Source organism: Streptomyces sp. NPDC020742, assembly GCF_040641675.1.
In the GTDB taxonomy this organism is placed as follows: domain Bacteria; phylum Actinomycetota; class Actinomycetes; order Streptomycetales; family Streptomycetaceae; genus Streptomyces.
In genome coordinates this window covers 509938-566358 of sequence record NZ_JBFAEA010000002.1, presented here as the reverse complement: position 1 = coordinate 566358, position 56421 = coordinate 509938, and the positions used below count along the sequence as shown (strand labels likewise).

Annotated in this window: 57 protein-coding genes and 7 pseudogenes (2 of these 64 cut by a window edge); 34 read left to right on the top strand and 30 right to left on the bottom strand. The window is 67.2% G+C overall.

Features of this window, described 5'->3' with window-relative positions:
* Positions 1-245 carry the 5' portion of a pyruvate carboxylase gene (locus AB0G84_RS06580; RefSeq protein ID WP_361316331.1) on the bottom strand. Its footprint begins 3130 nt before the window's first position, so the window shows 245 of its 3375 coding nt (coding positions 1-245); its start codon is at positions 243-245; its stop codon lies off the left edge, out of view.
* A gap of 763 nt (positions 246-1008) precedes the next feature.
* Here AB0G84_RS06580 and AB0G84_RS06575 point away from each other — a divergent pair.
* On the top strand, positions 1009-3645 hold the full coding sequence (locus AB0G84_RS06575; RefSeq protein ID WP_361316329.1) for an NACHT domain-containing protein: 2637 nt from the start codon (positions 1009-1011) through the stop codon (positions 3643-3645).
* Between the two features lie 556 nt (positions 3646-4201).
* The gene (locus AB0G84_RS06570) at positions 4202-4615 is read left to right on the top strand and encodes a VOC family protein (RefSeq protein WP_361316326.1); all 414 of its coding nucleotides are present in this window, start codon (positions 4202-4204) and stop codon (positions 4613-4615) included.
* 121 nt (positions 4616-4736) lie between these two features.
* On the opposite strand, the pseudogene AB0G84_RS06565 reads toward AB0G84_RS06570, so the two are convergent.
* Positions 4737-5193, bottom strand: a pseudogene (locus AB0G84_RS06565) (ATP-binding protein); the annotation flags it as partial.
* Between AB0G84_RS06565 and AB0G84_RS06560 the strand changes: the two are divergent.
* The 16 genes and pseudogenes from AB0G84_RS06560 (at position 5165) to AB0G84_RS06485 (ending at position 21955) form a co-directional block, all read left to right on the top strand.
* A complete protein-coding gene (locus AB0G84_RS06560) occupies positions 5165-5596 on the top strand; it encodes an SDR family oxidoreductase (RefSeq protein ID WP_361316323.1) in 432 nt (143 codons plus the stop codon). The pseudogene AB0G84_RS06565 and the gene AB0G84_RS06560 sit on opposite strands and share 29 nt — an antisense overlap.
* A 147-nt stretch (positions 5597-5743) precedes the next feature.
* Positions 5744-5914: a hypothetical protein gene (locus tag AB0G84_RS06555; RefSeq protein WP_361316321.1), complete on the top strand. Its 171-nt coding sequence runs from the start codon at positions 5744-5746 to the stop codon at positions 5912-5914.
* Complete coding sequence (locus AB0G84_RS06550; protein ID WP_361316319.1) at positions 5911-6294, top strand: VOC family protein; 384 nt, start codon at positions 5911-5913, stop codon at positions 6292-6294. The genes AB0G84_RS06555 and AB0G84_RS06550 overlap by 4 nt, the downstream gene beginning before the upstream one ends.
* Before the next feature lie 463 nt (positions 6295-6757).
* On the top strand, positions 6758-6997 hold the full coding sequence (locus AB0G84_RS06545) for a hypothetical protein (RefSeq protein WP_361316317.1): 240 nt from the start codon (positions 6758-6760) through the stop codon (positions 6995-6997).
* Between the two features lie 49 nt (positions 6998-7046).
* The gene (locus AB0G84_RS06540) at positions 7047-8144 is read left to right on the top strand and encodes an extracellular solute-binding protein (protein ID WP_361316315.1); all 1098 of its coding nucleotides are present in this window, start codon (positions 7047-7049) and stop codon (positions 8142-8144) included.
* Positions 8145-8217: 73 nt separating this feature from the next.
* On the top strand, positions 8218-9174 hold the full coding sequence (locus AB0G84_RS06535) for a sugar ABC transporter permease (RefSeq protein WP_361316312.1): 957 nt from the start codon (positions 8218-8220) through the stop codon (positions 9172-9174).
* A gap of 110 nt (positions 9175-9284) precedes the next feature.
* Positions 9285-10055, top strand: a complete 771-nt coding sequence (locus AB0G84_RS06530) for a carbohydrate ABC transporter permease (protein WP_361316850.1) — start codon at positions 9285-9287, stop codon at positions 10053-10055.
* A 284-nt stretch (positions 10056-10339) separates the two neighbouring features.
* Positions 10340-12196, top strand: coding sequence for a TIM-barrel domain-containing protein (locus AB0G84_RS06525; RefSeq protein WP_361316310.1), 1857 nt, complete (start codon positions 10340-10342; stop codon positions 12194-12196).
* A gap of 325 nt (positions 12197-12521) precedes the next feature.
* The gene (locus AB0G84_RS06520) at positions 12522-14978 is read left to right on the top strand and encodes a SpoIIE family protein phosphatase (protein ID WP_361316308.1); all 2457 of its coding nucleotides are present in this window, start codon (positions 12522-12524) and stop codon (positions 14976-14978) included.
* Positions 14975-15952, top strand: coding sequence for a substrate-binding domain-containing protein (locus AB0G84_RS06515; RefSeq protein WP_361316305.1), 978 nt, complete (start codon positions 14975-14977; stop codon positions 15950-15952). Before AB0G84_RS06520 ends, AB0G84_RS06515 begins: the two co-directional genes overlap by 4 nt.
* Positions 15953-16778: 826 nt before the next feature.
* Positions 16779-17072, top strand: a pseudogene (locus AB0G84_RS06510) (urease subunit gamma); the annotation flags it as partial.
* 141 nt (positions 17073-17213) lie between these two features.
* Positions 17214-17579, top strand: a complete 366-nt coding sequence (locus AB0G84_RS06505; protein ID WP_361316847.1) for an urease subunit beta — start codon at positions 17214-17216, stop codon at positions 17577-17579.
* A gap of 68 nt (positions 17580-17647) precedes the next feature.
* Complete coding sequence (gene ureC / locus AB0G84_RS06500) at positions 17648-19597, top strand: urease subunit alpha (protein ID WP_361316844.1); 1950 nt, start codon at positions 17648-17650, stop codon at positions 19595-19597.
* A gap of 110 nt (positions 19598-19707) precedes the next feature.
* Positions 19708-20382: an urease accessory UreF family protein gene (locus tag AB0G84_RS06495; protein ID WP_361316302.1), complete on the top strand. Its 675-nt coding sequence runs from the start codon at positions 19708-19710 to the stop codon at positions 20380-20382.
* 26 nt (positions 20383-20408) lie between these two features.
* Positions 20409-21104, top strand: a complete 696-nt coding sequence (ureG, locus tag AB0G84_RS06490; RefSeq protein ID WP_361316300.1) for an urease accessory protein UreG — start codon at positions 20409-20411, stop codon at positions 21102-21104.
* On the top strand, positions 21101-21955 hold the full coding sequence (locus tag AB0G84_RS06485; protein WP_361316298.1) for an urease accessory protein UreD: 855 nt from the start codon (positions 21101-21103) through the stop codon (positions 21953-21955). Before ureG ends, AB0G84_RS06485 begins: the two co-directional genes overlap by 4 nt.
* Positions 21956-22118: 163 nt before the next feature.
* Here AB0G84_RS06485 and AB0G84_RS06480 read toward each other — a convergent pair whose 3' ends face one another.
* Positions 22119-22904 (bottom strand): SDR family oxidoreductase, encoded by a 786-nt coding sequence (locus AB0G84_RS06480; RefSeq protein ID WP_361316296.1) that lies wholly within the window; start codon positions 22902-22904, stop codon positions 22119-22121.
* A gap of 99 nt (positions 22905-23003) precedes the next feature.
* On the opposite strand from AB0G84_RS06480, the gene AB0G84_RS06475 reads away from it, so the two are divergent.
* Entirely contained in the window at positions 23004-23522 is a 519-nt protein-coding gene (locus AB0G84_RS06475; RefSeq protein WP_361316294.1) for a helix-turn-helix domain-containing protein, read from the top strand.
* Positions 23523-23620: 98 nt separating this feature from the next.
* Here the strand turns inward: AB0G84_RS06475 and AB0G84_RS06470 are convergent, their stop codons facing one another.
* From AB0G84_RS06470 to AB0G84_RS06430, 9 genes are all read right to left on the bottom strand, one after another.
* Complete coding sequence (locus AB0G84_RS06470; protein ID WP_361316291.1) at positions 23621-23917, bottom strand: gas vesicle protein K; 297 nt, start codon at positions 23915-23917, stop codon at positions 23621-23623.
* Positions 23914-24153, bottom strand: coding sequence for a gas vesicle protein (locus AB0G84_RS06465; protein WP_361316289.1), 240 nt, complete (start codon positions 24151-24153; stop codon positions 23914-23916). Before AB0G84_RS06465 ends, AB0G84_RS06470 begins: the two co-directional genes overlap by 4 nt.
* 3 nt (positions 24154-24156) lie before the next feature.
* Entirely contained in the window at positions 24157-25005 is an 849-nt protein-coding gene (locus AB0G84_RS06460; protein ID WP_361316286.1) for a GvpL/GvpF family gas vesicle protein, read from the bottom strand.
* The gene (locus tag AB0G84_RS06455) at positions 25002-25361 is read right to left on the bottom strand and encodes a gas vesicle protein (protein WP_361316841.1); all 360 of its coding nucleotides are present in this window, start codon (positions 25359-25361) and stop codon (positions 25002-25004) included. The genes AB0G84_RS06460 and AB0G84_RS06455 overlap by 4 nt, the downstream gene beginning before the upstream one ends.
* A 153-nt stretch (positions 25362-25514) precedes the next feature.
* Entirely contained in the window at positions 25515-25739 is a 225-nt protein-coding gene (locus AB0G84_RS06450; RefSeq protein ID WP_361316283.1) for a gas vesicle protein GvpG, read from the bottom strand.
* A gap of 1 nt (position 25740) precedes the next feature.
* Positions 25741-26487 carry a GvpL/GvpF family gas vesicle protein gene (locus AB0G84_RS06445; RefSeq protein ID WP_361316280.1) on the bottom strand — a complete coding sequence of 249 codons (747 nt, stop codon included), beginning with the start codon at positions 26485-26487 and terminating at the stop codon, positions 25741-25743.
* 3 nt (positions 26488-26490) lie between these two features.
* On the bottom strand, positions 26491-26961 hold the full coding sequence (gvpJ, locus tag AB0G84_RS06440; RefSeq protein ID WP_327152990.1) for a gas vesicle protein GvpJ: 471 nt from the start codon (positions 26959-26961) through the stop codon (positions 26491-26493).
* Between the two features lie 36 nt (positions 26962-26997).
* Positions 26998-27312, bottom strand: coding sequence for a gas vesicle protein (locus AB0G84_RS06435; protein WP_361316278.1), 315 nt, complete (start codon positions 27310-27312; stop codon positions 26998-27000).
* Positions 27313-27436: 124 nt separating this feature from the next.
* Complete coding sequence (locus AB0G84_RS06430) at positions 27437-28678, bottom strand: PP2C family protein-serine/threonine phosphatase (RefSeq protein WP_361316276.1); 1242 nt, start codon at positions 28676-28678, stop codon at positions 27437-27439.
* Positions 28679-29043: 365 nt separating this feature from the next.
* Between AB0G84_RS06430 and AB0G84_RS06425 the strand changes: the two genes are divergently transcribed.
* Positions 29044-29289 carry a hypothetical protein gene (locus AB0G84_RS06425; protein ID WP_361316274.1) on the top strand — a complete coding sequence of 82 codons (246 nt, stop codon included), beginning with the start codon at positions 29044-29046 and terminating at the stop codon, positions 29287-29289.
* A 4-nt stretch (positions 29290-29293) separates the two neighbouring features.
* On the opposite strand, the gene AB0G84_RS06420 is transcribed toward AB0G84_RS06425, so the two are convergent.
* The 8 genes and pseudogenes from AB0G84_RS06420 to AB0G84_RS06385 all read right to left on the bottom strand — a co-directional run bounded on the left by AB0G84_RS06420 (position 29294) and on the right by AB0G84_RS06385 (position 36187).
* Positions 29294-29842, bottom strand: a complete 549-nt coding sequence (locus AB0G84_RS06420; protein ID WP_361316272.1) for a DUF5994 family protein — start codon at positions 29840-29842, stop codon at positions 29294-29296.
* Positions 29843-30130: 288 nt separating this feature from the next.
* Positions 30131-30547 carry a YjbQ family protein gene (locus AB0G84_RS06415; protein WP_361316269.1) on the bottom strand — a complete coding sequence of 139 codons (417 nt, stop codon included), beginning with the start codon at positions 30545-30547 and terminating at the stop codon, positions 30131-30133.
* Between the two features lie 105 nt (positions 30548-30652).
* Positions 30653-30922: pseudogene (locus AB0G84_RS06410) on the bottom strand (hypothetical protein).
* A gap of 312 nt (positions 30923-31234) precedes the next feature.
* Positions 31235-32209, bottom strand: a complete 975-nt coding sequence (locus AB0G84_RS06405) for an SRPBCC family protein (RefSeq protein ID WP_361316267.1) — start codon at positions 32207-32209, stop codon at positions 31235-31237.
* Positions 32210-32212: 3 nt separating this feature from the next.
* The gene (locus AB0G84_RS06400; protein WP_361316265.1) at positions 32213-32854 is read right to left on the bottom strand and encodes a hypothetical protein; all 642 of its coding nucleotides are present in this window, start codon (positions 32852-32854) and stop codon (positions 32213-32215) included.
* 713 nt (positions 32855-33567) lie between these two features.
* The gene (locus AB0G84_RS06395; RefSeq protein ID WP_361316262.1) at positions 33568-33984 is read right to left on the bottom strand and encodes a hypothetical protein; all 417 of its coding nucleotides are present in this window, start codon (positions 33982-33984) and stop codon (positions 33568-33570) included.
* Positions 33985-34759: 775 nt separating this feature from the next.
* The gene (locus AB0G84_RS06390; protein ID WP_361316259.1) at positions 34760-34939 is read right to left on the bottom strand and encodes a CsbD family protein; all 180 of its coding nucleotides are present in this window, start codon (positions 34937-34939) and stop codon (positions 34760-34762) included.
* A gap of 372 nt (positions 34940-35311) precedes the next feature.
* The gene (locus AB0G84_RS06385) at positions 35312-36187 is read right to left on the bottom strand and encodes a hypothetical protein (RefSeq protein ID WP_361316257.1); all 876 of its coding nucleotides are present in this window, start codon (positions 36185-36187) and stop codon (positions 35312-35314) included.
* Positions 36188-36908: 721 nt separating this feature from the next.
* Here AB0G84_RS06385 and AB0G84_RS06380 point away from each other — a divergent pair.
* Positions 36909-37079: pseudogene (locus AB0G84_RS06380) on the top strand (IS5/IS1182 family transposase); the annotation flags it as partial.
* 16 nt (positions 37080-37095) lie between these two features.
* Here AB0G84_RS06380 and AB0G84_RS06375 read toward each other — a convergent pair.
* The 4 genes from AB0G84_RS06375 to AB0G84_RS06360 all read right to left on the bottom strand — a co-directional run bounded on the left by AB0G84_RS06375 (position 37096) and on the right by AB0G84_RS06360 (position 40668).
* A complete protein-coding gene (locus tag AB0G84_RS06375; protein WP_361316254.1) occupies positions 37096-37554 on the bottom strand; it encodes an N-acetyltransferase in 459 nt (152 codons plus the stop codon).
* A gap of 66 nt (positions 37555-37620) precedes the next feature.
* Positions 37621-38436 carry an SDR family oxidoreductase gene (locus AB0G84_RS06370; RefSeq protein ID WP_361316251.1) on the bottom strand — a complete coding sequence of 272 codons (816 nt, stop codon included), beginning with the start codon at positions 38434-38436 and terminating at the stop codon, positions 37621-37623.
* Between the two features lie 510 nt (positions 38437-38946).
* The gene (locus AB0G84_RS06365; RefSeq protein WP_361316838.1) at positions 38947-39204 is read right to left on the bottom strand and encodes a hypothetical protein; all 258 of its coding nucleotides are present in this window, start codon (positions 39202-39204) and stop codon (positions 38947-38949) included.
* A gap of 21 nt (positions 39205-39225) precedes the next feature.
* A complete protein-coding gene (locus tag AB0G84_RS06360) occupies positions 39226-40668 on the bottom strand; it encodes a cellulase family glycosylhydrolase (RefSeq protein ID WP_361316248.1) in 1443 nt (480 codons plus the stop codon).
* On the opposite strand from AB0G84_RS06360, the gene AB0G84_RS06355 reads away from it, so the two are divergent.
* On the top strand, positions 40667-41305 hold the full coding sequence (locus tag AB0G84_RS06355; protein WP_361316246.1) for a DUF317 domain-containing protein: 639 nt from the start codon (positions 40667-40669) through the stop codon (positions 41303-41305). The genes AB0G84_RS06360 and AB0G84_RS06355 overlap by 2 nt on opposite strands.
* 69 nt (positions 41306-41374) lie before the next feature.
* On the opposite strand, the gene AB0G84_RS06350 is transcribed toward AB0G84_RS06355, so the two are convergent.
* Together AB0G84_RS06350 and AB0G84_RS06345 are read right to left on the bottom strand one after the other, a co-directional pair.
* The gene (locus tag AB0G84_RS06350) at positions 41375-41860 is read right to left on the bottom strand and encodes an RICIN domain-containing protein (protein ID WP_361316243.1); all 486 of its coding nucleotides are present in this window, start codon (positions 41858-41860) and stop codon (positions 41375-41377) included.
* A 148-nt stretch (positions 41861-42008) separates the two neighbouring features.
* Entirely contained in the window at positions 42009-42284 is a 276-nt protein-coding gene (locus AB0G84_RS06345; RefSeq protein WP_361316240.1) for a hypothetical protein, read from the bottom strand.
* 756 nt (positions 42285-43040) lie between these two features.
* Between AB0G84_RS06345 and AB0G84_RS06340 the strand changes: the two genes are divergently transcribed.
* From AB0G84_RS06340 to AB0G84_RS06325, 4 genes are all read left to right on the top strand, one after another.
* The gene (locus tag AB0G84_RS06340; protein WP_361316238.1) at positions 43041-43244 is read left to right on the top strand and encodes a trypco2 family protein; all 204 of its coding nucleotides are present in this window, start codon (positions 43041-43043) and stop codon (positions 43242-43244) included.
* 158 nt (positions 43245-43402) lie between these two features.
* The gene (locus tag AB0G84_RS06335; protein ID WP_361316235.1) at positions 43403-44755 is read left to right on the top strand and encodes a peptidoglycan-binding protein; all 1353 of its coding nucleotides are present in this window, start codon (positions 43403-43405) and stop codon (positions 44753-44755) included.
* 786 nt (positions 44756-45541) lie between these two features.
* Complete coding sequence (locus AB0G84_RS06330; protein ID WP_361316233.1) at positions 45542-48508, top strand: BTAD domain-containing putative transcriptional regulator; 2967 nt, start codon at positions 45542-45544, stop codon at positions 48506-48508.
* Positions 48509-48978: 470 nt separating this feature from the next.
* Positions 48979-49521: a GNAT family N-acetyltransferase gene (locus tag AB0G84_RS06325; protein WP_361316231.1), complete on the top strand. Its 543-nt coding sequence runs from the start codon at positions 48979-48981 to the stop codon at positions 49519-49521.
* Between the two features lie 141 nt (positions 49522-49662).
* Here AB0G84_RS06325 and AB0G84_RS06320 read toward each other — a convergent pair whose 3' ends face one another.
* Complete coding sequence (locus AB0G84_RS06320; RefSeq protein WP_361316229.1) at positions 49663-50622, bottom strand: alcohol dehydrogenase catalytic domain-containing protein; 960 nt, start codon at positions 50620-50622, stop codon at positions 49663-49665.
* Between the two features lie 52 nt (positions 50623-50674).
* On the opposite strand from AB0G84_RS06320, the pseudogene AB0G84_RS06315 reads away from it, so the two are divergent.
* Positions 50675-51018, top strand: a pseudogene (locus tag AB0G84_RS06315) (methyltransferase, FxLD system); the annotation flags it as partial.
* An 81-nt stretch (positions 51019-51099) separates the two neighbouring features.
* A pseudogene (locus AB0G84_RS06310) lies at positions 51100-51343 on the top strand (hypothetical protein); the annotation flags it as partial.
* A gap of 229 nt (positions 51344-51572) precedes the next feature.
* On the opposite strand, the gene AB0G84_RS06305 reads toward AB0G84_RS06310, so the two are convergent.
* Positions 51573-51881 (bottom strand): hypothetical protein, encoded by a 309-nt coding sequence (locus AB0G84_RS06305; RefSeq protein WP_361316226.1) that lies wholly within the window; start codon positions 51879-51881, stop codon positions 51573-51575.
* Positions 51882-52025: 144 nt separating this feature from the next.
* Positions 52026-52764, bottom strand: a pseudogene (locus AB0G84_RS06300) (DUF5655 domain-containing protein).
* 319 nt (positions 52765-53083) lie between these two features.
* Between AB0G84_RS06300 and AB0G84_RS06295 the strand changes: the two are divergent.
* The 3 genes from AB0G84_RS06295 to AB0G84_RS06285 are packed head-to-tail and all read left to right on the top strand — an operon-like array spanning position 53084 to position 55212.
* A complete protein-coding gene (locus AB0G84_RS06295; protein ID WP_014173936.1) occupies positions 53084-53446 on the top strand; it encodes a MarR family transcriptional regulator in 363 nt (120 codons plus the stop codon).
* Positions 53443-54876, top strand: coding sequence for an MFS transporter (locus AB0G84_RS06290; RefSeq protein ID WP_361316224.1), 1434 nt, complete (start codon positions 53443-53445; stop codon positions 54874-54876). The genes AB0G84_RS06295 and AB0G84_RS06290 overlap by 4 nt, the downstream gene beginning before the upstream one ends.
* Before the next feature lie 42 nt (positions 54877-54918).
* Positions 54919-55212: a DUF1330 domain-containing protein gene (locus tag AB0G84_RS06285; protein WP_361316221.1), complete on the top strand. Its 294-nt coding sequence runs from the start codon at positions 54919-54921 to the stop codon at positions 55210-55212.
* 93 nt (positions 55213-55305) lie between these two features.
* Here AB0G84_RS06285 and AB0G84_RS06280 read toward each other — a convergent pair whose 3' ends face one another.
* Positions 55306-55716: a Tn3 family transposase gene (locus tag AB0G84_RS06280; protein WP_361316218.1), complete on the bottom strand. Its 411-nt coding sequence runs from the start codon at positions 55714-55716 to the stop codon at positions 55306-55308.
* 123 nt (positions 55717-55839) lie between these two features.
* On the opposite strand from AB0G84_RS06280, the gene AB0G84_RS06275 reads away from it, so the two are divergent.
* The 3 genes in view from AB0G84_RS06275 to AB0G84_RS06265 are tightly spaced (at most 21 nt apart) and all read left to right on the top strand, a layout consistent with a single transcriptional unit that may run on beyond the window.
* A complete protein-coding gene (locus AB0G84_RS06275; protein ID WP_361316216.1) occupies positions 55840-56019 on the top strand; it encodes a CopG family transcriptional regulator in 180 nt (59 codons plus the stop codon).
* Position 56020: 1 nt separating this feature from the next.
* Positions 56021-56365, top strand: coding sequence for a VOC family protein (locus AB0G84_RS06270; protein WP_361316213.1), 345 nt, complete (start codon positions 56021-56023; stop codon positions 56363-56365).
* A gap of 21 nt (positions 56366-56386) precedes the next feature.
* A protein-coding gene (locus tag AB0G84_RS06265; protein ID WP_361316211.1) for a class I SAM-dependent methyltransferase crosses the window boundary here: on the top strand, positions 56387-56421 show its 5' end (the start). The gene runs 823 nt beyond the window's last position; the window shows 35 of its 858 coding nt (coding positions 1-35); it begins with the start codon at positions 56387-56389; the stop codon falls past the right edge of the window.

The window sequence follows — 56421 nt, the reverse complement described above, 5'->3', positions numbered from 1 at the left end:
CCCGGGTACACCGCGTCCGCGCCCGACCTGCGCGCGGCACGGACGATCTCCTCCACGGAGAGGTAGGCACGCACCGGGTGCCCCGGCTCGCCGATCTCATGCGCCTCGTCGGCCTTCAGCCGGTGCAGCGAGTTGCGGTCCTCGTACGGGAAGACGGCAACGGTCTTCGCGCCCAGCTCATAGCCGGCGCGGAAAGCGCGAATCGCGATCTCACCACGGTTGGCGACCAGTACCTTGCGGAACATTTTCGATCCCTTCAGCCTGCCATGAGGGACACCATGGTGTACGCCACGGGCAGATCGGACTCCGGACCCGCAGTGACTTCTTACCGAACCATGCCTGATCATTCAGTTGGCTGACGTCAAGATCCGGATCCTTCACGGATCCATGCTCTGCCGACGCCGCCGCAGCCGCCATTTCAGCAGGTCAGCACCGCTATGAGCGTGGGGTACCACCAGCAGACGAAGAACCTGCCGACGGTAGTCGTCGGTCACTGGCGGCTCGGCGTCTGTCCATGCTGGAGCGCTCTGACCTGGGATAACGTCAGCCCGGCCGCTACCACTATCCTCGCAACTTCGCGGGGCTCGGCTCCGCCCACCACCTTGTTGAGCTGGAAGCCCGGAGATGAGGGCATGGACGTCACTGCCCGCCTCGGGCTAGCTGCAACGACCGTCGCCCTCGCCACCTGGCCCAGGCTCCATGCCGACTGGACGGCTGCCGTCCACCCCACCCTCCTCCACCGACTGCGCGCGGTCGACATCGCGTCTCTGACCGGGGCCACACTGCGCCCGCGACGGCCACGACCGTCTGGCGCCCACGCTCATGTCGCTCTCCATGCCCAGCCGCAGTCTTGGAGACGGGTCGCCAGGTCTGGGAACCAGTCGCCATGGCAGCGCTTGGCATCTGGCCACCGCACTTGGGCTGTTTCCCGGGAAACCCGTCACTCCGTCTCCTAAGCTGCTGCCAGGCCGACGGTTGGCTGCCGTCCACACACCAACCGGGGAGCAAATGGAAGCCGCTGCCATTGGCGCTCGCCTCGCCTCAAGCGTTGTAGCACCGCTGATCAAGAGACTCTTCCTAGTCGACGGCCCCGGTGCCGGTTTGATCGACAAGCCGCTGCGCGTCTCGAAGCTCGTTTCATTCAAGGGCGAGAAACGAGTCCTGTCGGACGAAGATCTGCACAAGATCGCCGAGGAACTGGTGAACCGCGCCGCGCAGTCCACCGGTGTCGAGGAACGTCTACCGGCGTACGAACAGCGTGCTGTGGCACATGCCGTGGCGGACTCGCTGAGGTCGCTCGGCTACATCGACATGGACGACGTGCAAGCCGTGCAGCTCGGGCACCTTGCACTCTCCCGGCATTTGAGGTCACAGAGCCCCTCGGCCACTCTCGGTTTATCCAGCGACGCGGTGACACTTCATGCGAGCGTGCTCGACACCGCGTGCCTGCATATCCTGCAGTTCTTCACCCAGAGATCAACTTTTGTGGCCCGTACGCTGATCGAAAACAGCCGTCGGATCGAAGAGTTATCTCTCAAGATCGACTCCCTGATCTCCCGCACTCCCTCGCCGGCCGACGGGCCTTTCGAGGAGCGCTACGCCGAATACATCGCCTCCAAGCATGGCAAATTGACCATCTTTGGGCTCGATCTGTCTGAGGCACCAGAGAATTGGCCGCTCGACGCCGCCTATCTGAGCTTGGACGCAACAGGCGGCAGAACTCATGATCTCCCCACCCTCCTCCCCGCCGACCACATCTTGGCCGGCCGTAACCGAGTGTTGCTCCGGGGCGTAGCAGGGTCAGGGAAAACGACGCTCGTACAGTGGCTGGCGGTATCCACGGCGCGGAAGACGCTCGACGAACGTCTGTTGTATCTCTACGGCCTGGTGCCGTTTGTGCTGCCGCTGCGCAGGCTGACCCGAGGCGGCGCCAAACTCCCCACACCCGACGGATTCCTGGCCGCCGTTGACTGTCCCATCGCCAACCTCCAGCCCACGGGGTGGTTCGACAGGGTGTTGCGCTCAAAGCGTGGCTTGATCCTGGTCGACGGGATCGACGAAGTTCCGGAAAGTGAACGCCAAGAGGCTCGCCGTTGGCTACAGGAGCTGGTCAGTTACTACCCGCACAACCGGTGGCTGGTGACCTCTCGACCTTCGGCCGTACGCCAGGACTGGTTGGTCGGCGACGACTTCGCGGAACTCGACCTTGCTCCGATGAGCCGGGAGAACGTCGCCGAGTTCATCAAGCGGTGGCACAAAGCCGCGGGCATTGGTGACCGCTACGCCACAGATCTCCTGCAGTCTGTACGAGCCAAGCAAGACCTGGGCCGGCTCGCCACCAACCCCCTGATGTGCGCGCTGATCTGCGCCCTTCACCAGGACCGTCGTGGCTACCTACCGGACGGCCGGAAGGAGGTCTACGACGCCGCCCTCTCCATGCTGCTGTCCCGGCGTGACCGTGAGCGAGGAATCTACAAGCCGGGCACCATCCGCATCGGCGAGGAACATCACATCCAGTTGATCCAGAAGCTGGCCTACTGGATGATTCGCAACGGTCGTTCCGAGATGGACCGAGCCGACGCCATTGAACTGCTGGAGCACGCACTACCCGCGATGCCGAAGATCGCCGATCAGGGAACGGCTGAGGAGATCTATCACCACCTGCTGATTCGAAGTGGTCTCCTGCGCGAACCCAGTGCAGATTCGATGGACTTCATTCACCGTACTTTCCAGGACTACCTGGGTGCCAAGGCTGCTGTCGAAGGTCTTGACTTCGATTTCCTCATCGCGCACGCGCATCTCGATCAATGGGAAGACGTCATCCGGATGTCCGTTGCCCACGCTCGAACCATGGAGCGAACCCGGCTGCTCACCGGGCTCATAGAACGAGGTGACACATCCGAGAAGGACAGCAGGCGTCTCCATCTGCTGGCAGCGGCCTGTTTGGAACATGCGACAGAACTGGACCCGGATGTACGGATGGAGGTGGAGCAGCGGGCCTCGGCGCTCATTCCGCCTCGATCGGTGGATCAGGCGCGCGCTCTGGCCGATGTGGGCCCGGTCGTTCTGGACCTGCTTCCCGGGCCGCAGGGGCTCTCCGACGACGAGGCCTACTTCACGGTACTGTCCGCAACCCGTCTTGCCACCGACGCCGCGATCTCCGTACTGGCGCAATACCGCGACCTCTCAGACCTCCGTGTCCGTTCGGAACTGGCCAGGGTCTGGAGTCGATTCGACTGCGATCGGTTCGCTGAGGAAATCATTGCCCATCTCGGAGAGAAAGATCTCTACTTCTGCGTCTCGAATGCACAGGAATTGAATGCGCTCCGGCGGTTCGGTGGCCGTTCTCGCATCCGGATTACAGGCACGATCACACCCGAGGAATTCCAGATTGCCTGCGACCGGTCCCGCCTCACTCATTTGTGGGTGGAGGCCGACTCGGGTGCCACCTGGGAATGGCTGGCATACTTCCCGAATCTCCACACCATCACCTTCGAAAGCCCGCTAGCCAGCATTGATGTGAGCAGCCTCAAGAAGGTCAGGTCTCTCCGCACCATCCGGCTCTCCGAGGAATCCGTGTTCGTGGGATCCGAGGCTCTTCCGCCGTCCACGCAAATTGTGCGAGAGGGCCTGAGCGCGACCTGATAGGCGCCGTCCACACCAGGATGCCCGCCGATGGCGTGCGCGTGCCCTCGGGACGAGCCCTGCGTCCTGTACCGGGCAGGCGCGAAACCGCGTGGCACAGCCTGCGCGCCCGTCCGGTGGCGGTGGTGCGGTGTGTGAGGGCCTCGGCCGCCCGCGCGGCGGGTTCACCAGCAGGCTCCGCCTGAGCCCGCTATGGACGTGGCAAGCGCCGCTTCGGGCCCGGGTGCGGGATGACGTCGGACAAGAGATACGCCCAGACCGGAGTGCAATCGCCGTGTGGCTTCGTTGATTTTCAGGGACAGCGTTTGTCTTCGGTTTCCGAAGGCAGTTGGCGATCAATCGGCTCGGGAATGTCGAGGAGAAATGACGGCACTGTCGTGGCCCCCGGACCTGGGACGGCCAGCCGCTCGTCTGACAGCAGCCAGCTCGCCTCCGCGACGTATTGCCCGTTGTGGTGTCACTCTCTGTAAGAGGGCGTCGCTGAACTCCGACGGGGCTATCTCAGAGATCGCGGTTCAGTCAGACCCGGAGCCGGAACTGGGCTAGAAAGGCGGGCATGGAACTCACCCAGATACGCTTGTTGGTGTCCGACTTCACCGCCGTCTACCGCTTCTACCGGGACGTGCTCGGACTCAAGCCGCAGTTCGAGGCCGAGAGCGGCCCGTACGCCAAGCTCAGCCCCGACGCTGGACAAGCCGCAATCGCGCTTCAAGACCGCACGCAGATGGCTGACGTTCTGGGGCGGTTGGGGGCAGAGCCGGAGGGATATCGCGCGCTGGTGGTGCTGCGGGTGGACGATCTGAACGCCACCCATGCCGAGCTCACCTCGCGGGGTGCGGAGTTCATTCGAGGCCCGGGCCCGATGGGCGAACGGATGCGGGTCGCATACCTGGAAGACCCAGAAGCGAATCTGATCGAGCTTCAGGAGTGGCTGGTGCTGCGCGAGCAGGCTGGTAGCGCGCCGGTGTAAAAGGACCACTGGCGGCCGGATGGGTCCCCCGACTGGCCGCCGGCAGGGAAAACCCAACTCGCCGCCATCACCCCTCAGGGCAGCTGGCCGTCGAGAGAGGTAGCGCCAGACGTCAGCCGGCCAGCTGCTTCTCGTCGTCGGCCTCGACCAGTTCGTTCACCAGCTTCGTGGCGAGCGTGTAGCGGACACGGTAGCCCTTCATGGCCGCCTCGGTACCCAGGGCGATGAGCATGTGGGACCTGCCGGTGCCGGAGTCGCCGATCAGGCAGAGCGACTTCCCGTTCTTGATCCATGCGCAGCTGGCGAGGGTGTGGACGGTGGCCGCGTCGAAATTGGGGTTGGCCTCGAAGTCGAACGCCCGAAGCGACTTCTCCCGGGGAAGTTCGCCGCCTTGATCCGCCGCTCCGAGCGGCGGCGGACCCGGTCGTCGCACTCGGCCATCATCAGTTCGGCGAGGAAGCCCCGGTAGCTCATCTGCTCCTTCAGCGCCCGCTCGGCGATGTCGGGGCACTCCTTGCGGATCGACGGCAGCCGCAGCAGGCGGTGTCGATGGCGGCGTCGGCGACCTGCTCGGTCAAGCCCCGCCAGCGAGGTGTACGGGTCTTCCACGCGATGCGCTGCCAGCTTCCCGCGGTGGCCGCCACGGGCCGCGCCATCGTCAACCTTGCCTCCATAGCCGCACATTCGGGCCTCCAAGGGCAGGCCGCCTATCAGGGTGTCCTCGCCTTGACCCGGACCACGGCGCGCGAATGCGCCGGCCACGGCATCCGGGTCGTGTCGATATCACCAGGCATCGTCGACACCCCTATGGTCACCTCGCTGCCGTCGGGAGCCACCGACGGATTCCTCACCGCCGTCGCTGCAAGGCGCACCGCGCAGTCGGCCGAAGTCGCGGCACTCATCGCGTTCCTGGTGTCCAACGACGCCTCGTATATGACGGACAGCGACCATGTGGTCGACGGCGGTTACCTGGCCAAGTAGCCGACGGAAACAGCGCCTGGCCATTGCCGGCTGCGCTCCGGTGGCCTGCACCATTTGGGACGGTACGACGTACTGGGGAGGAGGGGGCCGGCAGTTGCGGTGCGGCTGTCCCGCAATCTGCCGGCCCAGCATGCCAAGGTGTTCGACGTGAACAAGCGGCGACTGATCCACTGGATCATCCGCGGCCTGGCTGCCGCCAGCGGCAACGACAAGGCAGGCCACCCCGCCTTCAGGTACACGACGACGGAGATCGAGACCCGCATCCGTCACCTGCTGCCCGTCTTCGCCCGCGCCACGAACCGGGAGATCCAACCGTGACAACACCCGACGAGCTCGCCAGCGTCCGCTACATCGTCGACGACGTGGCCGCCGCAGTCCACTTCTACACCACCCACCTCGGCTTCACTCTGCACACCAACCCCGCGCCTGCCTTCGCCGACGTGGTCCGCGGCCCGTTGCGGCTGCTGCTGTCCGGGCCGGGAAGCTCCGGGGCCAGGGCCACGCCCGATGACGCCAGCGCGCCCGGCCGCAACCGCATCCATCTCATTGTCGACGACCTCGACACCGAGATCGATCAACTGGGCGCCGCCGGACTGTCCTTCCGCAGCGACGTCATCGCGGGCCCTGGTGGACGCCAGATCCTGCTCACCGACCCGGCCGACAACCTCATCGAACTGTTCGAACCTGCCCCGCGCTGAGCTGTTTCCGAGAACCGCCAGCAGCTCACGTCAAGAGCAACGGAACTCTGCCACCTTCTCCGTTCACCACGGAGCCCCGGTCAAGGGCGGCTCACGAGACCTGGCGCGGCGAGACCGGCTACCTGCTGCCGCTCCTGCCTCGCCTCGGGACCAGGCAGGAGCGCGAGGCCGACACGTTCGCCGCGGTAGGCAAGGACGGAGCTTCACACCCGATGATCGACCGGCCCGCCACCGACCTGAGAAACATTCACCGCTCGCTAAGGAAGAGCCGACGATCGCCCGATCGCCTGCGGTACACAGACCCGACGGAAAGCCAGTTTAATATGCCTTTCGCGAAAATGCAGAGAGCGCCTTGACATTGCCGGCAAGGCGTGCCTGTAATTTCTGTCGAAACGGTTCGCGAACCGGTTTTCGAAATGGTTCGACAATGGGGTCGAGTGCCCGCCGGCCCGGGAGGAAAGCGGTGGACATCAACGAAATCGCCGAGCCGGCAGGTATGTCTCGCAGCGTGGTGCCCTACATGCATGTCTGCCTCTCCGCGCGTCGGCAGAAGGCCTGGGTCGCGCATATCAGTGTCTGCGCACCGATTTCCCCTTGGAGCCGCCATGCGCACCTCTGTTACATGCCGTCGCACGCGGTCAATCGCGACTTTGGCAGCAACGGTCACCGCAGCTGGCCTGCTCCTGATTGCCTGTGGTGGTGATGGCTCGCCGACGAGGCCCACAGAGAGCAGCAAGATTACTCTGACCGAAATGGACTATTATAGTTCCGAACCCGGGCGGAGTGCCCTGGCCAAGCAGCTCGCTCGGTGCGGCAAGCTGGCGGGGGTCACCATTAAGCGGCAGATCGTGCCGGACCTGCGCACAAAAGTGCTCCAGTTGGCGAATAGTCGAGCGCTACCGGACCTGATTCTGCTGGACAATCCTGACCTACAGCAGCTCGCCGCCACGGGAGCGCTCGCCGACCTCGGCGCGGCCGGTGTGAAGACCGACGGAATGTATCCGAACATCGTCGCCGCGGGTAAATACCGGGGTAAGCAGTACGGTGTGGCGCCCGGTGTGAACCAGTTGGCGCTCTACTACAACACGTCGATGCTGGAGAAGGCGGGCATCAAACCGCCTGCCACGTGGGATGAGTTGCGCATCGCAGCCAAGAAGCTGACTCAGGGCAACAAGGTGCACGGAATCGGCTTTGCCGTGCCGGCCACGGAAGAAGGCAGTTTCCAGTTCGAGTCCTTCTTCTTCAGCGCTGGCGCTTCCCTGAAGAAGCTCGATTCGCCGGATGCTGTGTCGGCGCTGAGCCTCTTGAAGGACCTGGTCGCCTCCGGTTCTGCGCCCAAGGACGTGCTCAGCTGGAATCAGATGAACGTCGGGGAGCAATTCGCAAACGGTTCGCTGGCTATGATGATCAATGGCCCCTGGGAGCTACCCCTGTTACGAAAGGCAGGAATGAAGGATTTCGGTATCGTGCCAGTGCCCGCCCCGGCCGGGGGTACCTCCTCCGGTGCCCTCGGCGGTGAGGTGTGGGCGGCCGGCAGCAGGGGGTACAAGTCGCGCAAGGCAGCCGAGGTCATCAAGTGCATGGTGTCGAAGAAAAACAGTCTGGAGTGGGCCAAGCTCACCAATTATGTGCCGTCCGACCCGGAGGTGGCCGCGGAATTCAGTGCTGCTGTGCCCGCGATGAAGACATTCGTGGGGACCATCGGAAGCGCCAAGAGCCGCACGGCGGAAGTCGGGCCGGATTATCCGAAGTACTCGCAGGCGCTGTGGACCGCGGTGCAGGCAGCGTTGTCAGGGAGCGAATCGCCCAGCGCGGCGCTGACTGACGCGCAGAAGCAGGCGACGCAATGAGCACCGAGCCGCCGACCCGTGGGTGGTACACGCCGACGGTCGCCCTCCCGGAAGGGTAGCCGTGGTTCCGGCAGTGCCCAAGAACTCGACTGCGGTCGACGGCTGCAAAAGGCCGCAGCCGGACCGCTCGGTGGCTCCGGCGGCTCGCGGCAGACGGCTCGGAATCGGGTTCATCGTGCCGGTCGTCGCATTCGTCGCGGTGTTCTACCTCTATCCTCTGGCCCGCAATGTGGTGCTGTCCTTCCAGGACTACGATATCAATTCCCTTTACAGCGGCAACGCCCCGTTCATCGGCCTCGGAAACTACCGCCGACTGCTAAGCACCCCCGCCTTTTCCACTGCCGTCGTCAACACCGTGGTTTTCGTTTCGGGCTCGCTCTTCTTCCAGTTCACGATCGGCCTGGGACTCGCGGAGTTCTTTCGCCGCTCGTTTCCGCTCAGCCCGCTGTTGCGGTCGCTCGTGTTGATCCCCTGGCTCTTGCCCCTTGTCGTCTCCGGCACATTGTTCCGGTGGCTACTCGACACCAGCAACGGCGTCGTCAACCAGATCCTGCTCGCCCTCCATCTGGTCCAGGATCCGGTGCCGTGGCTCAACGCCCCCAACACCGCGATGGCTTCAGTGCTGATCTGCAACATCTGGATTGGTGTGCCGTTCAACATGGTGATCCTCCACAGCGGGCTGCTGGCTATCCCGACGGAGCTCTATGAAGCGGCTTCCCTGGACGGCGCCGGCCGCTGGCAGCAGTTCCGCTATGTCACACTGCCTCAGATCAGACCCGTGATCGGCATCGTCGTGACGCTCGGCCTGATCTACACGCTCAAGGTCTTCGACGTGATCTGGGTGATGACCAAGGGCGGCCCGGCAAACGCCACCCACACGATCACCACTTACGCCTACCAGCTGTCCTTCGGCGGGCTGTCGGAGTTCGGTCTCGGAGCGGCCGCGGGTGATCTGCTCATCATCGTGGCCGCCGTCTTCGCCCTGCTGTACCTGCGGGCGCTGCGCGCTGAACCTGGAGCCCGTGCATGACCGCCGCCCGCGCTGCTCGGAGCCGGCCCACCACGGTCCGAGGCGGACGGAGCCGGGCGGCCGTACCCACCTGGACGAAATCCGCGTTCGGTGTCGCCGTCGTCGCCATCATGCTGTTCCCGCTGTACTGGATGGTGAACGCATCCTTCCAGACCAATCAACAGTTGGCCCGGCCATCACCGCACTGGCTGCCCCTCGGCGGCACACTCGACGGCTACCGGGACGCACTGTCCCAGCAAGGGGGCCATCTGCTGGCATCCCTGATCATCGCCGCGGGCGCCACGGTCCTGACGCTGGCCCTGGCTGCGCCGGCGGCCTACGCGCTGGCGCAGCTGCGCTCCCCGGGCGGCAGGACGCTACTGAGCGTGCTGCTGGTCGTCCAACTCGTGCCCGGCATCGTCATGGCCAACGCTCTATACCAAATCTTCGCCTCCGTCCAGATCCTCAACTCGGCCCTGGCGTTGATCCTGGCCGATGCCACCCTTGCCGTCCCCTTCGCCGTGCTCATCCTGCGGGCCTTTATGACCGCCATCCCCCGATCCCTGCTGGAGGCAGCGGCATTGGATGGTGCAGGCGCGGTACGCATCTTTTGGCAGATCGTCCTTCCCATATCCCGCAACGCGCTGATCACATCAGGCCTTTTCACGTTCCTCTTCGCATGGGGCGACTTCCTGTTCGCCGCCACGCTCAATCTCAACACCACCACGTGGAAGCCGATCACACTGGGTCTGTACGACTACATCGGTGCCGGCACCAATATCACCACCTGGAACGCCGTCATGGCCACCGCCGTCATCGCTTCCCTACCCGCCGCGCTGCTTCTGACCATTGCCCAGCGGCACATCGCTGCCGGACTCACCAATGAAGCGGTCAGAGACTGACCGCGCCGTACACCGCCACTCGCGCCCCTGTACCGCCACTGACCCGCACAACAGCCCTGTGAGAAAGGAGCAACATGTCTCCGCCCGACGGCACAAGGCCCGCACCCTCCGCCTCCACGTCCGGCGCAGCCGGGACCAGCTCCCGGCCTACCGCCTCCTCCCATCCGGCCGTCTGCCTTGAGTTCGGTGACGCCGAGCACGTACTGCGGGTGGAGCCCTGGGGAGCCGACAGTGTCCGGGTGCGCTCGGCCCGACATCGTGTGCGCGACGACCTGCCGGGAGCCTTGAGCGCGCCCCCTGCCGCCGCGGCCGCAGAGTTGGGCGTGGGCCCCCATGGCAGCCGGACCCTCACTGTCGGGCGGCTGCGGGTAGAGCTGTCTCCCCAGGGCCACCTGCGTTTCGCGCGCACGCAGGACGGAACCGAGCTGCTGCGGGAGTCCGTCGGTCACTTCGCCTGGCCCGGTCCCCGCCAGTTCACATCGGTCGGCGAGGGCCGCTATCAGCTGGAACAGCGCTTCGCCGCCTATGACGGTGAACGGTTCTTCGGGCTGGGCCAGCACTCCCACGGGCGCCTCGACCACAAGCACATGGTGATCGACCTGGTACAGCGCAACGGAGAGGTCACCATCCCCTTCACCCTCTCCTCCCGAGGCTACGGTCTGCTGTGGAACCTGCCCGCCGTCGGACGTGTGGAGTTGGCCGCCCATCAGACCCGGTGGGTCGCCGACGCCGCCGATCAGATCGACTACTGGATCACCACCGGTCCGACTCCCGCCGGCATCATGGCCCACTATGCCAATGCCACCGGACATGCTCCCGTGCTGCCGGAATGGGCCCTGGGCCTGTGGCAGTCCCGCCTGCGATACCGGACACAGGAGGAACTGCTGGGCGTCGCTCGCGAATACCGACGCCGGGGTCTTCCCCTGTCCGTCATCGCCGTGGACTTCTTCCACTGGCCGCATCTGGGCGACTGGCGCTTCGATGCTGCCGACTGGCCCGACCCGGCAGGCATGGTGGCGGAATTGGCGAGCATGGGCGTACGGCCGCTGGTGTCCGTGTGGCCGTCCGTCAGCGTCGTGAGCGAGAACTACCCGTACATGCGGGATGAGCGGCTGCTGCTGGGGACGGAGCACGGCCAGCCGTTCCAGCACGTCTTCCCCGACAGTCAGGTCGACGACAAGTCCCTGCCCGTGGTGTTCTACGACCCCACCGACAAGCGGGCTCGTGACTACGTCTGGAGCCGTATCAAGCGCAACTACTACGATCTCGGCTTCCGACTGTGGTGGCTGGACGCCTGCGAACCGGAGATGTACCCCGAACAATTCGGCAACCTGCGTTACGCGGCGGGGCCCGGCCGGGCGGTGGCCAACTTGTATCCCCGCGAACATGTGCGCGGATTCTTCGAGCATATGCGGGCCGAAGGCGAAGACGTTCCGGTCAGCCTGGTGCGGTCCGCCTGGTCCGGCAGCCAGGCCTACGGGGCGGCTCTGTGGTCGGGTGACATCCCGGCCACCTTCGAGGCCCTCGCGGCGCAGGTGCGCGCTGGGCTGAGCGCGGGCCTGAGTGGCATTCCATGGTGGACCACCGACATCGGCGGATTCCACGGTGGCGACCCGGACGACCCCGATTACCGGGAGTTGCTCATCCGCTGGTTCCAGTTCGCCGTCTTCTGCCCGCTGCTGCGGATGCACGGCCACCGCGAACCGCGGGAGACCTTCGCTGCCGGCCGAAACGGGGGACCCAACGAGCTGTGGTCCTACGGGCAGGATGCCTACCGGATCCTGACCCGGCAGCTGCGGCTACGCCAGGACCTTCGTGCGTATCTTCACCGTCAGATGGTCTCCGCAGCCGACTGCGGTGCACCGGTCATCCGGCCGCTGTTCTTCGGCTTTCCCGACGACCCGGCCGCGTGGACGGTCGAGGACCAGTTCCTGTGCGGCTCGGACCTGCTGATCTCCCCGGTGACCCGACTCGGCGAACGGCACCGCCAGGTCTACCTGCCGGCCGGTGCCGACTGGAGGGCCGCCACCACAGGAATGGTCCAGGACGGCGGCCAGACCACCACAGCGGACGCTCCACTGGAATGCATCCCCGTCTTCGTACGTCGCGGATCCACCCTGGATGTGAGGTTTCCGGGCTGAACAAGGGGGCCTCTTGCCACGTCACCAGGTCGTCGGTCGCACAGCCGCACTCGGCTGTGCGCACTTCCGAGCGGCCGGTTCCGCGGAGGGACCTCCGGCAAACCCCCTCCACGGCCGGCGACGCCGGTTCTGCACCGCGTCCCTCGTGTCCGTGGCCGACGATTCCGACCGGATCTGCCTCGATCCATGAGTGTCAGTGCAGCTTGTTCGATTCTTTTCGCGCATGCACTATGGGACTGTGAGTAATGGCACTCAGGTGAATTGAGCAAGAATGGCCACTTCCGTGGGGCAAACTTGTCACTCTGGGTGGTCGAACCATGTCCCCTTGGCCATCATCAGCGTGGGGGGCACGGTCACAGGGTGGAGTGAAGGGGCTCGGAAACTACTGGGCTATCGCCCCCCGGAGATTGTCGGACACCCCGTCTCGGACCTCCTGATCAACGGGGAGTGCCCCGAGGTGGCCCGGCCCTGCCTGGTCGACGCCCGGGAGTGGAGCGGCACAGCAGCAGTCCGCCACCGGGATGGCCACCGCATCGATCTGCCCCTGCGCCTGCATCCGACATTCTGTGACGACGGAACGACCCAGGCCTTCGTCGTGACCGCCACCGCGGGGGCGGGCGAGGCGGAGTCCGACCGACGGATGGTGGAGTGGGCGTTCGCCCAGTCCTCCGTTGCCCTCTCCACCTACAGCACGGCGTCACGCTCATGGCAGGGGAACGCGGTCGCGCACGGGGGCGAGCAGCCCTCGCCGACAGGGCGCATGACGGGCAGGCCCGCCGACGGCGACGGGACGCAGACGGCCGCAGGGCAAACCGGAGCTGGCGAATCCAGGCAGGGGCAGGCGGCTGAGGCGGGCACCTACCCCTACTCGGACCTGCTGGGCGGCGACCGCTCTGACGAGGGGTTTTTGCGATGCATCCGCCGGGTCGCCGAGGAGGCCAAGCCAAGCCGCTATGAACACCTTGCCCCGGCTACGCCTTCCGCTCACCGGCGTGCCTGGACCATCGAGATGTGGCCCGTCCGCAGCCCCGACACCGGTCGGGTGGCCGGTGTGGGGGCTGCGGCGTTCGACAGTACCGAGCAGGTTGCCGCACGGCAGCGCCTGGCCCTGCTGAACGAAGCGGGCAACCGTATCGGAACCACCCTGAATGTGAGGCGTACGGTTCAGGAACTCGCCCGCCTGGCCGTTCCGCGGTTCGCCGACTCCGTCAGTGTGGACCTGCTCGACTCCGTGACCCGCGGGAAGGAACCGCCGCCCGGTCCAGCCGACGCCGCCGTGGTGTTGCGTCGGGTCGCGCACCAGACCGCCGACGGGGTTCCCGAAGCCGACACCGAGATCGGCGAGGTCGACACCTATCCTCCGCGCTCACCCCCCGCACGTGCCCTGACAAGCGGTCGAACAGTGCTGTGCGGAACGGACGACCCCGACTTCACCCGATGGGTCGCCGCCGGCGTGGGGGGATCCGGTACCGGGGCGGAGCACGGATTCCACTCGATCATGGCTACCCCCCTGCGAGCGCGGGGCTTGACTCTCGGAGTCGTGGTCTTTGCCCGCGCAGAAGGCTCGAACCCCTACGAGCAGGATGATCTGCTCCTCGCCGAGGAGCTCGCAAGTCGGGCGGCCGGCAGTGTGGACAACGCGGGCCGGTTCTCCCGAGAACGCGCCAATGCCCTGACCTTCCAGCGCAGTCTGCTGCCCCGTCACTTCCCCAAGCAGGCGGCCGTCGAGGTGGCGCACCGCTATCTGCCGATCGGCAGGGGCGCCGAAGTGGGCGGCGACTGGTTTGATGTGGTCCCGCTGTCGGGTACTCGCGTAGCCCTGGTCGTCGGCGACGTGGTCGGCCACGGCATCCATGCCTCGGCCGCCATGGGCCGACTGCGTACAGCAGTGCGCACGCTCGCCGGAGTCGACCTGCCCCCGGACGAGCTGCTCACCCACCTCGACGAACTGGTCACCCACCTGACCTCGGACAACGACGTTCGGAACGAGCCCGACCCCGGTCAGATCGGCGCTACCTGCCTCTACGCGGTCTACGACCCGGTATCCCGCATCTGCACCATGGCCAGCGCCGGCCATGTCCCACCCGTCGTGCTCTTCCCCGACGGCACGGCCCGAGTGGTCCAACTCACCCCGGGGCCGATTCTGGGAGTCGGCGGCCTGCCTTTCGAGCCCACCGAGCTGGAACTCCCCGAGGGAAGCCTGCTCTCCCTGTACACCGATGGCCTGATAGAAGCCCGCGGCCACGATCTCGGTGTCGGCCTTGAACGACTCTGCGCAGCCCTGGCTTCCGCCGAGCCCTCGCTGGACGTCACCTGCGACATCATCCTCAGAGCCCTGCTGCCCGAGAGCCCCGCCGACGACGTGGCTCTGCTCCTGGCGCGCACCCGTGCCCTGCACACCGATCAGGTCGCCGCCTGGTCGCTGCCGTCGGATCCCGCAATCGTGGCCGATGCCCGTGCGCAGGCCTCCCGTCAGCTGGCGACCTGGGGGCTCACCGAGGCAGCGTCCATCACCGAGCTGGTGGTGAGCGAGCTGGTCACCAACGCCATCCGCTATGGGGACGCCCCCATCGGGCTACGGCTGATCCGGGACCGGACCCTGATCTGCGAGGTCTCCGACGCCAGCAGTACCTCCCCTCATCTACGCCGTGCCCGCACCTACGACGAAGGGGGACGAGGACTGCACATGGTGACCCAGCTGACCCAAGGCTGGGGCACCCGCCAGACCCCCACCGGCAAGACCATCTGGGCCGAACAACGTCTCCCAGCCGACGGACCATGACGGAGCGCACAGTCAACCTGGCAACAGGACGCGGCGCCCAGACCCGTAGTGGTGCTGCGGCCCGCGACCTGACACATACGCTCGCACTGCTCTACCCGCCGTCCGGCGCCAACCGGGACTACCCGCCGGTGCAGCTCGCCTTCGTCGGCGGGGTGGCGGAAACCGCCACCACGTACGGCTATGACCTGCTGCTCACGCCCTGTAAGTCGGGGAAGGACCCCGCGTTCCGGCGGATGGTCAGTGAACGGCGCGTGGACGGAGTGATCGTGATGGAGGTCCGCCGTGAGGACGACCGCATCCAGCATCTTACGGAAGCGGCCTTCCCCTTCGTCGCCATCGGCCGGAACAGCGGAACCGAGGGCGTCGGCTGGGTTGATCTCGACTTCGCCGGCCTGGCAAGCAGGTGCGTTCAGCACCTGACCGAACTGGGCCACCGCAGGATCGCCTTCGTCAACAAGTCGGAGCAGATCGTCAACAGCGGGTACGGGTACGCGCTGCTCGGGAGCGAGGGCTACACCGAGGCGATGCAGGAGAGGGAACTGACCGCGCGTGCGTACCCCAGCGGCGACGATGTCGGCGCCGGGGAGGACGTCGTGGAACGGATCTTGCAGGACGATCCGGCCACCACGTCCCTGGTCGTCATGAACGAAGCCGCCCTGGAGGGCATCTACCGCGGGCTGACCCGTCACGGCCGCAGCGTACCGCGCGACTTCTCGGTCGTCGGCGTGGCGGCCAGCCGCTGGGCGGAACAGGTGAGCCCGCCGCTGACCGCGGCCGAGATACCGGCCAAGGAGATGAGCCGGATCGGCGTCGACCTGATGGTGGAGCGGCTCACCTCACCTGCCTCGTCACCCCGGCATGTCCTGCTGAAACCGCTGATCACTCTGCGCGCCAGCACCGGTCCCTGCCGGCCGGTTCTCGATTCGGAGCCGGAGCTGGAGCTGGAGGCGGAATTCCCTGACCTGGACTTCTGACCCTCCCCCTCCCAGCTGCGACCAGGTGACCGGCAGGGGCTGTGCTCCCTCTCATGGTTGATGGACCACCGCAGCGAGTTCGAAGGCCTGGTTCGTGATCGGCTCGGGGCAGGACCCGGTCGTCACACTCCCGTCGTCCGCCCGAAGGGCGGGCTCCGCGGTGTCTGGTGCGTGCGACCCCACGCCGGTAGCAGGAAGTGTGATCGGTTCCGGGTGGCGCAAGCCATATCGGCTTGCGCCACCGGGCTTTCGTCGAGAGGACCGTGTCCTGGATCGCTGGCTGTCGCCAACTGCACCGCCGCTACGAACTCGGGTATCAGCGGCTCGGCGTCAGTCGTTGCTGGAGCTCTCCCAACTGCGCTAACGCCAGCCCGGCCGGTACCACTTTGCGCAGAACTTCGCAGGAGCGAGAGGGTGTGTGCCGTCCGCCGACACCGTGGCTGCTCCGGGTGCTCGAAAGCGGAGAGCCGTAGTACAGCGGTGCCCACACCGGACACCGCACGCCGACCACGCCGTCCGACAGCTCCACGCTCTCCCGTCCGGCGCTGGCGACGGCTGCCTGAAGTCTCGTCTCGACCTGCTGGCTCGACCAGCTTGGCGGCATGCGCCGCGGTGTCAGCCACCAGCCCTTGGTGTACGGCGGAGCAGCGACTACGCACCTTCCGACTCGATTTCACCGGATCGTGTGCACGATCCGGTGACCTGGCCTTCTCGCTGTTTTCTCCCGCTGATGATCGAGGCGCGACTGACGCCGTCCGAGGACGCCTTCCGTGTCCCTCGGCATGTCTGGCCGCATGCACTGTCCGCTCAAGAGAAACGGCTCATCGTGCATTTGACTCCGCATGAGCAGGAGCGCCTGCTGGTCCATGTGGCGGCCGACGTGGCGCAGCGGCGCCGTGACAGTGGGCTGCTCCTCAACTACCCCGAGGTGATGGCCCTGCTGACGGTGCACGTCTTCGAGCAGGCGCGCGCCGGCAAGACAGTCAGCGACATCATGGACTCGGGTCGGCAGTTGTTGAGCCGGGACGAGGTGATGGACGGCGTTCCAGAGATGATCAAGAACGTGCAGGTGGAGGCCACCTTCCCGGATGGCACCAAGCTGGTCACCCTCCACGATCCCTTCCCGGAGGCGACGGAGGAACCCGAGGTCTACCCGGGCAAAGTCGAGCACCCGCGGCCGCCTCGCAAGCCGGACTGCCCGGTCGACTGCCGCGGCGACGGCTCGTCGTCGTGCTGTGACAAGTGCCGGGAGGCGGAGGCGGTGTCTTGGTACGAGGCGATTGAGTTCAACGCGGACCTACAGGAGGACGCCACCACGCTGCCAGGTGAGGGCAGGACGAGGATCAGGGTGAAGAACGTTTCGGACCGCCCGATCCAGGTCGGTTCCCACTACCACTTCGCCGAGGTCAACCCGGGACTGAAGGTCCTCAAGGTGGAGGTCCCTCCCGGTCTGGGGTCGGAGTCGCCCCAGGAGCTCAAGGACTGCGAGGCGGTGTGGATGCGGCGGCTGAACATCGCCGCGGGTACGTCCGTGCGCTTCGAGCCGGGCGACGAGTGCTGCGTCGAGTTGGTGGAGATCCGGGGCGATCGACAAGCCAGGGGACTGCGCGAGGAGACGCACCAGTGAGCAACTACCAAACCCCCCTGTCGAGCGGCAGGTCGGCGAGCTCACCGGAGAACTCCGCGGCGAGCAACGTGTTGAAGCGGGCCGAGTACGCCACTCTGTACGGGCCCACCACCAAGGACCGCGTCCGCCTGGCCGACACCGCTCTGACCGTCGAGATCGAGGCCGACTGGAGCGGCGGTCCGAAGCACAGCGGCAACGAGATGATCTTCGGCGGCGGAAAGGTGATCCGCGAGTCCATGGGCATGTCCCACATCCCCAGAGACGGGGATGCCGAAGGCCGCAAGCCCGTGGACACGGTCATCACAGGTGCGCTGCTCCTCGACTGGTGGGGGGTGGTCAAGGCCGACGTCGGTATCCGCGACGGTGAGATCGTCGCCATCGGCAAGGCGTACAACCCCGAGACGATGGACCCGATCCCGGACGACGAGTTCGAGATGCCGGACCGTACCTCCCCGAGCGACACGCTGCCGGTGCAGCCGACGAACTTCGTGGTCGGTCCGAGCACCGAGGTCATCTCCGGCAACGGGCGGATCCTCACCGCGGGCGGCGTGGACACCCACGTCCATTTCATCTGCCCGGAGCAGATCCACGAGGCCCTGGCTTCGGGGGTGACCACGCTCATCGGCGGCGGCACCGGTCCTGCCGAGGGCAGCACGGCCACCACGGTGACCCCGGGCGAGTGGCACATCACCCGAGTCTTCGAGAGCCTGGACGCGTACCCGGTCAACATCGGCCTGCTCGGCAAGGGCAGCACGGTGAGCACCGACGCCCTCAACGAACAGGTCGACGCCGGTGTCATCGGCTTCAAGGTCCACGAGGACTGGGGGGCCACGCCCGCTGTGATCGACGCGGCGCTGGACGTGTGTGAGAGCCGTAAGGTCCAACTTGCCCTGCATGCGGACTCACTGAACGAATCCGGTTTCCTGGACAGCACCCGCAGTGCCTTCAAGGAGCGCTCGGTCCACATCTTCCACGTCGAGGGCGCCGGCGGTGGCCATGCCCCGGACATGATCGAGCTGGTCAAAGAGACGAACGTGCTGCCCGCTTCGACCAACCCGACCCGCCCCCTGACGGTGAACACCGTCAAGGAACACATCGACATGATGGTGGTCTGCCACCACCTCAACCCCGACATTCCGGCGGACATGGCCTTCGCCGACTCCCGCATCCGGCCGTCCACCATGGCCGCGGAGGACCTGCTCCACGACATGGGCGCCATCTCGATGATGTCCTCCGACGCCCAGGCGATGGGACGCATCGGCGAGATGGTCATGCGCACTTGGCAGACCGCGCACGTCATGAAGTCGCGCTACGGCCCTCTGAAGGAGGACCTCGCCAACGCGAAGGTCCGCCCGATCGCCGACGACACCGACCACTCGCACAACGCGGACAGGTTGCTCCCGAACGACAACTACCGGGCGCGCCGCTATGTCGCCAAGTACACGATCAACCCGGCGATCACGCACGGCATCGACGGTCACGTCGGTTCGGTGGAGACCGGAAAGCTGGCCGACCTGGTGCTCTGGGAGCCGAAGTTCTTCGGCGTCAAGATGCACATGGTCCTCAAGGGCGGGCAGCTCGCGTACGCGCAGGTGGGCGACGCCAACGCGTCGATCACGACACCGCAGCCCTTCCTGCCGCGAGCGGTCTGGGGCGCCACCGGGGGCTCGCCGCAGAGCAACTCGTACAACTTCGTGGCACCGGGCGTGGCCGACAAGTTGAACTCGCGAGTCGTCACTGTCCAGGACAGCAGCGGGAACGCCACCGAGATGACGATCGGTCGGCTCGGCCTCGCCAAGAAGTTCGTGGACATCTCGACGAGCATCCGGGACGTCACCAAGGCCGACATGAAGCTGAACGACACGGTGCCGGAGAGCCTCAACGTCGACCACAACAGCTTCGAGGTCACCATCGGCGGTGAGACCACAGGGGACGCCCGCACGGAACTCAACGGAGCGACCGTACCGCGCGCCTACGTCACTGAAGTTCCCATGGCACAACGGTATTTCCTCTTCTGACCAGCCATTTCCCGGCCGACGACGTCGCCACCGCGACCGTGGTCCAGGCAAGCCCCGCCCTGCCTGGACCACGGCACACCTCCGACCCTGCGAAAGGCAACCGCTCGCCCATGAGCCGTGCCGCACTGCTCCTGCTGGCCGACGGCCGTTTCCCCGCCGGCGGGTACGCCCACTCAGGCGGCGTCGAAGCCGCAGTCGCCCACAAGGCCGTACACAACATCGACAGCCTCGAAGCCTTCTGCCGCGGGCGTCTGCACACCACCGGTCTCACCACAGCCGGCCTGGCTGCCGCGGCCGCCGCCGGATGCGACCCCCTGATGCTGGACGACGCCGCCGACGCACGCACCCCCGTCCCCGCGCTGCGCGCCGTGGCCCGCAGGCTCGGCCGGCAGATGATGCGCGCGGCACGCGCCACCTTCCCGTCAGCCGAACTCGACCGCCTGGCCGCCGAGCGGCCCCAGGGTGCCCATCAGCCCATCGTCCAGGGCCTCGCCGCCCGGGCGGCCGGGCTCACCCCGCAGGACGCCGCCTGTGCCGCAGCGTACGAGACCGTCGGCGGCCCGGCCACCGCAGCAGTGCGCCTGCTCAGCCTCGACCCGCTCGACGCCTCGCGGTTGCTGGCACGCCTCAGCGCGGAGACCGACACCGTCGCCGCGGCCGCCGCCGACGCTGCGGCCCGCGTGGCGACCGAGGGCCCTGACGCCCTGCCGTCGGCGTCCTCCCCACTGCTGGACGTCACCGCAGAGCAGCACGCCGCCTGGACCGTACGGCTCTTCGCCTCCTGAACCCACCCTTGCCTTCTGGAGTTTCCATGCATCTCGATCACCCCGTGACCATGCCCCACCGCCATACCTACAGCGTCGAGCCGCAGCGCGAGGACGGCAGCCGCCGCGCCTTCCGCGTCGGCCTGGGCGGCCCCGTCGGTTCCGGCAAGACCGCCAGCGTCGCCGCGCTCTGCCGCACCCTGCGCGACGAACTCTCCCTCGCCGTCGTCACCAACGACATCTACACCCGCGAGGACGCCGAGTTCCTGCTGCGCGAGGCCGTGCTGCCGCCCGAGCGGATCACCGCGGTGGAGACCGGAGCCTGCCCGCACACAGCAATCCGGGACGACATCTCCGCCAACCTGGAGGCCGTCGAGCACTTCGACGAGACCCTTGCCCCCCTCGACCTCGTGCTCATTGAGTCCGGTGGCGACAACCTCACCGCCACCTTCTCCAAGGGCCTCGTCGACGTGCAGATCTTCGTCATCGACGTCTCCAGCGGCGACGACATCCCCCGCAAGGGAGGCCCCGGCATCACCACCGCCGACCTCCTCGTCGTCAACAAGACCGACCTCGCTCCGCACGTCGGTGCCGACCTCGCGACCATGGCCACCGACGCCAAACGGCAACGCGGCGACCTTCCCGTCGTCTTCACCAGCCTCACCTCCGACGACGGCATCCGCGAGATCGCCGACTGGGTCACCGGGCACCTCACCCGGTGGCGGGCGAAGGCGTCGGCATGAGCTCTGGCGCCCAACTCTCCGAACTCAGGTCCCGCTTCGATCCCGCCGCCCCCGTCGCCGGCACCGAGGAAACCTGCGGACACCCAGACGGCATTCATGCCACCGCCCGCATCCGCGCCACGTACAACGGACGCGTCACCACGCTCCCCCAGCTGCGCAGCGACGGCCCGTTCCATCTACGACGCATGCCCACCAGCGGGAAGACCGCCCGGGTGGGAATCATCGGCGCGATGAGCGCTCCGCTCGGCGGCGACCGACTCGCCCTCGACATCACCGCCGAAGACCGGGCCGAACTGGACGTCACCACGGCCGCCGCCACACTCGCCCTCCGCGGCCCCACCACCGCGCCGGCCACCTACGACGTACGGCTGACCGCCGGGGAGCACGCTCGCCTGCGCTGGCTGCCACAGCCGCTGATCAGCGCCGCCGGCAGCAACCTGCACCAGACCTACACCGTCAACCTCGCTGCGACCTCACGACTGGTGCTGCGCGAGGAGCAACTCCTAGGCAGAACCAACGAGAAGCCGGGCCACCTCGTCAGCCGCATCCGAGTCCACCACGCCGGCCGCCTGCTGCTCGACCAGCACACCGCCTACGGGGATCCGGCGCCCGGCTGGAACGGCCCCGCGGTCCTGGACGGACACCGCGCCGTCGGCCAACTCCTCGTCGTGCACCCAGAGCTGGACGTCAGGCGTGCCCCCGTCCTACTCCGCGAAGGGACCAAGGACGGTTGTGCGGTCCTCGCGCCGCTGGCCGGCGCCCCGGCTCTGCTCGCCACCGCCGTCGCACCGACCTCCTCGGCCCTGCGAGAGCTACTCGACGAAGCACTCAGACACGCCCTCGGTGAGTAGTGCAGCTCAACCCCTCAAATAGCGTGCCAAGACGGGAGAACCGAACGCCCGATCGGGACTACTCGCAAGCAGGAATCTAGCGGGTGATCACCTCGGGCAGCGCGTCAGGGGTGATGTCCCGGGCTGGTTGTCGTGCATGACGCTCCTGATGGTGGGGGCGGGTTCAGACGGTGGGGGTGGTGCCGCCGTCGATGACGTGTTCGGCGCCAACGATGGCCGAGGCGCGGTCGGAGACGAGGAAGGCGACGAGTTCAGCGACTTCCTCGGGCCGGTTGGGGCGGCCCAACGGGATGCCCCCAAGGGAGTCCATGAGCCGGCCCAGCGCCGCTTCCTGGGTGATGCCGGCGTCGTCGGCGATCCTGGAGACGAGGTCGTCGGCGGCCGAGGTCTGGACGAAGCCGGGGGAGACGGTGTTGACGCGGACGCCGTGGGGGGCGACCTCGTTGGCCAGCCCTTTGCTGTAGGTGGTCAGTGCGGCTTTGGCGGCGGCGTAGGCCAGGGTGCCGTTCCACAGCGGCATGCGGCGCTGGATCGAGGTGACGTGCACGATCACCCCCTTGCCCAGGGCGATCATGTGCGGCAGGAGCGCGCGGTCCATGCGGACGGCGGCCAGCAGATTCGTGTTCAGCTCCCTGGCCCAGTCGTCCTCACCGAGCGCCGCGAACCCTCCAGCCGGCGACTCGGACCCGCCGAGGGTGTTGACCAGGATGTCGACACCCCCGGCGCGGGCGTCCACCTCGGCGGCGACGTGCGCTGTGCCTGCGGTGGAGGACAGGTCGGCGGCGATGAAGGTCTTCTCCTCAACGTCGTGGGGGCGGCTGCGGGCTGTGACGAGCACGGTTGCGCCGGCCTGGGCGAGGCGTCGGGCGATGGCGGCTCCGGTGCCCTTGGTGCCGCCGGTGACCAGAGCGCGTCGGCCTTCGAGGGATTCGCTGGTGAATGTGGTCACGGTGTGTTCCGTTTCCGGGTGCGGGCATACGGGGCACCGCTCCCGTCTCGACTGCTAAAATAGAAGCCACTAACTTCGATTTTAGCAGTAACTGAGGGGATGGTCACCGTGGCAAGCCGGATCAGGCTGGAGGACCGGGAGTGCCCGCTGTCCACGACGGTGGAACACGTAGGCGAGTGGTGGACGCTGCTGATCCTGCACGATGCCTTCGACGGCTACACCCGCTTCGACCAGTTCCAGGAGAGCCTGGGCATCTCCTCCAGCATGCTCACCACCCGGCTGAAGACCCTCGTCAAGGACGGCCTGCTGGAGCGCCGGCCCTACCAGACCAGCCCCGTCCGGCACGAGTACGTCCTGACCGAACTCGGGCACTCCCTGCGCCCGGTGATCGTCGCCCTGGCCGCATGGGGCAACTCCCGCCTCACACCGACGGAGCGCAGCATGATCCTCATCGACGCGCACAGCGGCGAGGAAGTCGAGCCCGTCATCGTCGACGCCAAAACCGGCCGCCGACTCGACGACAGCGCCACCTACGTCTTCACTGCAGGCCCCGCAGCCAGCGACGCGATGCGCATCCGCTATGCGACACGGCCGGCCAATGCCGCGCACGAGGCGTAAGGCTGCCCGGAAGAGCCACTCAACACCGCCGTCTCGGAGTACGGCCAAGGTCCCGTCGCTTCGCGGGACGGGACCGCCGTGCCACGAAGGGCAGGGCATCAGGTGCGGGGCAGCAACGAGCCCAGCGGCCCCAGGTCGAGGTTCAGGTCCTCCAGGCGCAGGCCGTGCTGATCACAGAGTTCGGTCATCCGCTCTTCGAGGTGCATGAGCGTCTCCCCGATCCGGTCCACCTGTTCGTCGCTCAGGTCGCCCTGGTCCACCCGCCGGATCGCCTGTCGCTCCATCAGTTGCCGTAGTAGTTCCACGATGGTCAGCACCAGAGCGACCAGATCGCGGCCCATTTCGTCGCGGTCGATGTCGAAGCGGCTCTCCGCCCGGGTGTGCTCGTCCGTCACAGGGGGCCTCCGTCCGACCAGGGGGCGGGAACTCGCTCGCTGACCGACGACAACAGCGCGTGGAGGGAGAGCCGGACCAAGGGAACCTCAGCGATGGCGATGACGAGGTCGCCGCTGACGACGACGCCCGTGGCCAGAAGGCGGTCCAGCAGGTCCACCAGCGGCACGCCGACGGGGCCGGCGAGGGGACCGGGAGTCTCCCAGGGAACGGGCCGATGGGGCGATGCCGCCGGCACGGGTCACACCTCCCCGACGAAGGAGTACGGCACCCACGGCCCGGAGATCTCGATGTGTGCTCCGGTGCGACGCCGCAGGTCGACCACGGCGGCACGGAGTTCTTCGGCCGCCGAGGCCGCGACCAGGTACGTCGCGTTGAGGATCTGTACCCGGTGCTCCTCCCCCGTCGCCTCATGGCTGTGCAGGCGGAGCCGGCGGGCGGCCGTCGCCAGGCCGGACAGCGCGGTATCGACGTCCTCGGCGATCCGCAGCGTGCGGTCATGGTGCTGCTCCCGCGCCCGGTGCAGCCCGCGCTTGCGCTGGAGGTAGGCGCGGCCGGCACCGGTACCTGCCGGGGCGTCGGTCCGGACGGACGCGGGCTCGCCTCCGCGAGACGCGGCGGGCGTGGCCGACACGTAGACCTTGACCCCCCATTCGGCACGGCCGTCGATACGGTCCAGCGCCGCGCCGAAGCGGTCCGCGTCCCGGCCGAGGGCCTCCTTGGCGCGCGCTTCGCCGTGGTAGAGGGTGGCCAGCGCGAGGGGCACCGTCGGCCCGCAGGCGGCCGCCGCGGTGACCACCTCATGGTGGGCCCGTGCGCAACGCTCCAGTTCCAGGCGGTCGTCGAGCCGCCGGTGCCAGGCCTCTTCCGTGAACTCGGCTGCCGGTACGTCCTGGACGACCGCGGTGAGCGCGCCGAACGGCAGAGCGCGCACCGGGGGCCCGTCAGCGAGCCCCGGGAGTCCGGTCAGGCCCGCGGGGTCGAGTCGGCGGCACACGGCGTAGACGTATACGGCGGTCTCGACCCTCGCACCGTGGGACGGACCGATGGCCGTGGGGTGTGTCGCACCGCTGAGCTCCTGCGTCGTCATGCGCCCGCCCCGCTCTTCGCGCGAGGGGCGCCCGACGCCTCGTCGCCGTCGGCCTCCAGGGCTTCCAGGCGTTCGCGCAGCCGGCGGTTCTCGTCCCGCAGTTCGCTGCGGGCCGCCTTCGAACTGAGCGCCGGGTCCGTCTCCCACCAGTCGATGCCGGCCTTCCTCGCGGTATCGACCGAAGCGACGAATAGCCTGAGGCGGATGGTGAGCAGCTCGATGTCGAGGAGGTCGATCTTGATGTCCCCGGCGATGACGATGCCCTTGTCGAGAACCCGTTCGAGAATGTCGGCAAGGTTGGCCGTACTGGGACCGGAATCGGGAGCGACACCGTACCGGTAGTCGACATCTGTCATGTGGTCACCCATTCCGCCGTCCGCCTCCTGGTCCGCGTCGCCTCCGTGCCCCTCGCCGCCTTCGTCATCTTCGTCCTCGGGCGGGCCTCTCTCTTCGATGCGCGGCCCCGCTCGCGCGAAATTCACCGCGCCGGCCCTCGCACGCGTATCGGGTCAGCATCTGTACAACAGGTAGAGCAGCCGGTCTTCTTCACGTTCGAACGCCTCGGTGGAGAGATGACCGTTCTCGTACTCCTGATTCAAGGCGGCGAGCCGGACGCGGATCAGTGCCGGATCGTAGAGCTCGCGGTCGGCGGCCTCCGCGAGTTGGCTTGCGATCCAGGTCACGCCCCGCACGGGAGCGAGCGGCAGGGTGAGCACTCCGGTGATCAGCCCCATCTCATACACCGGTGCGTTCGGCGGCGTGCTCGGGCTCCATGAAGCTGTAGCACGGGAGGGGGCCGGCGACCCTCAGGTCCACCCGGTCGCGATGGCGCTGGGCCAGCTGGCGCACCTGGTCCATGAATCCGTCGCAGTCATCCCGGTTGACCAGGAACGACACATTCATCACGCATCCGGAGACCTCTGGCCCGGCGGCGACCGCATGAGCCGCACGGCGCAGCTCCCTCACAGCGTCGCGCCCCGCTTCGGCGGCCCGGCGCGACAGCGCCGCCGCCACGGCCTCTCCCAGGCGGACGTTCGCCTCGTAGGTCGGTCGACGGCGTACCGCCTCGCGCAGTTCGCGGACGGTGCGGTCGTCCTTGACCAGGGCCGCGAGGGAGTCGTTGGCCGGCATCGCCTTGAGGTTGACCTCGACTCGGTCCGCGACCCGTTCCAGGACGGCCAGGTGGCGGTCCTCGGCATCCGCCAGCTGCCGGCGAACGGCCACCGCGTCGGGGGCGACCATGCCGAAGCGCATGGGGAGCAGCGGCCCCTGCTCGGCCAGCCTCAGCAACAGCTCCTGGTGCGCCAGAAGGTCACGGCGGCGGGCGCGCAGCTGCGCTGGGGCGGGGCTGACGACCGCGGCGAGCCGCCCTTCCTCGATCGTCGTCACCGCCTCTGGCGGATTCCCCACCCCGTGCAGAGCCGTGGGCACCGGATGCGCCGCCCGGACAATCCCGTAGACGTAGACGCCGTCGTGGGTCACCGGTCAGTCCTCCTCGGAGCTGCGCCGGCGGGAGGCCGCTCCGGATCGGGCGGGGGCCCGCCGGCGCCTCGGCTGCGATTCCTCCTCGGAATCCTCGTCCGTGTCGTCGCCCGCCCCCACCGCAGTGCGAACGGTGTCGCCGACGGATTTGGCCGCCTTCTTGACCTTGCTCTTTCCGATGCTCTTGGCGGCTTGGCCGCTGAACAGCTCGGGAACGGTGACACTTCCCGAATCCCGCTCCAGGTCAAGGCGGTTACATGCCTCGGCGAAACGTAGATAGGTGTCGACGCTGGCGACGACGATGCGGGCATCGATCTTGAGGATCTCGATACCGACCAGCGACACACGGATGAACACGTCGATCACCATGCCCCGGTCCAGGATGAGCTCCAGCACGTCGTACAACGTGCCGGCTCGTGGCGGGCAGGGGACTACCTCGCCGGCAAAGCCGGAATACGTGCTCGTGGCGGCCATCTGTTGACGTCCTTTCATCGCATGAGGACCGTGCGCTCACTCGTCGGCCGAGCCTCGGCGATAACGACGGGTGCGGAGGTACTCCAGCAGCTCGCCCTGCTCGTCGAGCTTCACCTCGTAGGTGGCGAGCAGGCTCGTGGTGTCGGGAATGCGTGGCAGCTCAAGGACTTCCGCCTCGACACACCAGCCGTCCTCGGTGCGCCGGACGGCCGACACCCCCTCGACACGATGTCTGATCAGGCTTTGCAACACCTCGGCCGCACCACGCGCGGCGTCTCCCGGCCTCACCGCAGGCGCCTTCCGCTTGCGGGTAGCCGTCGACGAAGTCCGTGTCCGCGATTGCTCTGCCATAGGTCAAGTGTGATCACCGCCCCGGCCACCGCACGCTGAGCAGGGCCAAACGGCGTCCCGAATCCGATTCGTGCCCTCGGCAACGGACTCGGCCCGCTCGCCGCACGGTGGTGCGGCTGTCGGCTCACTCCAGGACGGCGAGGTGGTCGGCGGCGCCCCCGCGCCACTCGATCAGGAAGAGGGTCGCATCGTCACTGGTGCTCCCGCCCCGCTCCTGTTTCAGGGTGTGGGAGAGCGAGCGCACCACCGCCCGCACTTCCTTCTCTGTGTGCTCGATGCGGTTGACCCAGTGGATGAGTTGTTCCTCGCCGAACTGTTCTTCGCCGGCTTCGTGCTCCTCGATCAGGCCGTCGGTGAAGCACAGCACCCGGTCGCCGCGTTGGAGCAGCTGCTCGCTGATCTGGGGCTCTTCACCACCGAAGCCGACCGGCAAGGTGGTCGGGCTCTGCAGTTGCCGGACGACCTGCCGGTTGCGGATCAGCAGCGGTGCGGGGTGGCCCGCGTTGACCCACTGCAGCTGGCCCGTTGCGACGTTGAGGCGCATCATCTGCGCGGTGACGAAGTGGTCGGGCCCGAATTGCTCGGCGATGGCCCGGTCCATGAACGCGTAGATCTCGGACAGGCCGATTTCGGCGCGTCTGGCGTGCCGATACGCGCCGATGGCGACGGTTGCCATGGTGGCGGCATCCAGGCCGTGGCCCATCGCATCGACCATGGCCACGTGCAGAATGTCCTCGTTGAGGGCGTAGTCGAAGCTGTCGCCGGCGACGCTGTAGGCGGGTTCCAGGATTCCCGCCACTGCGACCTGTGGGACGGACATCGCCAGCGGCGGTAGCAGGGACCACTGGATCTCCGCGGCCAGGCTCATCGGTTCGCGGCGCCGGGCGAGGAAGAACTGGTCGGTGTAGCTGTGCTTGGTGACCAGCATGTCGGCGACGAGGCCGGCGAATCTGCGCAACAGGCGCCGGTCGTCGTCATCGACGGTGTCCAGGGTGAGGGCCAGCACGCCCACCTGGTCGCTGCCGTCCAGCAACGGCAGATACATCCGAACGCCGTCCTCCTGCGGTACCTCGACAGGGCCTCCGTGCAGGAAGGCCGTGCCCGCGTGCGAGTCACTGATCAGCTCGGGCCGGCCGACGGTCAGCCGCCTGCCTGGCAGGGGCACCAGCAGCAGCTGCGCATAGTCCTGGAGGAGGATCGAGACGTTACGGCCGCCGAGCCTCGCCATCTCTTCCGCGATCAGCGGGGCGATCAACTGCGGCGGCATCTCGTGCGCCCGGTCCAGTAGCACCCCCAGCAGTCGCTCGCCGAACCCTTCCGACCGGTCCACCGCGCCCGTGTCCGCCGGCCGCTTACCTGCCGCCATACCCATGCCCTTTCACAAGCAGCCTCATTGCGCCGTCATCCGCTGGACCGGCCGTCTCCAACGGGTCAGTCACCGGGCGGCCTGGCGTTCGACTGCGGTGGCTTGGCCCGGTAGCACGGGCGCGGGTCTGGATGAGGTCAGGGGAAGGCGAGCCGGCCCGCGAACGGCTGAGCGCAGGCGGGGAGCAACGAGGCCCTGCTGCGCTCCAGGGTCGGAATGTTCGAGTCCGTTGCGGCCCTTCGGCTGCCCCACTCGGTGAGGATCCGGAGCACAAGTTCACGCCCTGCGCGGCGGCCACCGGCCGCACAAGGCCCCACTGGCAGACCCCCTCATGCGACTTGTGCACACGGCCTCCTGAAACCACCGTGATCAACTCGGACAGCGTGACCCAGCCAACCGGGCCAAAGGGCTCATTGAGCCAGTGGCGGCGTGTCAGGTTCCTCCAGGGCACCTGGCTGAACGGCGTGCCGTGGAAGGTCCGGACAAGAGATAAACCCCAGGCTGTTGACCTGGGGCTTTCCTCCGAAGCGGGCTGCGGGATCGACGTCTCGCTCGCGATGACCGACACGACGCTCAGACACCTTTCGTCGTATCTGGAACCTGAGCGGTGACTGCTCAGGCGGTGGAGCGAGTGGTCGGCAGGCCTGCTCCATGGCCGCCTTCGGAGTCCCAGACCGAGACCAGGGACAGTTCCATCTCCTCCGCGATCCGGCGTTGCTCCGCTTCGTTCATCAGGGCACTCGCGGTGAGGGTGCCCAGCGGATCGGCGGCCTCTGTCATGAGCCGGGCGGCGGTGGTCGGGCTGGTCTCCGGGGGGATGACCAGCAGGTCCCAACGGCCGACGCCGTAGGAGAGCAGCAGCAGCTTGTGGGGATCTTGCTCCGCGTTGAACCAGCCGACGCCCACCACATGCCCGGCGACGGGCACCTTCCGTGGGATGACCGGCCAGAACGTGGGATTCACCGTGACGTGAGTGATCCGCCCCCACAGCGGGTCGAGGACCGCGGTCAGAGCGGGAAGCTCCGCCGTGAGGTCACGGGAGCGGGGCCACCACGCACCGTCGAGCAGAGCCGGAGCGGTGCCGGCCGGCGCCAGCATGAGTCGCAGGGGCAGCGAAGAGGCCCGGTCTTCGACCGCCGGCGTATACGGAATGGTCGTGGTCATGACGCGGACCTTGCCCCGGGCCCACCACACCGGCCCGGTGTCGTGAATCGCCGAAAACGACACGAGCGTGGAGGCTGGTGTACGAAGTGCCCTCGGTAGTTCCAGCTTACTCCTGGTAAGGCTCGCCGGACCGATCCGGAGCGAGCGAATGGAGGCGCCGGAGACCTTGGAGCAGGCGGCCCGAGAATTGCGAAGGAGGGAGCGCCTCCCGTGCCGGCGGCCGGACACTCTCGTGCGAGATCGGCTGCCGACGGGGCTGTCAGCCGCAGGACCGCGCGCGTCGTCCGGTCAGCCGAGGAAGGACAGCCGGACCTGGCGTTCGGCGCCGTCCCGGTCGGTGTTCACCAGTACGACGGACTGCGAGGTCCCCAGCACCAGCGCGCCATCGACCACGGGCAGCGTGGCGTGTGGCGGGACGAGAGCCGGGAGCACGTGGCCCCTGCCGTGGCCTGGACCGCCGTGGCGGTCCTGCCAACGACCGTCCGCGGGAAGAATGTCGCGAAGCGCCGCCAGCAGGTCATCGTCACTGCCCGCGCCGGTCTCGATGACGGCCAGGCCGGACGTCGCGTGGGCGGTAAAGACATTCAGCAGCCCGTTTCGCCCATGAGCGACCTCCCGGAGGAACGCGGAGCATGCGTTCGTCAGGTCGTGCATGGTCTCAGTGGCGCCGGTGGTGATCGTGCGGGTGGTGAAGGTGCCAGCCATGGTTCACCAGTACCCGCCGCGGAGGAACCGCGCTCACGGCCGGATGGGTTGTTCTCCGGGCCTCCGCTCGCAGCCGAAGGGTTCGGACGCCGCCGGAGCATGGCGTCAACCGCGCTCTTCTTCAGCCTCCATGCGCCGAATACCCTGGTGCGTCAGCGTGACCATGGCCGGCGTCTTGCCCGCGGCCCAGTCGACGTGATCAGGCCCTCGCCCCCCAGATACGTGCAGGCTGCAGCCAGATCCTCTGCCGGGACCGCGCGATCTTGCGCCAGCTCGGTCCCGGTGAAAGCCAGCAGGCGGTTGCCCTCAGTGGCCTCGTACAGAGCCTTCATGACCTGTCTCGTGGTACGCCTTCCGCTCGGTCAGTGATGCCATGACTGCCACCTCTGGGAAGAACCGTGCCGCGCCCATCGCAGCGGAGGAGTGCCGGGACGCCTGATCGAGGGCTCGGCTCCGCCGCAGTCGCGCATCTGAGGCCCAGCTTCAGACCTCGTCCGCATACTCATGCCGGCCTCTCTGTCAGGCGTACGAGGTGCCCACGGGGTGAATGCTCACACCCACCGCCGCCCGTCATGGAACGGTTGGCTTCCCCCTCGCCCATATCGTGCTGTCCGCGGCGAGCTACCGACGGGCGGACATAAAGTTGCATCCGCAGCTGCACCGACGTGCGTTTCCCTTCGGCGCATCCTATTCTTCTTCCTCGCCGCCCTCGTATCCCTCATCGTATTCAGCATCTTCGTCGCCCTCTTCGGGCTCGTCCTCTTCGGGCTCGTCTTCCAGGCCCTCGGCGTCTTCTTCGTCTTCGACCTCTTCGTCTTCTTCGCCTTCGGCGCCTTGGTCTTCGTCGTCTTCAAGTCCCTCTTCGTGCGTTCGGACAACTTCGCCGTCGCGGATCTCGCCGCGCCAGCCTTCGAGGTCCTCGTTGTCGGTGAGCGTGACGTACCGCTGGAAGTGCTTGAGGTCCAGGCGCAGACGCCGTCCCTGAGCGCGCCAGATGTTGCCTGTCTTCTCGAAGAAGCCGGAGGGGTAGTACTCGACCACAGCGACAATGCGCGTGAGGTCCGGGGTCAGTTCATGGAAGCTGATGGCACCGCGTGTGGTGCCCTTGCCCCCTTCGGAGTTCCACACGATCCGCTCATCGGGAACCTGCTCTTGTACGGTCGCCTTCCAGCTGCGGCTGGAGAACGCCACTTTCAACTTCCAGTCGCTCTCGATCTCGTCCGACTGCGAGACACTCTTGACGCCCTTGGTGAAGCTGCTGAACTCCTCAAGTTGGGTCCATCGGTCATACACAGTACGCACGGGCATACCGATGTCGATCATCTCGACGATGTTGGTGACCTTCTTGTCCCCGGCCTTGCCGCCACCACCGAAGAACCCTTTCACGGTGTCGACTGCCTTGTCCTTGAGGTCACCGGCCTTCTCGCTGAGGAAAGCCTTTACAGGTGACTCGCCTCCGCCGAGAACCCGCTTCCCGACGTTCAGCAGGGTGCTGTTCCCGTCGCCCACGTCGCCCAGCCCCTGTGCAAGGTCACTGATCTTTTCTCCGGCCTTGTCCACCAGTCTCTGGCCCTGCGCTTCGGCAAACCCGGCCAGCTGCTCCTTGAGCATGTCGAGGCCGGAAACATTGTCCGGAGTGGTGCCGTCCTCCTTCGCGGCCATCGCTTACCTCCTGCGACTGGTGCGGCGGGATGTCTTCTTGGCTGCTGTCTTCTTGTCGGCCGTCTTCTTTGCGGCTGTCTTCTTGGCGGCTGTCTTCTTCGCCGCCGGCTTACCGGACGCAGCCTTCTTCGCCGGAGCCTTCTTCCCCGAGGACTTCCTTGTGCGGGACGGGCTCGCCGAAGGCTGCCTCGTTCGCCGCCGTGAGGGCTTCTCCGCTTCGCCCTCTTCCTCTTCCTCTTCGTACTCGGCCGGTTCTTCCTCGTCCTCAGCCGGTTCTTCCTCGTCCTCGGCCAGCTCCTCCTCGTCCTCCTCCGCCGGCTCCTCCTCGTCTGCCGGGGGTTCCTGTAGGGCGCTGGTGCGCTTCTGCAGGGCGTCAGCAAGTGCCCCGAAGCTGCGGTCGGCTGTCGCAGACAGCGCGGTGCGACCGGACTCCAAGAGCTCACCACGAACCTGGTCGATGAGCTGTGCGGCCTGGGGAGTGGCAGCTAGCTTGCGCAACCCTTGGCCGATCAGCTCCTGCGGGCTCAGCGCCTGACCGGCAACCATCGAGGCGACTCCGATGGCGAGCTTGCCCTTCTTGGTCCGGCCCAGTACATATCCAGCCGCGAGCGCGGCAGCCAGAGTGACTTTTGTATCGGTTTCCATGAATGGCCTCATGTCAGGTTCGTAGGATCGCGCCGCTCACGCACCACGCGGCCCCAGCGCGAGACTCCCCAGATGCCCCGCAGCAGCGCGAGACTCCCCAGATGCCCCGCAGCGCCTCTTGGCGGCAGTGGCCCCCTATTCCCACCTTGCCCCCACACACTCAGGCGCGCATCTCCCCAGGTATCGCCCTCGGTGCCGACGCGCACCCCGACGAACGGTTCGGGTGCGTCCGAGGCACTCGTAGAACTCCAGGGTGTTCACGGGGCTTTCGCATCACGATCGCCGATGACGTGCGCCTGACCAGGCGCCCCACAGGGGCCCGGCCCGGTACGTGAACAGTCCGTCTACTGTCGCTGCACGATGAGTCCACCTGGCCCCCGCGGCGGGGTCCAGGTGGAGCGGCGGCCGGACGTGAGGCCGGCACCGCTTCCTTTCTCTCCTGGTCCGCCGGCACGGACTCGCCGCTCCTGCCGTCTGCCCCAGGTACGAATGCCGGGTTGACGGCCCCGGATGCCGGAATGGTGGTTTCGCCAAGCCAGACTGCGGCTTTCACCTCGCGCCATCCGGCGGGCCGAACAGATAACCGGCCTTGCCGCGCCAGGTACGGGCCCGGCGGATGTCGCGGGCATCCCGGCGAACTCGTGGTAGCTGGTCTTGACCGGATTGTGGGTGCCGATGTTCTTGGTCAGCCCGTTCCTGACGGGATTTGCCTACTAGCCTCGACCGCGGATCATCGACAACAGCAGCCCGTGGGTCTCGGCGCCCGAGGCCACTACGAGCCCGCTGCCCGTCTGCCCGACCGGAGCGCCGTCGACTCCGGTGACGACACAGCCGGCGGCCCGGCACAGAGCGATACCGGCGACGAAGTGCACGCTCCCGGCCAGATCACCGCCATCGGTGACGTAGGCGGCGCGCATGTTGCCGACGGGATGGTTGAGCGTGCCGCACAAGGGGTCCACCAACCACTGGCGCACCGCGGGGCGCTGGTGTGGATCGCCGTGGCGCTGGGCTACTCCTCCTCCGACATCGACGGACGGTGCCAGCTGGTACGCCGTCAGGTCACCGAGCGGGTGACGGCGTTGGCGAGCATGACCGCGCCCGAGGTCGTCGTGGAGGTCGAGCGGCTGCACTCCCCCGCTGCTGGACCGTACGGCCGCCGCGCTGGTGCTGCACGACCGTGGGGCCGTGTCAGGGGCCGGTGTCCAGCTCCGTACGAGTGGCCATCAGCCGCCGTAAGGCAGAGGAGCACGCCGTCTCGCACTTCCGCGAACCGGACGAGGTCCGCGCCGACCTCGAGCCTCGATCGGCAGGTGCCGCCGGAAGCTGGGCCTGGCCCACGAACTCCGCCTGACCGTGGACGTCCGGCGCCCGAAGAAGAGGTGGCCGAGCAATGCGCACGGTCCGCGGAACGGTCAACCAGGTGCTTGCTCGGCCTGGCCGGTGTGCTGCAGCTCGGCGGACTCGACATGCCCGCGGAACGGCACCTCATACTGCCGGCTGGTCCTGGACCGCCCCGGCCAGGTGCTCCCCACGCGGCACCAAACGCTGGACGCAGGGCTGGTGGTGACCCGCCACCATCCCCGCACTGACCGTCTTCGTGCTGCTGATGCTGCGGCTGCTGACCTAGCTCCGGCGCCATCAGCTGAGCACGATCCTCGGTCGACAGCGACGACGGCGGCTCAGATCGCCCGCGGCATCCCCGCCCGGACGTGCACACGGCTGCGCCGCTGGATCGGCCGCCGCCGACGACGGATTCTGACGCATTCGCCCGCGAGCTGCGCGCCAGCTCCCCCTCGGGCATGCACGTTCCACCAGTCGCTCGGCACCCCATGATGCGGGGATGCCGGTATTGCGAGATTCGGGCGGGAACACAAGTTCCGGAACGTGACCTACCGTCCCACGTAATCACCCTCTGTTCTTGAAAGTGTCCTTCACCTTCTCCTTGGCCTCTCGGGCAGCACCCTTACTCTGCTTCGCTTGACCTTTGGCGATCATGCCCTCGTTGCCGACGGATCGACCGGCTTCCTTCTTCACCGTGCCTTTAACCTGCTCGGCCTTCGCCTTCGCCTTTTCGCTCGCGCTCACAATTCACCTCTTTCTCGCACACAACCATTAGAAGCAATAATGACACACAATGCACTCGAACAGTTCGATTTGACAGGAAATGGCATCCACGATGTTATGCCCATGCCATAAAGGTCCACGAAAACCGCAGAAGTGCTGGGCCGAGTTGGCGTATGTGACCCGCCCCCCCCGGCCGATACGCTCCAGGGCCGAGTCGCCTGCCGGAAGCCCGCGAGGTGTCTGGAGTTCGTGCCAGCAGCCTGCGCTGTCCGAGGCTCAGCCGAACAGCCGGGCGAGACCGGCCTGACCGCCAGACCCGCCTGAGCGCTCCGCCGACAACACGAGTTAGGGGGCCGGACGGCGTGTCTGCCGGCCCCCACTTGCGCTAGCCGGTCACTTCCAGTCGCACGCGTCGTTGCGGAGAGGGTTCAGAACCCTCGCCCAGGAAACGTCCGCGTGCCAGGATTCGAGGTCCCAGGAGATGCCGCTCGTCCCGTCACCCCCACCTGTGGGCACGTCGTAAACGGCGTGGCAGACGAACTGCTTGTACAGGGAGCTGTTCTCCGTTTTCGACACCCCGTGCGGGTAGGGCGCCAGGCTCCACATCTCTTTCCAGGCTCCGGCGGGATCCACGCGGGCTTGAACGGTGCCCCTTGTAGTGGGGAACGCGCGGACGACGACGTTCTGGGTCCCTACGGGAATTTCGACCCGGGTTTCCTTGAACAGGTCGGTTCCTGTGATGCCGGAATAGCCGACGCATTCCCCTTTGCATCCCTCTACGCCGTTTCCGGAACTCCAGAAGAGGGTCAGGTTATTGGTCGAGAAGCGCTGGTACCACGACTTGTACTCCTGGTCCCAGCCCTCGTCGGACGTCGGGTATCCGAACGCCCCGGTCTCCCAGCCGTAGTCGGCCCACAGTTGGCCGATCTTCCCCCACACCGGGTGTGCGCCGTGGGAGAGGGTGGGGTGCCAGTAGAGGGTGCCGCCGTCGAACTGCTGGCGTTTGCCCTGACCGTCTGGGTTGGTCAGTTCATCCGTTGCCGGGCAGCCCAGCTTCTTGGCAATCTCCCCTTCCTGATATTTCTTCAGGATCTCACCGCCGACCTTGTGGCCGCAGATCGTTGGATCGTCGGCGAGAGCCGGCGATGCCTGGACGGTGAGGGCGATGAGCGTGGAGGCGAACGCGACGGCTGCCGACTTGAGCAGGGCGGTCCGCCAGGGCCGTAACCCGTGCGATAGCCCCGTCTGAGAATTCCTCTGTCGAGTCACACCGGCCACGCTAGCGAAGAAGCCAATGACACGTGAAATATCGGCAGAAACCCCGGAGTTCTTCACATTGTCAACCAGATGAAAAGGAAAGGAAAAAGAATGCGATCGGTGGTTTCCGGCCTGCCGGAGAGTGTTCGCGTGCGGGCGTCATTCGTCCGGAGGGGTAAGGAGGTCACGGACAAGCGCAGGTGGGACGCGGGATTGTGATGAGCGGCCGTTCGCTGTTGACGACTCCCGCGCCCTCGTCGTACACCGGACGCGGCATCACAGCGGCCATCAGGTACTTTACGAACGCGCTGGAGGAACTCCTCACGACCGGGGACCCGCAGGCCCGACCCGATCACAGGCCGCTGCTGCCGCTGCCGGACGCGGTGGACACAGACGTCTCGGCTCGACGAAGTGACCGCAGAAGAGGGTCAGTTCCTGTTCAGGGTGCGCGTGATCCCGGCGAGTACCGCCGTTGTCAGGAGCCATCCCACAGCGATGAGGGCGTAGGCCAGCCAGGCGGGTGCTCCTCCCGTCCAGTACCAGGACGTGCGCTGGCCGAGGGACGTGAACGTCGACTCCACCTCCGTGAGAGCCCACCAGCACGCCGCCGGAGCACCCAAGAACCCACCGCCCGTCCCGCCCGGATCCTCAAAAGGGGCGCCACGAAGATCAGTTCACGTGCACGCGCACATCACCCTGCGGCTCCTACTGGAGAGGCGGTGCGGCAGGCGAAGCTCTCGGCCGCTCCCGCGGGGGACTGACTACCAAGATCCATGTTGTTGCGGAGGGCCGCTGCCGCCCGTTGTCCTTGCTCATCACGCCGGGGCAGCGGGCGGACTGCACCCAGTTCGAGCCGGTCATGGATAAGGTCCGTGTTCCACGCGCGGGGCTCGGGCGTCCCCGCCGCACGCCTCATCTGGCTACGCGCCTGACCGGTATCGAACCTCCCCGAACGGCCAGTCCGATGCCAGCCAGGCCGCCACGGTCTTGTGCAGTGGACCGTCCACTTCACCACGGTCCGCACGCACCCACGAGCGGACATCCGTCACGCGCTCGTCCGAGCGCGACGGGTAGATGTAGACGCAGCCGATCACCTCTCCAACGTCGTTGAGAACCGTGTACGTGAAGCCGGCCCGCTTCTCGAAGTCGTTCGCATGGCGTTTCAGGTCACGCAGGTTCTCGGCCAGGCTCAATCCCGCAGGAGGCGGCCACCCACGCTCGTAGAAGCCGGGGGTGGCACGGATGTGCTCGATACTCGACATCCAGGCGGCATGGTCGGCGTCGTTGTGTTGCGGCCCGAGGGGCTCCAAGCGGAACCCGTCGGCAGCAAGACTCAGGGGAACGACAAAATTGTCGGGGACAAAAGGCTGCTCAGACATGCCGAGAGGCTATCGAGCAGGTCCGACAACGGTTCTGGAGCCAAAGCTCGTCACCCGCCGGATAGACTACAGGCGCGGGGTGCGTGCCTCGATGCGGTGGTCGAAGGCGGCACCGCCGACGCCGACCGTGGTCACCCCACCGTCGACGGTGAGGACGGCCCCGTTGATGTAGGACGCGGCGGGCGACAGCAACCAGTCGATCGCCTCGGCGACCTCTTCCGGATCACCCGGCCGCCTGGCGGGAGTCAGCCGGTTCGCCTCCTCGTACGCCGCCTCGGCACCGCCCACCAGCCCCGCCTCCGCCGCGAACCGCGCCATCCGCTGGTCAGCCATCTCCGTACGCACCCAGCCCGGGCACACCGCGTTGGCCCGCAACCCCTGCGGCCCGTAGTCGACAGCGAGGGAGCGACAGAGGTGGAGCAAACCCGCCTTGGACGTTGCATAGGCGGCGTTGCCGACGCTGTTGCGGAGCGCGGCGACCGAGGCGACCGCAACCACTGCTCCGCGGGCCTCCAGCAGATGCGGCAGCGCGGCACGCAGCAGCAGGAACGGGCCGGTGAGGTTGGTCCGTATCAGTTCTTCCCAGTCCTCGACCGCGGTGTCGCCGACCGCTCCGCCCCGCCCGATTCCGGCATTGAGCACCACACCGTCGAGTCTCCCGTAGGCCGTCACCGTCGTCTCCACGAGCTCGCGCACAGCCTCGGGGTCGGCGGCGTCGGAAGGGTGGGCCAGCGCCCCGGTCTCCTCAGCCACCCGGCGCAGTGGCTCGAGCCGCCGCCCGGAGATCACCACCTGGTGCCCGGCCGTGCACAGCAGCCGGGCGGTGGCGGCCCCGATTCCCGTTCCGCCGCCCGTCACCAGGACAACACGCTGTTCCGACATGGTCGTTCGCCTCCGAAGGTGGTCAGCTTCCGGTTCCCCGCACCGCGAGCATACGAAGCGCCGGCACCGCCGGGTCGACCCGGGGATACCTCATCGATGCGCACGGCGTTGCGTGCCCTCTCCGCGCAGGCGGAGGTGAACCGTCGGCCCATTCGTCGTGGACGGCGACGTACGCGTCCTCCCCGCGCAAGCGAGGCGAATCGGAACTGGCGAATCGGAACTACGGGACCTCAAGGGCACGTGGAAGGCGTGCTCACTGCACAGGCGGAGGTGGTCCTCCCATGAGACTCGTATCTGCGCTCCCACATCGACCGGGCCGCAAAAACAGCAGAGCATCACATCTTCCCAGGAGTACCGGGACCCCGCCGGAACATTCCGGCGGGGCTCGCCGAGTTCGTCCGTCGTGAACTGGGCCCACTGGCCGCCGAAACCGACCCAGTACGCGGTCTGGGCCGTGGCCGAGGTGGACGGGTCGAGCAGGTGCTCGGGGTACAGAGGCACCGCCAAAGGCTAGGTTGCGGTTCTCCTTGCGGCTGGCGGTGCGACGGGGCGGCGCGGGGGCGCTTGGACGGGCGACTGCCACGCCAACTCGACGGCGACGTCGGGCGACAGATGGCCGAGCTGTGTGTCCGTGTCCCTCCCCTCAGCGAGGTGGACGACGGTCCGACCGGTCTCGTCCACGGACCGGACGACCTGCGCGGAGCGGTGCGCCAGGGGGAGGCACGGGTTCACGGCTTCTTCGGTTGATGCGGGGGCCGCGGGCCACAGCCCCCGAGCGAATCGGGTGGGCTACCTCGGGCTGATCGTGACCCTGTAGGTGGCTCCGGCCCTGCCGTGGGTGCTCACGGTGACGGTCTGGCCGTGGTCGTCCCAACTGGCCTTGTTTCCTTGAATATCGACGCGGTAGCCGCCTGGGTACGTGTCCCTGGGCACGGTGATCCGGGTGGGCCCCTCTGCGTTGTCGCGGGTGCGGAAGGTGAGCGTGTAGGTGCGGGTAGCCGGGTCGTACGCGAACGTGAGCGGGTCGCCCGCGACGGCCCGCGCGTACGGCTGGACGAGCAGCTGGGCGTTGGGCTTCGCGGCGCCCGTCTGGTCGAGGAAGCAGTAGCCGCCGCCCCGGCACCACTGCCACCACGTCCAGCCACTGGAGAAGCGGTCCAGGGAGGCCGTCATGTCGGTGACGAACTGGCTTGCGTGCGGAACGTAGGGGTTGCCGCCCCACTCCCCCACGATCACCGGCATGCGGTGACGGGTCGGGTAGTCGCTGATCGCGGCCTCGTAGGCGGGGATGAAGGTGCCGTTGGGGTCGTAGTCGGCGCCGGTTTCCATCGCGGTCTCGTAGAAGTGCGGCGCGTAGCCGGCGTGCGGGTCGTCGATGTGGCCCATCTGGGTCGGGACGCCGACACCGACGATGACGGTCGGTTCGACGAATACCCACGACCTGTGGTCGACCAGGCGGATCGCCCGGGCAAGGCGGTTCCACAGCTCGGTGAGCTCGGTGGCCTCGAAGCGGGCCGCGGCGGCGGGGAGGTCTTCGCCTTCGAGGAACTTCGCGAACGGCTCATTCATCAGGTCGTAGCCGAGCAGCGCCGGGTGCCGGCCCAGGGCGGAGGCGACCGTCATCCACATGCGCGCGTGCGCGGCGCGGAGGTCGGCGTCCTTGTACAGGTGGTCAAAGGCGCTCTGTACGGATGGCTCGAAGTACTCAGAGAACCAGTCGTCGGGTTTCGGCTCGAACGGTAACCCCTCGTCGCGGGTGGCCCAGTCGGGGACGCCGCGGGAGCCGAAGTGGGGGCCGTACACGTCCTGGTGGGCGTCGAGGATGACCTTGATGTGGTAGCGGTTGGCCCAGTCGAGGATGCGGCGCATCTTGGTGAGGTAGCCGCGGTCGTAGTGCCCGGGGGCGGGTTCGAGGTCGTCCCAGAAGAACGCGAGGCGCGCGAGGTTGAAGCCCCGGGCGGCCATGTCTTTGAGGTCGCTCTCGTGGATGTCGGCGAACGCGTTGGTGCCTCGGCTGTTCTTGTCGGCGAGGTTGAAGCCGCGCCACTGGAGCGCGCGGCCTTGGCTGTCGGCAATGAAGGTGCGGTCACCGACCGTGACCCGGTCTGGGGCGCGGCCGGGGGCGCGGTCAGGGGCCCGGTCGGGGTGTGCCTGGGCCTGCGTGGGGAGGACGCCGAGCAGGAGGGCGGCCACGGCGAGGGCGGCGGGCGCGACGCGGGAGGTCAAGCGCATGCAGGAGACCCTTTCGAGGATGGCTGCTGGGGCGGCGTGCTACTGGCCGGCCGGATGCTACTGGCGAGTGGGTGAAGTTCCCAGGAGTTCACGGGAGTTGGCGGGGCTTCCTGCTTCAAGGGCTCCCCCGGCGTCATCGCGGGAGATTCCCCAGGTCTTCGCCTGGGCCTGGCCGGCCTCCTCGCCTCCCAAGAAGATCGACAAGATAGAGATCCTTACCGACGCATCCGGAAGGATGCTGAGACGGAAGGACTCTCGGCAAGAGCCCTGGCCAGACGGCACCACCCACGCCATCCACGGATCCCAGACCCTGCGCATCGAGCGCATCCACGACGCTCCCGCCCACGAGAGCGCCTGGGTCATGGCCGCGTACGAGACGCCCGTCTCGAACCGCATGTGGCACCTCACCGCGACTGGCGCAACCCCCACCCCCGTGCTGCAGGAGCTGCTGGACCACCCCGCCGGCGGAGGGGACATCGCCGCACGTCCACGCGGCTGCAGCAAGGTGCCTGGCGGGACTGGCTGCTTTGGGCCTGGGCAGGCGCTGAACACCGCCGCAACGGCCAGAGCGCGAACCAGCCTGTCATCGACATGCTCACCACAGACGGCGGAAGGTTCCTGTCCTTCGCTCTGGTAACGGCACATAAGAGCTGAGCAGACGCCACGTCAACGTTCTGTCTCTCCGATCGAGGTCGGAGAGCGGAACCTAGTGCCACCTTTCATAGGCGGCGGAGGGGTTGCAGGTGGTTGTCTGCGGCTGGGTGCCGTTGGCCACACTGCTGGTCGTCATGCACAGTCCGTTGGACACGTTCTGCCACACCTTGAACAGGCCCCTGGGCTCCTCGTAGAAGACACGCCACTTCTGGGTGTCGGGGAGGAGGCTGCATTCGTCCATCCAGAGACCCGTGTGCACGGCGGTCGGCCCGGTAATGCACCGTCCCGTGTTCTGATTGACGAAGCGGTACATGCTGCCCGGGAGGAACTCCGCGAGCCACTTCTGCTCAGGCCCACCAGTGCAGTTCCACATCTGAAGCTTCGCGGCGTTCTCGGTGGCATTGTCGAGGCAGTGGCTCGAGTTCCAGATACTGATCGTGTTGAAACCCGCGGCCTGCGCCGGCGCGCCGGCCAGAGCGATGACCGGCATCGTCAGCGCGGCGGTGACGAGCACGAGCAGAGCACGTCGTATGGACATGGGTCAACTCCACTTTCCACTTGGAGATTAGTAAGGCCTCGCGGGCTGCCGGTCAGCAGCACGCAACCATCCCGGCTGCGGTGTCCGGGGCTCCGGGCTACCCCACGCACGAACGGCGCGGAATTGAAATTGCCGGCTCACAAGCCCCTCAGTGAAACGTCCCGTTCTGAATGGTCCAGCCGCTGCACGCCCACAACTGAAGCTTCGCCTCGTTCGCCGGGATCGTGTCGGTGTCCCTGTCCAGACATTCATCACGGTCGGCGTTGGTCTTCGTGACCCGATATACCTGATGGGGCACGGCGCCCTTGAGGTGGCTGTCCACCGTCGGGATCTGCGACGCCGGCGTCACATCGACGACGCGGGGTATGGCCGTGCCACCGTGTGCCGTTCCGGCGGTCGTCAGAGCTGCGGCAGCCGCGAACATCCCTCGATCACGCATGATGTTCCCCCAGCCCCGGAGCAACCCGGGTCACACTCCGCCACCCAGCGCGGCAGAGCAGGCAGCAGAGTAGACCTCACACCAGCATATTGGCACGGACACGTACAAAAGAGGCCGGAAGTTGCCGTACCGACCTCGCCGGAACAGCCGGGCACCGGCCCTCACCAGCGCCCGTGCGCGAAGAGCAGGTAGCCGTCTGAAGGGTGCGGGCAGCTGTGCTGCGGGGGCCGAGCAATTCCTCATCTTCACCAGCATCGCCTGCACCCTCATCCGCGTCCGCAGACTAGCCAATTGCGCTGACCTCGTAGTGCTCACCTTTCCACGTACTTGCATGCTAGAAGGGGGAGTTGGGTTCGCCCCTAATCCGGGAAGGGGGCGTTCGTGAGGACCGGGGCCGTGACGCGATGCCGGGCCAGGTTGTGGGCGGGGATAACCAGCTGGCCGTTGACCGCCAGTCGTCATTGCCGCTGGCGGCGGTGACTGCATATCACGGGCGTTCGACTTCGGGCCTGCGACTCCGAGAAGCGCTGGAGGCGGCCTCGCACGTCACGAGCATCAGCAGCAGACCCCCGTCATAGCACCAGGAACAACAAGATCCTGGTGCTATGACGCAGTCACCTTTGTGAGCCGCTGATCGCCGCGTGGCGGGCACGGGCGATCAAGATGTATCCCTCGGAATCCGCGACATCAGCGAGATCAGCTAGGACCTGCGGATCACGCTGCCCCGCGGCACGCAAAAGGGTGGAGCTCGAACTGACCGTCGCGGTGGACAGGGAGGCCAAACCCAGCGGCAAGGTCCGGTTCTGGGTCGTGGAGGTGGGCTCCGAGGTCACAGCGGCCTCGAACAGCGCCCAGCGGATCAAGCTGGAACTGGTTCCCCGGCGTTCTGGCCGTCCCGGCGCGGCGCCGTTGATCTCCGGCGGGAACCTGCCCGGCGAACGGTGAGCGCGCAGACGGGCCCCCCGGGCCGTGGGACGGCCGACCCAGCGGAGTACTAGCCGACCCAGCGGAGTACTACCAGTCGGAAGCACCTGTTTTCGCGAGAGGCACGCGATGCCAGTGAACAGTGACTCGACCCGCTCATTACACCGAAACGGCCGTCCGTGAGGGGCCTGCAGGCGGAACGGGTCGCCGAAATCATCGTCGTCCGTCACGATGGGACCGGTCGGCGTGGCTCGGGATACTTAGTGCGCGCGGACACCGTCCTCACCGCGGCCCATGTGGTGGCGGGTGCCCAGCAGATCCGCGTCCGCTCGGAGAAGGACGGATCCGTCCTGTGGGACGGAGAGGCCGAGGTTGCCTGGTCCGACGGGAACATCGATGTCGCGATCTTGGCCCTGAGCACAACTCCGAAGGCTCTGGGGCGGATCAGGCCCGCCGTGTTCGGCGCAGTGCGGGAAGGGGACGCGGGCCTGAGATGCAGTGCTCTGGGCTTCCCGCTGTTCAAGAGACGTCAGGACGCACGGGGCGTATACCGCGACTCCTTCCACGCGCGCGGTGGGATCGCACTCCTCACGGGGCGCAGGGAGGGCGTCCTGGAACTCCGGGTTCAGGAACCGGAACGGGATCCGGATCCGTGGCGCTCCCCCTGGGAGGGTATGTCCGGCGCGGCGGTGTGGGCGCACGGCCGGATCATCGGCCTGATCACCGCGCACCACAGGCCGGAGGGGCTGGGGAGTCTCACGATCAGGCGTGCCGACCGGTGGGCGGACCAAGTCGAGGACGAGGCGAGCCTGGCCGCGCTGGACAGGGCTGGGCTGCGTCCTCCGCTGCCGTTCGTGGCCCCGGTGTGGAGGAATCGCAAGGTCTTGATCGGCTCCAGCGTGGTCTGCGTCACCGCAGCGGCAACCGCCTGGTGGATGGGAAGGCCCGATCCGCTGCACTTGGAGATTGTCGGTACGTGCACGCGAGCCGACCAGAGACTGATCAATCGGTCCAGCGGCTTCACCCCGGGTGGCGGGTACACGGACGAGGTCATCGCGCCGGACGGCAGCACGCTTCAGAATGTCTTTACCACGGGGACGGTCAACAGCGACGGGTCGCTGAAGCTGGCCTGGCCCTGTTCCAGTACGGACCTTCGCGGGACGTACCGGGTGCGGGTGACAGACCAAGCCACCGGCCGGCGTACCGGTTGGAGCACCTTCGACGTCCGATACGTGCCGCCGTACAGGTGCCGCTTCCGGCAGCACGACGGACTCTGGTACGCAGGCAACAGTGACACGCAGGATGCCCTGCTCGCGCCCGGCTCGCACGGGAGGGAGGTCGCCGAGGCGCAGTGTCTGCTCCAGCGCCTCGGGTACGAACTCGGCACCGCGGGTGTCGACGGCAGGTACGGCGCGAACACCGATCGGGCCATCGTATCCCTGCAGACAAAGGGAGGTCTGCCGCCTGACGGGAAGCTAGGGGCGAAAACGTGGCATGCGCTGCGCACGGTGGTCCCCCCGACCAAGCGGTGATCCCCGGGGGGTGCAGGGCACAGCCCGCCATTACGCCGGGACACCTTCGAAGGCCGCACTGACGAACCGAGCCTTGCCGCCGATCCCGCGTTCCCTGAAGCCAGACCTGCCGCCGATCTGCGTGCCATGGAACCCTGGCGGGGAATCGCCGGGTACACCCAAAGCCACCAGGACGCTCAAGCCCTGGCAGCACCGCTACTCGGCTTTCCCGGGGGCATACGGCTCTACCCCCGGGAAAGCTTCACAGTGAGACCTTCAGGCGGTTAGATTGAGCGCGTGATAGAGCGCATAGAGGATGGCAGGAAGGGCTCCAATGAGCCCCGTCATCGCCGCAATCACTACGGGGAGCCGCTGAGTTGACCTCAGGGCCTTGGTGAGGTACCCGATGAGTACGAAGTAGGCCAAGGTCACGATGACCCCGGCTGTGAGCCACGCAGTTGGACTCATCACATGCATAACAGTGTTCTCTCCTTGCGACCGTGCCCAGTCCGGAATTCACGGCACGCAGAAGCAAGGGTTCCGTCAACGGCCCTTGGCATGGAGGGCCCGGACCACTCGCGGCAGCATGCCGATGGGCATGACGGTAGCCGAAACGGCGTCTGCCGCACCAGAGTTGAGGGAGATTGTGAGGCGGGGCCCCGGGATGCCAGTCCCGGGGATCCCCTCCTGAGCTGCCTCCGGACTGGGCAAGTCTCGGAACGCTGCCTCGCTGATGCTTCCAGCTCCGCATAGACGATCGGTATACGTTTGATAGATGCCTTGCTACCGTGGCCGAGGGAGGGAGCGATGAGACAGGAACGGGCGTTCGATCCACGCCTGCGCTTCGCCGTACTTGGGCCGGTGAGGGCCTGGCGCGGTGATCAGCCGCTGGCGGTCGGCTCCCCGCAGCAGCGAGCCTTGCTCGCGGCACTCCTGCTCCGCGGCGGCCGCACGGCTAGCGCATCCGAACTGCTCGACGCCCTCTGGGGTGAGGAACCACCGCACGCTGCATTGGCGGGCATGCGCACGTACGCCTCCCGGCTGCGCAAGGCGCTCGGCCCAGACTCTGAATGTCTGGTCAGTGAGTCTGGCGGGTACGCAATGCGGATCCCCGACGATGCGCTCGACCTCAAGCTCGCCGAGCGATACGCCGCCGAAGCGGAAAAAGCCCGTAGCAGTGGCGACCTCAGCGGGGCCCGGGACCTCATCAACCACGCACTGGCACTCTGGGAGGGCGAGCCGCTGACTGGAGTCGCCGGCCCATACGCCGAGTTGCAGCGCACCCGGCTGGCGGAGTGGCAACTCCAGCTCCTGGAGACCCGCCTCGACCTGGACCTCGAACTCGGCCGCCACTCCGAGGCAATCTCCGAGCTCACTGCCCTGACCGCCGCGCACCCATTGCGCGAGCGGCTGCGTGGACTTCTGATGATCGCGCTCTACCGCAACGGTCGCCAGGGCGAAGCACTAGCCGTGTACGGCGATGTTCGTCGACTGCTCGCGGACGAACTCGGTGTCGACCCGAGCGGTGAGCTGTATGAGATCCAACAGCGCATCCTGCATGCTGAAGCGAGCCTGGCAGGTACGGGCTCACCGAAACCGGACACGCAGACGCATACCACCGTTCCACTGGCCGAGCCATCGGTAACGGTCCGACCTGCCCAGCTGCCGGCAGCCATCGCCGACTACACCGGCTCCGAACTCCTGGTCGAGAAACTCGCCCAGCATCTGTCCACGGCCAGGGGCAACGTCATGGCGGTATCCGCCGTCGCAGGGATTGCCGGCGTCGGCAAGACCACACTGGCCGTACGCGTCGCCCATGGCATCCGGAGCGAATTCCCGGACGGGCAGCTCTATTTCGACCTACGGGGAGCAGGCACCCAGCCGGCCGATCCGCATTATGTGCTGGGCGAATTCCTTCAGGCGCTTGGAGTGCAGAGCGGCGCAATCCCAGACAGCTTGGATTCGCGCGCGGCTCTGTACCGGTCCGCCTTGGACGGCCGCCGCGTCCTCGTCCTGCTGGACAACGCCCGCGATGCGCACCAGGTGCGCCCCCTCTTGCCTGGCACGCCAGGGAGCGCCACGCTGATCACGAGCCGGACGCGTATGGTCGACCTGAGCGTCGCACACCTCGTGGACCTGGACATCATGTCGCCGGAGCACGCGCGGCAACTCTTCGCCAAGATCGTTGGTGAAGATCGAGTCGCCGACGAGCAGGATGCCGTCCTCGCTGTCATCGCCGCCTGCGGCTTTCTGCCACTGGCCATCCGTATCGCCGCCTCGCGCCTAGCTGTCCGCCGTACCTGGACGGTCTCCACCTTGGCTTCCAAACTGGCCAACGAGCGGCGAAGGTTGGATGAGCTCCAGGCCGGCGATCTCGCGGTCAAGGCCACTTTCGAGCTGGGTTACAGCCAGTTGAGGCCCGCTCAAGCCCGTGCCTTCAGGTTGCTGAGTCTCGCCGACGGCTCCGACTTCTCACTCGCGGCAGCGGCAGCTGTTCTTGAGCTGTCAATGCAGGATGCCGAGGACATCCTGGAGTCCTTGGTTGACGCATCCCTGCTGGATTCGGCGGCGCCGGGACGGTACCGCTACCACGACCTTGTGCGGCTGTATGCGCGCGCGTGCGCTGGGCGCGACGAGGAGCAACCGGGCGACCCGCACGCGCCGCTCTCGCGGTTGCTTGACTTCTACCTGGCGACCGCTGCGGGCGTGTACGCGATTGAGCGACCAGGCGACACGACCGTGGCACACCTGGAGGTGGCCGACGGTGCCGGGCTCACCTTCACGGAGTACCGGTCAGCATTCGACTGGCTCCATGCCGAAGCCGAGTGCTTGCTCGCGTGTGTTCAGCAGGCAACCGCGGCCGGCCTGCTCCGCAGAGCGGCCGACCTGCTGGTGGCGGCCACGGACCTCGCAGAGTCTGGCGTCAGTTCCAGGCGGTTTGAGTCCGCTGCCACGGCGGTACGTGATGCCGCCGCTCGTGCCGGCGACCAGCTTGTGGAAGTACGCGTGCGGACGCTCCTGTGCAAGGTACACACCATCGCAGGGCAATTCGCGGCAGCGGAGGAGGAAGCCAGGCAGGCAATGCTGCTGTGCGAGGCGGTCAACGACCCGTGGGCCGCGGGCAATGCACCGAATGAACGAGCAATCGTCGCCTCCAGCGAAGGCCGTTACGTCGAGGCGGAGGCATACCTCCGCCAGGCCATCAACAGCTTCCGGGCCGACAACAACCAACCCGGCATTGCCGGCGTGCTGTGCAATCTCTCCCGGCTGCGGTTGCTCACCGGCCGAGTAGATGGTGCTGTGCAACTCGCCACGGAAGCGATCGAAATCTACGACCGCCTCGGACTCGCATCGCGCGGCGCCAACGCACGCTACGCCCTCGGCCTCGCTCTGACCCAAGCGGGCTCGCTCGGTGAGGCACTCGGCTTCTTCCACAAGGCACTCGACGTTTTCAGGAGCGGTCGGCAACGCTTCTGGGAAGGGGTGACCCTCTTTCGAATCGCAGAGGTGCACCTTGCTGCCGACAGAACGGGGGATGCAGCCTTCGCGGCAGAGCAGTCGCTTTCGGTGACCCAGAACATCGCTGGTGACTGGTGGCGCGCCAACATCCTGACCGTCCTGGGGCGTGCGCTCGACGGAATCGGTGAGCTCGACCGAGCCCGTGCCTGCTGGCGCGAGGCGCTGTCCATCTACGAAGAGCGTGGATCCCACGAAGCCGAAACCGTCCGAACTCTCCTCGGCGAGCGCCCCAGCACATCAATCCGGGCCGTATAGAGGCCGGCTGGCCCTTCCATGTTGTTGTTGCGCGATGCGCTGATCTTGGTGCAGGTCGTCGGGCAGGGGCTGTTCGAGGAGGTCGCCGTCATACAAGGGCTACCCTCAATGCGAAGGTGACAGCCTGCTTTTGGCTCGCTTCCCGCACCCCCCTCCCGGGCTGACGACGACCCGCTCGGCCGGTCGGAAGTTGCCCTACTCCGCTGAGTTGCGAGCCCTCAAGGGCAGCTGACGGACCTTCCCGTCAGCTCCGGTTTCCCCTGCCGTTTCTGGTTACAAGCCCTCCAGTGGTGCCCACAGCTCGCCGGTTTTCGGCGGCCTGACGCCGCTTCTTCGCCGATGCTCATTGGCTGCCGCAGCTGGCGTCTTGAAGAAGCTCGGGCGCCTCCGTTGCCTGATGCTGCTAGGGCGTGTAACGAAAGTGCCTGATAAGGACGACGGAGAGTCCATTTGTGAGCCAGAATGATTGGATGGTCACGCTTGAGACTCCCCGTTTGATCCTGCGTCGCTGGCGCGAGGAAGACGTTGCGCCCATGGCTGCCGTCAATGCCGACCCTGAGGTCATGCGGTGGATCCGTGACGGCAGCGTCCGTGACGAACAGCAGACTCGCGACGGGGTCCAGGCATGGGAGAGCGAGTGGGAGTCACAGGGCTTCGGCCTGTTCGCCGTGGAGATCCGGTCCACTGGCGAGCTGGCCGGGTTCACCGGCCTTTCGGTGCCCGACTTCTTGCCGGAGGTGCTGCCGGCGGTTGAGGTCGGCTGGCGGCTGGGACGTTCCCACTGGGGGCAGGGCTTGGCCACCGAAGCCGCTGCGGCCGCTGTACGGTTCGGGTTCGAAGAGCGAGGGCTGAAGCGGATCGTCAGCATCACTCAAGTGGGCAACCACGCCTCCGAACGGATCATGACCAAACTGGGGATGCAGCCGGTCCGTGAGACCGTCCATCCCACCGGCGGTCGGCTAGTACGGGTGTTCGAGTTGTCGTCGGACCAGTACGTCACAACCACTCATTGATGGCGGCAACGAGGACGGTAGCCTCGTAGCAGACCGTGAGTTCGTCGTACCTGGTGGCCACGGCTCGATGTCTCTTGAGGCGATTGATGCCGCACTCGACCGCGTGCCGGGCCTGGTGGGGCGTGCATCCCCAGCGCATTGTCATGCGCAAGTCAGGATGACCTTGCCAAATTTACCCGGGCCAGCGAGCCGGGCGTAACCATCGGCGTACCGGTCGAGGGAGAAGGTCGTGTCTACGGGGACCCGCAAGCGACCGTGGGCGAGTAGGGGAACCACCGAGGTGCGAACGAGGTTGGCCAGCAGCGCCTTCTCCGCGTGCGTGCGGCCGCGGATGGTCGTTCCGATCAGATGGCCGCGTACCAGCATGAGGTCGAACATCCGCAGCGGCACCGTAGCGCCGGCCTGCACCCCGACGATGAGGACCTTGCCGCGGCTGCGCAGCAGGGCGACCCGTTGCAGGCAGTCCTGTCCGCCGACGAGTTCCACGATCACGTCGTACGGCCCGTGCTGTGCTTCACCGGCGGGAGTGACGACGTCGACGCGTGCGCCGTCCGGGGCGAGCGCCTTCACCTGGTGGTGAAGTTCGGGACGGCGCACACTTGCCACGGTATGCGCTCCGGAAACCGCGGCGACCTGCACCATGGCCGTTCCCACACCGCCTGCCGCACCGGTGATCAGTACACGGTCGCCCGCGCAGACCTGGGCCTGGGTGATCAGGGCGTCCCAGGCGGTGCTGAAGGCTTCCGAGAAGCCGCCAGCCTCCTGCCAAGACAGGGCATCCGGCACCGGAAGCAGGAGATCGGCAGGGACGGCGATCCGCTCAGCGTGACCGCCGCCACCGACCAGTGCCATGACTCGGTCTCCGGTGGAGATTCCAGTAACGGCGCTCCCAACGTGCTCGACTTCACCGGCGATTTCCAGGCCGGGCACGTCGGTTGGCCATCCCGGCGGCGCCGGATAGTCCCCCCGTGCCTGCTGCAGGTCGGCGGCGTTGAGACCTGCGGCGCGCACGCGGACCACCACATCTCCCGGTCCCGCCACCGGTCCCGGCCGTTGGTCCAGGTGGAAATGCCCATCGCAGTCGATCACTACAGCCCGCATGAGCGCACTCTATGTCCGGCCGCGAGGGGGCGTCAGACAGTTACAGCCACTCGTTGACGCCGACGCCCTCGCCGGGGTCCTGGACCAGCCGCGGACCGAGGAGTGGACCGAGGAGCCAACCGGTATGAAGGTCCGCGCCATGGAAAGCCCTGAGCGGATGGAGCTGTTCGTCTCCTGCACTCTGCCTTCCGGCTTGATCCGGATGCTGTTCCCTCAGGCCGGCAAGGGCACGCTGCTCGCCGAGGACCCGTACCCGTCCTCCACTGCGACCGCGAATACCGCGACTGTGAAGCGAACTTCGAGATCCTTCCGCTCGACGGGCCCGCGGTCGAGCAGCACCCCGGGGCCTTCCCCCTCGACACCCCGCTGAACCGCGTCCTCGCCACCTGGCAGTAGCACGTCGGCGCGGAGTGCCCGCCGCTCGCCGGCAGGCACCCCACCGTACGCACTTCGCCGTCCACTCAGCCGGGGGACCTCATGGACCTGCACGGCTCCATAGCGTCAGTGCTTCCCACTCATCTCCCGATTCCGTCCCGCCTGCCTGCCCCTCCCCCAGCGCGTGGACACCCTGGTCGAACTCGCAGACACCGCAGCGGCCAAGGCGGACCAGGGCCTGGCATCCGCGGTCTACAACCAGGCTGCACTCATCGCCTCCGCCATCGGGCGCCCCGACCTCGCACGGCAGTCGTGCCACCAGCACGCCACTGCCTACCTCCCAGCTGCAACGTGACCTTGCCGCGCAAGTCCACAGGCATCCGTACGGGGACGCTCTCAGCGGACCCAATCTCGTCACGGCCCGTATGAAGCTCAAGCTCGTCGACGGCCAGGCCGAAGACTGACCAGAGCCACATGCAAGGCGCCCCGCCCGAACTGGGCGGGGCGCCTTGCGTTCTGCGCGCCAGAGCTCCATCCGCGGCCGACGGGCGACTGCCTGGTTCCGGTCGAGCTACCTACTCCACCGCATACAGCAGGTTGTACTCAGCGCCACCCGCCCTGAAGCGCAGACTGCGCTCACCAGGCGTATCCGTGATCCACTGCTCCCCGAGCTTGCCGTCCCCGGCTGTTCCGCCGACCTCCCCGAGAGAGACGGCAATCGTTCCCGTGAAGTCGCAGTCGTACTTGACGGTGTACATCCGGTCTCCCAGCACCGTCCCGTTCCACACAGTGCCACGATTCTGGACAACAAGCCTCGGCTCGTCGACGCCGCTCCAGCCCTCGGTCGTGACGCACTTGAGCTTCTCCAGATAGAGCTTGGCCATACCGTCCCCTGTGAAGGATCCTTCTCGACGCTTCACATCCTGCCGAGCCTCAGTAAACGATCACTAAACGAATGAACGCGGTAGTCGCCGCCAGGACGCTGCCCCGCCCGGGGAGGGCGGGGCAGCGCTGAAGCCCTCGTCAGGTCAGCCAGTGCGCCCCGGCACCACCAGCCCCAGGCGCAACAGGTCCTGGGCACGCTCCAGGTCTCGCTCCGTGCGTAGCTGCAGCTCCAGGTCCCCGTGCCGTGGTGGCCGAGCCCTGTCACGTTCCGGGTGAAGCCGGGAATGAGATCGCCCCCTTCAGGTCAGCCTTGAGGTAGACGAGGAGCTTGGTCTGCTGTGGCGGACAGACGCACGCGAAGTTCCGCAGGTGTTGATAGGCGCGGTACTGCTTGCGCCGGACCCTGGTGATGCCGTCGCCGAGGCTGCGCAGTGCCTCGTCGAGGGCTGCAGCCAGATCCGTCAGTACGCGGTCCTGGCTTCGCGTGCTCGGCACGCCGGCTGCGCGACGCCGGGGAGCCGCGGGGGTAGTCGTCGGTCCGGGGTACGAAGCCACGGCCTCAAGGGCGATGTGATCGGCGCCGAAGAGGCGGTAGCGGACGCGGTCGATGCTGCGTCGGTGCTCGCGTACGGCATGGATGTCGTAACGGGTGAAGTCGCCAGCCGCGCAGATCAGCCTCGGTGCGTTCCACAGCTCCTGGGACGCAGCCGTGGCCCCGAGCCGGTCGCGGACCCGGTACCCGAACTCGGCCTGGTGATCCATCAGCCAGGACAGGTAGAAGAGTCCCTGATTGATCACGCCTGCGTCCGTGTCGCACCTGTATTCGAAGTTGGGGCCGCTGCTGTAGCTGGGGTGTGACCGAGATACGCGCCAAACGGGCAACGGGATGATCTTGAAGCACTGATCCGCTCGGATTTGCCTGCGGCGACGTGCAGCGGGGTCGCGTACGGCGACGTGCCGGGCGGCCGAGTCGACGCCGGGGCGGGCGTAGCGCTCCAGGGAGCGATGGACAGCTCCCGGTTGACGGTGTCGGCGTCCATCTCGTCCGCCCGCGCCGGTCAACCATTTCCATAAACTATGAATATAAAAACGCTATGCTTCGACCATGAGTCGTCAAGACACCGCTCCTGGCGCGTCCGCCGCCATCGGGGCAGCCCTCTACGGCCTGGCCACCAGGGCCGCGAGACGCCTGCCCCGGGACATGAGCCTGACGTCCGCCGCCACCCTGGCCACCCTGGACCGGACCGGCCCCCGGCGCATCACCGATCTGGCCGCGGTCGAGGGCGTCACCCAGCCCGCGATGACCGCCCTGGTCCGGGTGATGGAGGAGTCCGGCCTGGTCGAGCGACGGGGCGACGCGTCCGACAAGCGGGTCACGCTGGTGTGCCTGACCGAGGCCGGCGCCTCCTACGTCCGGACGCGGCGCCAGGCGGGCGTCCACGCGTTCGAGCGGCTGATCGGCGAGCTCACCGGCGACGAGGTCGAGGCGCTGGTGGCGGCCCTTCCGGCGCTGAAGCATCTGGCAGAGCTCGAAAGCCAGGACCGCGAAGGGCCGAAGCAGTGACCGGGCAGCCGGTCGGCGGGGTCGCGGTGAAGGCGTTCCCGGTGGCGCGTTCCGAGGCGCGGCTGCTGGTCCCCGCCCTGATGTTCATCGCTCTGGTCGTGGCGGCGGTCGCCAGCCTCGGGACGCCGCTCATCACCAGCGTGGCGACCTCGTTCCACGTCTCGCTCGGCAGCGCGCAGTGGACGCTGACCGTCGCGCTGCTCAGCGGCGCCGTCGCCACGCCGGTCCTGGGCCGGCTCGGAGCCGGCCGGCACCGGCGGGCCACGATCCTCGCCACGCTGGCGGTCGTCGTCGTCGGCAGCGCGCTCACCGTGCTGCCGCTGCCGTTCGCGTGGCTGCTGGCCGGCAGGGCGGCCCAGGGCGTCGGGCTCGGGCTGACGGCGCTGATGATGGGCGTGGCCCGGGACCACCTCCCCGAGGAGCGCAGCGCGGGCGTGATCGCCCTGATCTCGGTGGTCTCGATCATCGGGGCCGGCGTCGGCTACCCGCTGGCCGCACTGCTCGCCGAGCTCGGCGGGGTACGGGCCGCCTACGGCCTCGGCCTGGTCGTCACCGCCGCCGCCCTCCTGACCGCGTGGCGCTCCATGCCCGAAGCCCCCGAAGGCCGCTCCGCCCACGTGGACGTGGCAGGCGCGGTCGTCCTGGCCGCTGCGCTGCTCCTGGTGCTGTTCCTCGCCGGCGAACGGAATCTGTGGAGCCGGCACCTCGCCGTGGCGGCGGGCCTCGCCGTCGTCGCGGTGGTGCTGCTCTGCGTCTGGGCCGTCATCGAGCTGCGCAGCACGACGCCCCTGGTCGATGTGCGGGCGGTGCGGCACCCGGCGGTCGCCGGGGCGAACCTCGCCATGTTCGTCGGCGGGATCGGCATGTACCTCCTGCTCACGCTCATCACCCGGTACGCGCAGACGCCGCACGGCGCCGGCTACGGCTTCGGGCTGACGACCTTCGTCGCCGGGCTGGTCCTCATCCCGTTCTCGGTGCTGGGGTTCGTCGCCGGCAAGCTCACGCCGCGGGTCCGGACGCGGATCGCTGACCCCCTGCTCCTGGCCGGCAGCGCCGTCGTGGTCGGCGGCGGGTTCGCCCTGTTCGCGGCGGCCCGGTCGGACCTGGCCGAACTGTTCGCGGCGATGGGCGTGCTCGGCTTCGGCGTCGGCGGCTTCTCGGCCGCGATGCCCGGCGTCATCCTGGCCGTCACCCCCAAGAGCGAGACGTCGAGCGCCATGAGCTTCAACTACGTCGTCCGCAGCGTCGGGTACTCCCTGGGCAGCGCCATCGGCGGCCTGATCCTCGCCGCGGGCACCGGCCCCGGCCACCTCTTCCCCGACGACAGCGCCTACACCACCGCGGCGCTGGTCGGCATCGGCGCCATGGCGATCACGACGCTGACAAGCCTCGCTCTCGCCCGCCGACGCCCGTCCGAGACCAACCCGTAAGTCCCGTAAGTCAGATGCACTCATCCCAACACTGGAGGTTCCATGCCCAAGGGCTACTGGGTCAGCGTGTACCGCACCATTTCAGACCCCGAGAAACTGGCTGCTTACAACAAGCTGGCCGCTCCGGCCGTCAAGGCCGGGGGCGGTCGGACCTTGGTCCGTGGCGGTCGGGTCGTGGCGCATGACGCCGGAATCGCCGAGCGCACCGTCCTGGTCGAGTTCGACAGCTTCGAGCAGGCCGTCGCGGCGCGCGAGAGTGCGGCCTACCAGGAGGCGCTGGTCGCCCTTTCCGACGGCGTCGAGCGCGACTTCCGCATCGTCGAAGGCATCGACTGACCGAGTCCAGTCGGATCTTCACTGAAGCAGCAGGATTCCGGGGTATACCGGCCCGCTCCCGTGAAGGGCGTCACCAGCTAGTTCCCTCTCGGCTCAGGCAGCCTGGCCGAGACCGGCGGCGGTCAGGTCCTGCTCGCGCAGCGGGGTGAAGTCGACGTCGAGTTTCGGGTCGTACGCCTCGGGCTGGATGCCGAGTTCGTGGGTGCTGTACTCGCCGAACCGGTTGATGTGTTCGGTCAGGTACGGCGAGATGTGCGCCAGGTCTTCCGGGTCGATCTCCCATCCCTCTTCCAGCAGCTGGCGGACGATCTCCGCGATGTCCAGGGCATTGCGGAGATCGTCCGGGTTCGTGAGCAGGGCGTCGATGTGCACGTACTCGCTCTGCTTGGAAAGCCGGTAGAAGGTCAGTTCCTTCCAGTTCCTGATCCTGGGCATCAAGTCGAAGCTCAGCAGGTGGGCGAGCGCAAAGACAGGGAAGCTCTGGCCCTGCGTATCCGCGTGCACCGTGGGTTGCCCCTTTGGCACGTATCTCGGTCACACCCCTAGCTCGTCCGGGTGGTCTCGTGGGACGCCCGGACGTCATCGGCGCGCTTCTCACCTAGCTTGCTAGGATGCTAGCATCGCCCGGTGAGTGATGAGGAAGTCAAGCAGTTCAACGTGTACCTGCCGATCGGGCTGATCAAGCAGGTCAAGTACCGCGCCATCGAGTCGGGCATGTCGTTGTCGGCGCTGGTCGCTGACGCACTGCGCGCCTACCTCGATGACGCTCATGGGCACGCACAGCAGTCGACCGAGAAGGAAACCTGACATGGAGACCGAAGGCATCGAGGCCGTGTTCTTGACGACCCACAACTGGGGTAAGGCGGCGCAGTTCTTCCAGGCGCTGGGGTACGAGCTGGAGTTTGCGACGGACCACAACTCCGGCCAGCTGCGCAACGGCGACGGTCCCTGCGTGTTCATCGCCGAGGTTCCCGAGGACCAAGAGCCCCAGACGCGGATCGTGCTGAAAGTGCCGGACGCAGACGCGTTCCGTGCCGATCCTGTCGTCGAGGTGGTCACGCCGTTCGAGGACACCCATTACGGAACCAAGGAGATGACCGTCCGCGACCCCGACGGGCGCCTGTGGAGCCTCCAGGCTCCCGCCAAGAACTGATTGCGACGAAGGGGGAACACCATGGCGCACGAGCAGATACAGGCACCGGATAACAC

Bases quoted from the DNA above. Each gene is read 5' to 3' on its own strand.
- AB0G84_RS06575 (WP_361316329.1), top strand. From the start codon at position 1,009: ATGGAAGCCGCTGCCATTGGCGCTCGCCTCGCCTCAAGCGTTGTAGCA.
- AB0G84_RS06570 (WP_361316326.1), top strand. From the start codon at position 4,202: ATGGAACTCACCCAGATACGCTTGTTGGTGTCCGACTTCACCGCCGTC.
- AB0G84_RS06560 (WP_361316323.1), top strand. From the start codon at position 5,165: ATGGCGGCGTCGGCGACCTGCTCGGTCAAGCCCCGCCAGCGAGGTGTA.
- AB0G84_RS06540 (WP_361316315.1), top strand. From the start codon at position 7,047: ATGGACTATTATAGTTCCGAACCCGGGCGGAGTGCCCTGGCCAAGCAG.
- AB0G84_RS06530 (WP_361316850.1), top strand. From the start codon at position 9,285: ATGCTGTTCCCGCTGTACTGGATGGTGAACGCATCCTTCCAGACCAAT.
- AB0G84_RS06515 (WP_361316305.1), top strand. From the start codon at position 14,975: ATGACGGAGCGCACAGTCAACCTGGCAACAGGACGCGGCGCCCAGACC.
- AB0G84_RS06495 (WP_361316302.1), top strand. From the start codon at position 19,708: ATGAGCCGTGCCGCACTGCTCCTGCTGGCCGACGGCCGTTTCCCCGCC.
- ureG (WP_361316300.1), top strand. From the start codon at position 20,409: ATGCATCTCGATCACCCCGTGACCATGCCCCACCGCCATACCTACAGC.
- AB0G84_RS06485 (WP_361316298.1), top strand. From the start codon at position 21,101: ATGAGCTCTGGCGCCCAACTCTCCGAACTCAGGTCCCGCTTCGATCCC.
- AB0G84_RS06475 (WP_361316294.1), top strand. From the start codon at position 23,004: ATGGTCACCGTGGCAAGCCGGATCAGGCTGGAGGACCGGGAGTGCCCG.
- AB0G84_RS06460 (WP_361316286.1), bottom strand. From the start codon at position 25,005: ATGACGACGCAGGAGCTCAGCGGTGCGACACACCCCACGGCCATCGGT.
- AB0G84_RS06455 (WP_361316841.1), bottom strand. From the start codon at position 25,361: ATGACAGATGTCGACTACCGGTACGGTGTCGCTCCCGATTCCGGTCCC.
- AB0G84_RS06450 (WP_361316283.1), bottom strand. From the start codon at position 25,739: ATGGGGCTGATCACCGGAGTGCTCACCCTGCCGCTCGCTCCCGTGCGG.
- gvpJ (WP_327152990.1), bottom strand. From the start codon at position 26,961: ATGGCCGCCACGAGCACGTATTCCGGCTTTGCCGGCGAGGTAGTCCCC.
- AB0G84_RS06435 (WP_361316278.1), bottom strand. From the start codon at position 27,312: ATGGCAGAGCAATCGCGGACACGGACTTCGTCGACGGCTACCCGCAAG.
- AB0G84_RS06430 (WP_361316276.1), bottom strand. From the start codon at position 28,678: ATGGCGGCAGGTAAGCGGCCGGCGGACACGGGCGCGGTGGACCGGTCG.
- AB0G84_RS06420 (WP_361316272.1), bottom strand. From the start codon at position 29,842: ATGACCACGACCATTCCGTATACGCCGGCGGTCGAAGACCGGGCCTCT.
- AB0G84_RS06415 (WP_361316269.1), bottom strand. From the start codon at position 30,547: ATGGCTGGCACCTTCACCACCCGCACGATCACCACCGGCGCCACTGAG.
- AB0G84_RS06405 (WP_361316267.1), bottom strand. From the start codon at position 32,209: ATGGCCGCGAAGGAGGACGGCACCACTCCGGACAATGTTTCCGGCCTC.
- AB0G84_RS06400 (WP_361316265.1), bottom strand. From the start codon at position 32,854: ATGGAAACCGATACAAAAGTCACTCTGGCTGCCGCGCTCGCGGCTGGA.
- AB0G84_RS06375 (WP_361316254.1), bottom strand. From the start codon at position 37,554: ATGTCTGAGCAGCCTTTTGTCCCCGACAATTTTGTCGTTCCCCTGAGT.
- AB0G84_RS06370 (WP_361316251.1), bottom strand. From the start codon at position 38,436: ATGTCGGAACAGCGTGTTGTCCTGGTGACGGGCGGCGGAACGGGAATC.
- AB0G84_RS06355 (WP_361316246.1), top strand. From the start codon at position 40,667: ATGCAGGAGACCCTTTCGAGGATGGCTGCTGGGGCGGCGTGCTACTGG.
- AB0G84_RS06360 (WP_361316248.1), bottom strand. From the start codon at position 40,668: ATGCGCTTGACCTCCCGCGTCGCGCCCGCCGCCCTCGCCGTGGCCGCC.
- AB0G84_RS06350 (WP_361316243.1), bottom strand. From the start codon at position 41,860: ATGTCCATACGACGTGCTCTGCTCGTGCTCGTCACCGCCGCGCTGACG.
- AB0G84_RS06345 (WP_361316240.1), bottom strand. From the start codon at position 42,284: ATGTTCGCGGCTGCCGCAGCTCTGACGACCGCCGGAACGGCACACGGT.
- AB0G84_RS06330 (WP_361316233.1), top strand. From the start codon at position 45,542: ATGAGACAGGAACGGGCGTTCGATCCACGCCTGCGCTTCGCCGTACTT.
- AB0G84_RS06325 (WP_361316231.1), top strand. From the start codon at position 48,979: ATGGTCACGCTTGAGACTCCCCGTTTGATCCTGCGTCGCTGGCGCGAG.
- AB0G84_RS06320 (WP_361316229.1), bottom strand. From the start codon at position 50,622: ATGCGGGCTGTAGTGATCGACTGCGATGGGCATTTCCACCTGGACCAA.
- AB0G84_RS06305 (WP_361316226.1), bottom strand. From the start codon at position 51,881: ATGGCCAAGCTCTATCTGGAGAAGCTCAAGTGCGTCACGACCGAGGGC.
- AB0G84_RS06295 (WP_014173936.1), top strand. From the start codon at position 53,084: ATGAGCCTGACGTCCGCCGCCACCCTGGCCACCCTGGACCGGACCGGC.
- AB0G84_RS06285 (WP_361316221.1), top strand. From the start codon at position 54,919: ATGCCCAAGGGCTACTGGGTCAGCGTGTACCGCACCATTTCAGACCCC.
- AB0G84_RS06270 (WP_361316213.1), top strand. From the start codon at position 56,021: ATGGAGACCGAAGGCATCGAGGCCGTGTTCTTGACGACCCACAACTGG.